Below are 57,671 nucleotides of genomic sequence, written 5' to 3'. Positions count from 1 at the left end.
AACACAGGTAAGCTTCGCTGTCCAATTTGCGATGGTACTGGAAGTATCAGTTTGGATGTGCAGTTTCTTCCAGATGTAGAAATACCATGCCCAGAGTGCAGAGGGTCGAGATATGCAAGGCAAGCAGAACAGATTAAGCGTGTAAATAAGGCTGGAAAAGCATACTCTTTGTCAGAAATAATGGCTATGGATGTGAAGCAGGCATTGACGGCATGTGAGGATATAAAAACAGTGAGCCAGCGGCTGCAGATTTTACAGGATTTAGGACTCGGTTATCTTACGCTTGGCGAAGCAACACCTAGCTTGTCCGGAGGTGAAGCTCAACGATTAAAGCTAGCATCAGAAATGGGCAGGCAGCAGTCTGGAACGGTATTTGTTTTTGACGAACCAACCATCGGACTGCATCCGCTTGATGTCCGGGTTTTATTGTCAGTGTTTGATCGTTTGGTAGAAGCTGGTGCTACGGTTCTTGTCATTGAACATGATTTAGATATTATTTCCAATGCTGATTATATTATTGATATGGGACCAGGAGGAGGCATGGCAGGTGGTTGTATAGTTGCGGTTGGAACACCTGAGGAAGTTGCTGCTAATCCAAAAAGTATTACGGGGAAATACTTAAATAATCGAAAAAGGTAATGAAGAAATGTCAGCATTTAGCTGTGATGTTACTGCTATAGAGATGTATTGTCTATATTTACTTGAAAAATTTCATAATGGCAATATGCTGATATTAACCTGTATGAAATATAAATAACACATTTAAACTGTCAGTCAGCTAATATAATAAAGATATTGTTCCAGCAGTCAAATTTATTGTGTGTTTATCTAATGGTAATTTTATGAATCAAAGTCATACCGCTGTCCGCAAAAGGAAGACGGTATTTTTTTTGATGCTGCTACATGTTAAGTACTGAAACATAATGTGAGAATTTACCACCATATTTATTAAGATTTAGCGCTGAATATGTGAACACAGAATCTTATACTTTAACTAAAGTTAATAAACTTTAGGAGGAATTATTATGAATAACTTTACTTTTAACATGCCAACTCATGTGCTTTTTGGATTTGGACAGCTGAATCATCTGCATGAAGAAAAGCTGCCGGGTAAAAAAACATTAATTGTTACTTCGAATGGACAATCTGTAAAGAAATACGGTTATCTATCACGGCTGCAGAAGGAACTAACGGCTGCTGGTGTGGAGTATGTTCTATTTGATCAGATTCGCCTGAATCCAACCCGCAAAAATGTTATGGATGGCGCACAAGCAGTCAAAGATAACAGCTGTGATTTCGTAGTTGCTTTAGGCGGCGGTTCAGTCATGGATTGCAGTAAGTGTATCGCGTTAATGGCTGTAAATCCAGGGGATATCTGGGATTACAGTTTAAGTAAAAATGGCGGTAAGAAGATTGCTGAGTTTGAGGCTTTGCCTATCGTATGTATTACTACTTCTGCTGGAACCGGCAGTGAAGTAGATATTGCCGCTGTTATCTCTGATGATGAATTAAAGGAAAAAACAGGTATTTTCTTCCCGTCTATGTTTCCAACACTCTCTATTGTAGATGCTGAATTGATGATGAGTGTGCCGCCAGCGCTGACTGCTTATCAGGGAATGGATACATTTTTTCATGCTTCTGAAAGTGTAATTAATAAAAATGAACATCCGATGGGTGAAATGTTTGCGCTCAAGGCAATTGAATTAGTTGCTAAATATCTGCCCATTGCATATAAGGATGGAAGTAATAAAGAAGCGCGTGAAAATATGGCACTAGCTAATTCGCTTGCTGCTTACTATATGCTTTGTACTTCAGCTCATACTATTGAACATGTTATGGGAAGCTTTCATGAAAATCTAATTCATGGTGCCGGTCTGATTATGACGGCTCATGCATATTATGATTTCTTTGCTGAAAGAAAAGCCGCTGAAGAATCAATGATAAAGATGGCAAAGGCTATGGGTGTTGAGAATCCTTCCTCTGGAAAAGATTTTATTAAGGCATTGGATGCATTAATTGCTGCTGTTGGCTGTGATGATCTTAAAATGAGCGATGCAGGTATTACAAAAGAAGAATTGTCATTTTATCCGCAGAAAATTCATGAAGTGCTTGGCGGTGATATTACGGCTGATCCGTTGCCATTAACAGATAGTGATTATTTAGAAATCTATTTAAAATCTTATCGGTAAGGTGACAGCTCTTGGATGATAAATTGAAACAGGCAGGTCATGCATATGGAAAAGGCTATACTTGTTCGCAAGCGGTATTTTGTGCATATGCTCAAGATATGGGAATTGATGAATTAACAGCATGCAGAATTATGGAAGGCTTCGGTGGAGGCATGGGCGGTATGCAGGAGGTTTGTGGTGCGCTTACTGCTGCTACTGCCATCATTAGCTATTATTCCAGTAAAGGAGTGCCTGACCATGGTGTAACACGGCAAAAAGTTTATGACAAAGTCTGTCAAGCTGCGAAAATTTTTCGAAAAGAATATGGCGGCATAACTTGCCGGGAAATACTTCATGACGAATGTCCGAAAGCATTTCAGTGCGGGATGAAGGTAAAAGATGCAGTATTAATTATCAATCAAATTCTTAACAATTCTTTGAAAGAAAATGATTAGAGGGGATAGGAGTATGATAAGGACTAGCTGTCATTTTGATAATGACAGTGTCCGCCTGTGTATTACTAGGAGGAGTGAGCTTGACATACGGAAATACAAAAATAATGGATATGACAATAGGCAGTCCAGTTAGATTGATTTTAGCTTTTGCGATACCGTTGTTTATTGGCAATGTTTTTCAACAAATTTATAATGTGGCAGATACAATGATAGCAGGATACAATATCGGCGATGCTGCAATTGCGGCAATTGGTGCTACAAGCTCCTTATTTTCATTACTTATGAATTTTGCTTCAGGTTTGAATAGCGGATATGGTATCGTAGTGGCTCGTGCATTCGGAGCCAAGAATCAAGAGAAATTAAAACGATCAATTGCATCAATGGTGATATTGAATTTGGCTATTACTTTAATGATAACGTCATTTTCACTATGTTTTTTAACACCCTTAATGAAATTGATGAATATACCAGATAGTATATTTTCAGATGCTTATGCTTATATAGCAATCATTATCGCTGGTATGCTGGCAACAATTATTTATAATATGCTGGCAGGTATCATGAGAGCAGTTGGAAATAGCAAAACACCGCTTTATTTTTTGATTATATCCTGTGCCATTAATCTTAGTCTTGACTGCTTGTTCATTATTGGTTTTAGCTGGGGTGTAGAAGGTGCAGCTTTGGCAACAGTAATTGCAGAAAGTCTCAGCGCAATTTTTTCTGGTATTTATGTGCTTTGTAAATACCATGAAATACTTCTCAGCCGACAACATTTTTATTTAGAAATACCACTGCTTAAAGAAATGGCAGCAACTGGCTTTGCGATGGCGTTCATGCTGTGCGTAGTGGATATTGGTTCAGTTCTTTATCAGCGAGCGATTAACGGACTTGGTGAAATGCTGATAGTGGCTCATACATCAGCTAGAAAGATTATCGGTATTATGATGATGCCGTTAGCATCTATTGCCACTGCATATTCAACCTTTGCCAGTCAGAATTGGGGTGCCGGTAAAACAAGACGTATCCATCAGGCTCTGAAAAAGGTGATGGCTATGGAAATAGGCTGGGGCTTGCTTTCATGTTTTATTGTTTTATTACTAGGTTCAACGACTATACGAATGCTGACTGGTACTGCCGATAATTATATAATTGATAATGCAGTACTTAGTTTAAATTTTCATTTTGTATGTTTTCCGGCATTGGGAGTATTGCTGGCACTTAGGACAAGTTTACAGGCAATAGGACGCAAATTATTACCCATTATATCAAGTTCCTTAGAATTAATTGTAAAACTGATTGCAGGAATATGGCTGATTCCTAGATGGGGTTATTGGTCTGTTTGTTTGACTGAACCGATTATCTGGGTTTCTTGTGCGCTTTTCTTAATTATTGTGTTTTTGATACAAAAGCCCTTTAACATTAAGGAGGAATTAAATGACAGAACTTGAAAAATTAGAAGCAGGCATGGAATATGATTTTTGGGATGCAAAGATAGATGGCAGAAAGCTGCATGCGTTAAAATGGTGTCAAGCATTGAACGCAATCCCTATGCAAGAAAATGAAGAACGGACGGCAGTCATCAACACCTTATTTGGTTCTGCCGGGGAAAATGCCACGGTTTTACCTGTATTTAACTGTGACTGCGGCAGAAATATACATGTGGGAAAGAATTTTCTGGCAAATTATAATGTGACCATTTTGGATGTTGCTCCCGTTAATATTGGTGATTATGTGATGATAGGGCCAAACACATTGATCACTACGGTAAATCATCCGCTTTCACCGCTTGGCCGCCGCCGTCATCTTGGCATTGCCAAGCCAGTCAATATTGGCAGCGATGTATGGATCGGCGGTAATGTTACAATTTTACCGGGTGTTACTATAGGCAGTAATGTCGTAATAGCCGCTGGAGCTGTTGTTACAAAGGATATACCAGATAATTGTCTAGCTGCAGGTATTCCAGCTTCCATTATTAAGCAGTTAGAAAATGATATTTAGGATAGGATAATGGGTCAAACTATAAAAATGCCCAAATTAAGGTTTAGTATGATTGTATTGCTTGAACTTCTGAAGGAAGCAACAGCTAAATTTGATCAGCAATAGGAGGAAATTAAAATGGGAAAAATTACTGATTCATTTATTTTGCAAAATAGTTATCCGATTCCATGTGTTGGATTTGGCACATGGCAGACACCCAATGGTGATACAGCGATTCAAGCTGTTAAAACAGCGATTGATGCGGGTTACAGACATATTGACACAGCTGTCGTTTACGGTAATGAAATCAGTATTGGTCAAGGTATCAAAGCGTCTGGAATCGATAGAGAAGCATTATTTATTACAAGTAAACTATGGAATACTGAAAGGGGCTACACAAAAACATTGGCCGCTTTTGAAAAAACACTGACTGATCTTCAATTGAATTATCTGGATTTATATCTTATTCATTGGCCGGCTTCTGAATCAAAATATTTTGATTGGGAACAAATCAATTTGGATACATGGCGGGCAATGACTGAACTTTATAAAGCAGGCCGCATTAAAGCAATAGGGGTATCGAATTTTATGCCGCATCATTTAAAAGCATTACTGGAAACAGAGATTGCACCAATGGTTAATCAGATTGAGTTTCACCCAGGTCACATGCAGGCAGAAACGGTTGCTTATTGTCAAAGTAAGAATATTTTGGTGGAAGCATGGAGTCCGCTTGGCACCGGGCGAGTACTTAAAAATGAAATGTTGCAAAAAATTGCTGCAAAGTACAATAAGTCAACAGCTCAGCTATGCATTCGCTGGTGTCTGCAAAACAATGTGCTTCCGCTTCCTAAATCGATTACCCCAGCTCGCATTATTGAAAATTCACAAGTGTTTGATTTTGTAATAACCGATGAGGATATGGAATTGATTAATAGAATGCCGCCATTTGGAGCCTCTGGGAAGCATCCAGATCAAGTTGATTTCTAATCGTAGGGTTAGATCTTGATTCGATTTATATTATAAGTAGTTAGAGTTAAATTAATAGATTATTTTAAGGTCATATTTTTTACTAAATTAATTTCTATTGTAATTAGATGGCTATATGATTTAGATTTTGATTGTGTGCCAATTCTACCCCATAATTTCACATGTTTAAAAGTATGCAATTTTCTAGCTTTGGTGTAAAATATCTTTATGCTATTAGTGAGGAGCGGATATTGTGAATCAAAGAGTCTTAATCATTGTAAACCCCCATGCCGGTAAGGGCATGATTAAACGTTATCTGTGCGATGTCATTGATCTTTTTGTCAAGCATCAGTGGCAGGTTTCGGTCGTAACGACTCAGGCTAAAGGGGAAGCGACACAGCTTGCCAGTGATGCGGCCCTGCATTATGATTTGCTTGTCTGCAGCGGTGGTGACGGCACATTAAATGAAGTTGTCAGCGGTTTGGTAAAGGATGAACGCCATATACCGATTGGTTATCTGCCGGCAGGCACAACCAATGATTTTGCTTCATCATTGCAGATACCAAAAAACAATCTGCCGGCGGCTGCCCAGCAAATTATCGATGGAAAGGGCTTTTTGTGTGACGTAGGTCATTTTAATGATCGGATTTTCATGTATGTAGCCGCCTTTGGCGCGTTTACAGAGGTTTCCTATTCTACCCCACAGGATTTTAAAAATAACTTTGGCCGTGCTGCTTATATCCTTGAAGGCATCAAAAGCCTGACCAACATTGTCACCTATCATTTGAAAGTGGAATGTGAAAATGAATTGATCGAGGGTGATTTTATCTATGGTCAAATCAGTAATTCTACTTCCGTCGGCGGGTTTCAGGCGATGTCCTTAAAAGATGTGCAGCTGGATGACGGTCTGTTTGAATTGCTGCTTGTCCACCGGCCGAATAATCTGCTTGATTTACAGACAATTATCGCCGCCCTGCTGACTCAGGATGAAAACTCCAGCTGGCTGGTTCACCGCAAATTATCAAAGGTAAAAATCACCTGTGAAACACCAGTGCCATGGACACTTGATGGTGAATTTGGCGGAAATCATCAAACGATGGTAATCAGAAATCTGCCAAAAGCCGTTGAATTTATTGTGCGCAATGAGGAGCAGCCTTTGGTATGAATCAGCCGCAGTCATTGAATTCACGGTTTCTGGTATTAACCGCTCTGCTTCAGATAGCGAATGAGCTGGATGCCTGCGGTAACGCGTATTTTACTGAATTAACCTTTAAACAATGGTATTTTATGCTGGTGGTTACCCATTTGTTTGAAAAACCGCCGACCTTACGGGCAGCGGCTGATGCATTGGGTACTTCACATCAAAACGCGAAGCAAATTGCTGTTAAGCTTCAGGAAAAGAACTATCTAAAAATTGAGAAGGATAAAAGTGATTCACGGTCACTGCGTCTGATTCCCACACGAAAATATCAGATTGCATCCCGGCAATGGCTTGAAAAAGACCGTGAGTTTGCGCTGACAATATTTAAAGATGTTTCTTTGGAAGAACTGACAACATTATATACAGCCTGTGCTAAAATAGAAAAAAATCTAAAGGCACTGCAGGCGGATAAATGATAAATAGCATCAAAATCATAGGCTCCATATTAGACTGTGCAAAGAATAAGTCTGATATGGGGCTTTTCTACGGTTATATGGATAAGCACAGGGGTGAGGTAATGCAAAGCGTGTGAAGCTGTATTATAATAAATTTATAAGATTCAGTATTAGAATAGTTCGGCAATGAGCGAAAAGGCATGGGATGGAGGGAGAAAATCATGAAGAATAAATTCAAATTATTTGTTGCGATTTCTTGCTGCGGCATCGCATTGCTGCTCTATGACAGTGTGAGACATGAAAGGCCGGCAGAAAGCCCATCAGTAATTGCCAAGCAGTTTCATGTTGAATGGCAAACTGATGATTTTAAACTGAATCAAACCCATCATTATTACAGTATTCTTTTCCCATCTAAGAAAACATACGTGATGTTTGGCATTTACCCTAACAATGATAAGGTCTATATGCAAGTATGCAAAAGTACAAAGGGTTATGACATATTAAAATTCAATAATAAGTATTGGAACAGTATTGATAAAGTAATAAACACTGTCTATCATGAACTGCCACTGACAATAAAACTAAAGAAAGATTTTTCTGTTAATGTGCCAGTCATGATTGCGACAGCATCTTTAGTCAATCAAGGGGTTTATGTAAGGGTGCTTTATATTGACACAAACGATGTAGATGGGGAATTGACAGATAAGAATCCAACAATTTCTAAAATAATTCGATTTTTAGATCGCACACTTATATTAAATGAATAATTCATCATAAAAATAGCTGCTTCATAGGTATTAATCCTATCAAGCAGCTATTTGTTTAATAATCAAGCAGAAAATTCAAAAAATATGGAAGCTGACGGCGCCACCAGCACCAATCATGAGCAACATCATAGCCCCAATAATCAAACCATGCATGAACACCCATTTTCTCAAACAGGTACTGCATCTGATGGGTACTTTTCACCATGTCATGTTCCCAGTCACCCTGGCCGCAGCATAATACAATGCGTGATTGATTATATTTTTCAATATAAGGATGATTCGCCGGCAGATTCTTTAGATAATCAAGCGGTGAATTGCGGTATACCAGCTCGTCCATGTATCCCTTAAAGAAATATCCGGCATCATAAATACCGCTTAAAGCCAGACAGATGTTGAAGATATCGGGCCGGCGCAGGAAGAAATTGACGCAATGAGCTGCTCCCATGCTGTTGCCGGTCGTCATCAGACCTTGAGCATAATAACCTTGATCATTTTTGTTGATTTCAAAAATTCTCGGTACTAATTCTTCAATAATATAGTTATAATAGCGTTCATGCAGTTCAATGCGGTGTCTGGCATCGCCATATTCATCAGACCATGTTTCTTTATCGATGCTGTCAACACAGAAAAACTGAATCTTACCCGCATCGATATACTCCTTCGCTGCCTCAATCATGCCATTGTTTTCATAATCAAAGAAGCGCCCATCCTGAGATGGAAAAACCAGGCATGGCTTGCCGCCGTGTCCGTACACCTTAAACTCCATCTCACGGTTTAAATGCCGGCTGTATTCTTTATAATAAGCTGTTTTCATATTGCTGAATCTCCTTATTCCTGAACATATTTAATAAATTCCTGTACCTGTGCCATTGTTTTAAAGCGGGCGGTCACCATTTGATTACCCATAGCTGAAGCGAGGATATCCGGCATCCGCTCTTCCATTACAATCTGCGCCAGATACCGGCTCTTGATCTCCGCAAGCGTATGCTTGTATTTTTTTTCATCAAAGCGGCTTGCATAGACACAATAAAATTTATGCGCGCTCTCACCTCGGCGGTTTTCATCATAGACAATCATATCCGCATAAATCTGATAGGCATCACAGAGATTGGCGAAGTCGATCATATCCGGTGTATAACCGCCGGCTGGCCGCATATTGACTTCCAGAGCCGCCCAATCGCCGGCTTTGCCGATACCCTCATGATCCTTGTTTAATTTAAAGAACTCAAAATGCACAAACCGGCTTCTCACCTGAAAGGCCTTCACGGATCGGCGGCCAAGATCAAGCAGCTCAACAGGAACTTCCTTCATTGTATAATATGACATATTCTCATGATCGTTGACAATATCCATGATCGGTGTTGGAAAACAATGCGCTGTTTCAAAAATCGGCCGCTGGTGACTGTCGATAATAGCATCATAAGAATAAATCGTACCGTCAATAAATTCCTCCATGAAATAACTGACCACTGGCTTTTGAAGATAGAAAGACTTCAGTTCTTCATCATTGGTGATTTTATATGTAGCACTGGCACCGACACCATTATCCGGTTTGACGATTAAAGGATAACCAATCTTGCGGACAAAAGGAAGATCATGCTGGTAATCGCTGACCAGCTGACCTCTGGCACATGGTATTCCTGCTTTTTGATAGCATTTCTTCATTCCTGATTTCAGTTTAAAGCCTGCCAGCTGACGTTTTTGAAAACCACTGGTAATATTAAAATCCGTCCGCAGCATGGCATCTTGTTCCAGCCAGTATTCATTGTTTGATTCCAGCCAGTCAATCCGCCCGTATTTATGGATGAAATAAGCCACTGCCCGCATCATATCATCGTAATTTTTCATGTCCTTAACATAATAATACTCAGTCAGACTTTGCTTTAATTCATCCATCAGCTGATCGTAGGCAACATCACCGATACCCAAAACAGTGACTCCGTTTTGCTTCAACCGGTCACAGAAATTCCAATAGCTTTTTGGAAACATCGGTGAAATAGCAATGTAGTTCATAAGCATCCCCCTTTATGATTAAGATTATTTTACCATAATTTTATTCGTGGTGTGAAAAAGTTTCTTGTATTTATGAATAATTTACATTATAATGTGAAACAACAGAAAGAAGGTATTATTATGTCAGTAGAAAATGTCAGAGCTTATTTGAAAAAATTTAATAAGGATCAGGATATTATTGAGCTGGACGCGTCAACGGCCACGGTAGAGTTAGCGGCTGAGGCGTTGGGAACTCAGCCTGCCAGGATTGCTAAAACCTTATCGTTTAAGGTTCATGACAGCTGTCTTCTTGTGGTCTGCGCCGGTGATATGAAAATTGACAACAGCCTCTTTAAACAGGAATTTGGAGTTAAAGCAAGTATGCTGAAAGGGGAAGAGGTCGAGGCGCTGAGCGGTCATGCAATTGGCGGCGTCTGCCCGTTTGCGGTAGCTGAAGGCGTGTTGGTATGCTGTGACACATCGCTGCTTGCCTATGACTTTGTTTATCCAGCCTGCGGCAGCTCGCATTCCTGCATTAAGCTGACGCCTGAAGAATTATTCACCTATGCGGCGGCTGATCGCTGGGTTACAGTGTGCAAACCTAGAAACTAAAATACCGTCAGCTAAAAGCAGGCGGCATTTTTCTTATAAATTATTTATTCAAAATCAAAGCCATGAAGATCAGCGGTTCATCGGTTGGATTTTCTAAACCATGCCGGTTATTAGCATCACAGAACACCAAATCACCCGGCTTAACCGGATAGGTCAAATCATTATCCGTATAAATGCCGCTGCCTGATAAGATATAATAGCTTTCCGTATCATCAATATGCTCATGAACGCCGATACTGCTGTGCGGATCAATCGTCACCTGGGCATACATCTTGGCTTTGCCATCCAATTGCTTATCATTCATCAGCCGTTCAATCTGAATAGTTCCAATACCGCCGGCTCTTTTTTCATAAATTTCTATTTTACGCTGGTTCATTTGATCACCTCACAGCTATTATAAAATAAAAATCTGTGAAAGCAACTGGTAAAGTGCTAAAATAAAAGACAGAAGGGAGTAGGACAATGGAAAATTTATTCAATGATCAATTTAAAGAACTGCTTCAGGCATATCGCGCTAAGATGCGGCATCTGCTGAAGAAAAATGGATTATATGCCGGTCAGGATGCGATTCTCTTTGTTTTGCTCTCACAGTCTGGTTTGACTCAGCAGGAGCTGGCTGAAACGTTAGCTCTCAGTAAATCAACCATTGGCACCTCATTAAAACGGATGGAGAAAATGGGTCTGGTAGAACGCCGGGCTTACGCCAAAGACAGCCGCTGTAAGTGTATTTTTATTACTGAAAGCGGAAAAAAACTGGCAGATTCATGCCAGCAGGAATTAATGGGCTTTCACCGTTATATTTTCTCAGCATTTACTGAATCAGAAATTCAGCAAATTAATCTTATCCTTGAACAATTATGCGGACGGATCGAAGAATATCATCTTTAGATCAGTCCGTATTTTTTAAAGCTCTTATAAATGGCATCCTGATCCACACGTTCGCAGACATCATCGGCAATCTGCTTGATGCTTTCACGGCCATTGCCCATCGCAATGCCTACCTTGGCATGCAGAATCATTTCTTCATCATTTAATGAGTCACCATAGGCAAACGTATCAGCCAAATCAAGCCCATAATGTTCTAAAATGACATCCATACCGCTGGCTTTTGAGATTCCCAGTTTGATCATTTCACCATTGATTAAACCCATTCGTTTTTCGCCATGGACTAAAATCTTAAAATAAGGTGATAAAACCTTTTCCATTTTCTCAATCGCAGCCATATCTGGGGCAAAGAACGTGCATTTATTGATCGGATCATGATCAGGATTTAATTCAGTAATCGAAGAGAAGTTCATCGTGCTGATCGCGAAGCGCGCCATCTCCGAATTCATTCCCTCGCGTTCTTTAAACATAGTCAGAAAACGCTGGTGAGCAAGCTCATCCTGAAAAGTCTTATGTTCTCCCTCCATGGAGTAGCCAATACCTAATTGATTCAATGTATCTAATACCAGTCTGACAATTTCCGGCTCAAGCTGTGTATAAAATAATTTTTGATCATTCACCTCAACATGACAGCCGGCAGCATAGATGGCACCATCAAAGCCAAGATCATGAACATCATGACTGACTGAGGATTTAACGCGGCCGGTGCAGATGATGCATTTATGACCGTTCTCCCGTGCTATCGCAATCGCTTCTTTTGTGGATTCCGGTATACCATGCAGTACATCATGGTCAATCAGTGTTCCATCGATATCCAGAAATATGATTTTCTTCATGCTTACCTCCCTTTTTAAAAAATCGAAACCATTATATCACGAAATCTGATAAAAGTCTGATATAATAGTGGAAAAGAGGGTCTGACAATGAATGAAAAGAATCTAAAAGCATGGACATATTTCCTGAAATTTCAAGGTGAAACACCTGCTGATACAACAAAAACAGTAAGCTGTAAGCAGCCGGTAAAAGATGAACAAGCATGGCTTGAGCTGCGCGGCCGATTATTAAAGGGTGAAGCGCTGCCTTTGGATGCATCAATGAATGCAGCCTATCTGATGCTGCTGGATCATCAAGAGCAGCCATCGCTGATTTTAAAAGCTGAGGCGGATGGTTTTTATGTGGAAAGCGATATTGAGGCTTATGTGCCGGAAGCGGATATGCCTAAACTGATTGAAAAGGGCAGACAATTTATGAAAGCAAACATGGTTCATGAATTTGCCAGTGATCAAATGATGAAGCTGCCGCAGCCGCCTTTATGCAAAGGTGCTGTTAAACCGCTGATACCGTTAAGCAAGGCGTTTTCAGAGCTTCCAATCAAGCAGGATTTCCTATCCATTATCAATGAACGGAAGAGTCATCGAGTATTTGCCAACGCGCCGATCAGCCTTTTAGAGCTTAGCTATCTGCTTTGGTGCACACAGGGCGTAAAGGAAGTAATCGGCAATGGTTATGCGACAAAAAGAACGGTGCCGTGCGGCGGTGCCCGTCATGAGTTTGAAACCTATCTGTCAGTAATGAATGTGGAAGGTCTGCCTTGCGGTGTTTACCATTATCTGCCGATGGAGCATGCCTTAGAGTGTATCAGAGAAGAAAATGATCTGCGCGCTAAGACTAGAACTTTGCTTTGTGATCAGGCATTTGCCGGCAAGAGTGCCGTTACCTTTATGTGGAGCTGTGTCTGTTATCGGGCTGAGTGGCGTTACAGCATCGATGCTCACCGCATAATTCTTCAGGATATCGGGCATGTCGGTGAGAATCTTTACCTGGCATGCACATCAATTGACCTTGGCACTTGCGGTGTCGGCGCTTATCTGCAGAAGGAATGTGACGCGTTCTGTGAGCTTGACGGTGAAGAAGAATTTATCGTATATACAGCGCCGGTAGGGAGGGTTTCATGATTTCCGTATGTACACTCAACCCAGCATTGAATTATACAATGCGCTGTGAAGGCCTGCGCCTTTATGAATTAAATCAAAGCAGTGGTGAAGTCATGATGTGCGATGACGCGGGTGTCAATCTCTGTCAGATTTTTAAAGAGCTGCACAGTCCGGCAATCCTTAAGGGATTTGTAGCTGGCTTTACTGGAGAAGAATTGATTTCACATGTGAAAAATTTAGGTCTTGAGGAAGAATTTATACATTTAAAAGAAGGCCTGAGCCGGGTGAATATAACGCTGCGCGGCATTAAAAACACTTTGATTTCAGCTCAGGGGCCGATGATATCATCGGATGAAATTAAAGAATTATTTGATCAGTTTATTCTTTTAAAAGAAAGTGATACGCTGATTCTAAGCGGTGATGTACCGCCGTCATTGCCTGAGAATTTCTATCAGACAATTCTTGGTGTAGTATCGGCGAATCATGTGCGCTGCTGTGTGGATACAGGCAATGCTCAATTATCGAAGGTACTTGATTATCAGCCATTTCTTGTCAAGGTAAGTGAAAATCAGCTGGAGGAATTTTTCCAAACCAGAATTTATACATTAAATGAACTGATTGAGCATGCCCGTAAGCTGAAAGCGATGGGTGCTTTGAATGTATTAGTATCAAGAGGAAAATTAGGAGCCGTATTGATCGATGAGCAGGATCAGGCATTGAATTGTCTGCCGGCAATTGAAGAGGTTGTCAGTTTGAATGGCTGTGAGGATGCGCTGCTGGCTGGCTTTTTAGCTGCTTATCTGGATACCGGCAATTACAAATCAGCGCTGAAAATCGGTGTGGCAGCCTATGAGGCGAGCGCTAAAGTTTTAGGCTTGGCCGATTATGCGGCAATTAAAGCCAGCTATGAACAATTCTTATAGTTGTTTTCTGTCTGAAAAAGCAGTACAATCATAGGACTGACTTTGGAGGAACGAAGATGAATGATGAAAAGAAAATTCAGGCATTAACTGAACAGATGGACTTGATCCGCATGGCGATTGAAGCGGCTTATGAGACGAGTGATAAGCAGACAACGCGTGTGGATTATCTATATGCTGAACTGGCTCAACATGCTGATTATCAGCGGCTGGCTAAGGAACATACGGCCCTGATGGTACAGCAGTTTAAGGAAAAGAGGAACTTGAATGTTTAAACATCCTTTATGGGAAAAATTAAAGCCGCGGATCGTGCTGTCTACATATATCTTAGTGCTGCTTACGGCACTGCTTAATTTTAAGACGGTCAGTGAGCATCTGCTGTGGGTGATATCACTCTTTAATCCGTTGCTTTATGGGATTGCGATAGCCTATGTGCTGAATCAGCCGATGAAGCATATTGAAAAATTTCTGAGATCACATATGAATCCGAAGGGCTGTCTTATAAAGCATGTCCGCGGTATTTCAATGGTGCTGACCTTGCTTCTGGCGGCTGTATTGCTGACGCTGATTTTTATGATTGTGATTCCGCGCATCTTTGCTTCTGTGGGTACTTTGGTTAATAATGTAACGGTGCTGGTACGCGGTTTAGTGAATAATATGAATGATATTCTTGCATATTTTAATGTTGATCTGAATCTGATTGATTTGAAACAGGTAGAAACCTTCCTGAATATGCCATGGAATGAAATTGTGAATAATGCCATCAGCATTGCCCAAAAATGGCTGAGCAGTTCAGCTTCCGGCATCGTATCGACAACGGTGGCATTCGGCAATACCTTTGCGACTTGGTTTGCGGGATTTATGTTCTCTCTGTATCTTTTAGCAAGCAAAGAAACGCTGATCCGTCAGATGAAAAAGGTACTGGTTGTAATTTTTAAAGAAAAGGGTGCGAAGCGCTGTGTCGTTATCGGCCGCAAGGCAAATGAAATCTTTTCTGGTTTTATCGGCGGTCAGCTGATGGAAGCTTGTATTTTAGGTATTTTGTATTACATAGGCATGACGCTGTTTAAAATGCCGTTTGCGGAATTAATCAGTTCAATTATTGCGATTGCCTCTTTGGTGCCGGTCTTTGGCGCGATGTTTGGCATGATTATCGGCGCTATCCTTATTTTTACAATCAACCCGCTTCAGGCTCTGGTATTTATCGTTTTCTATCAGGTGCTTCAGGAAATTGAAAATAATTTAATTTATCCGCGGGTTGTCGGCAGCTCAGTAGGATTGCCGGGACTTTGGACGCTGTTATCCATTTTTGTTTTTGGCGGCTTGTTTGGTGTGTTTGGTATGCTGACAGCGGTACCGACAACCGCGCTGATTTATAATCTGTTTGTGGAGTATGTCAATAACCGGCTTGAATCGATGGCGATTACTGTTGATGAGGAAATTCATCACTCAGCAGAAAATGCCTGAGAAATGCTTGAAAATAGAGGACTTAGCTTGTTTTGTATGAACAGCCATGGTAGAATTAAATGTACGAAAAAATGACTTAATAAAGGAGAATGATATCAATGAGTAAAATGTTATTTACTTCAGAATCTGTTACTGAAGGACATCCTGATAAAATATGCGACCAAATCTCTGACGCGGTGCTTGATGCGATAGTTGCTCAAGATCCAAATGCCCGTGTTGCGTGCGAAACTTGCTGTACGACAGGGATGGTTATGGTTATGGGAGAAATTTCCACAAAGTGTTATGTAGACATTCCTAAAATTGCCCGTGAAGTGATTTTGGATATTGGCTATGACCGTGCAAAATACGGTTTTGACGGTACAACGTGTTCAGTGCTGACGGCGATTGATGAGCAGAGCGGCGATATCGCAATGGGTGTTGATAATGCACTTGAAAGCCGTGAAGGCAGTGAAGCAGCGGAAACCGGTGCCGGTGATCAGGGAATGATGTTTGGCTATGCCTGTGATGAAACCGAGGAATTGATGCCGATGCCGATCTCATTGGCTCATAAGCTGGCTAAGCAATTGACAAAGGTACGCAAGGACGGCACTTTAAGCTATCTGCGTCCGGATGGCAAGACACAGGTTACCGTGGAATATGAAGATGATCACGCTGTGCGTGTTGATACGATCGTAATTTCAACTCAGCATGCCGATGATGTGACATTGGATACGATTCGTAAGGATCTGATTGAGCATGTAATTAAAGAAATTATTCCATCTGCATTAATGGATGAAAATACGAAGATTTTTGTGAACCCTACCGGCCGTTTTGTTATCGGCGGTCCGCAGGGTGACAGCGGCTTAACCGGCCGTAAGATCATCGTTGATACATATGGCGGTATGGCTCGTCACGGCGGCGGCGCATTCTCAGGCAAGGATGCGACAAAGGTTGACCGTTCAGCGGCTTATGCGGCCCGTTATGTCGCTAAAAATATCGTAGCGGCTAAGCTGGCTAAGAAATGTGAAATTGAATTAGCTTACGCGATTGGTATCGCGCATCCGGTTTCAATCATGGTTGATACATTTGGTACCGGCAAGGTATCTGATGAGCGTCTGGCTGAGATTGTGGATCAAGTCTTTGATCTGCGTCCCAGCGCAATCATTGAAACCCTTGATTTAAGAAAACCGATTTATCGTCAATTGGCGGCTTATGGTCATATGGGACGCATTGATCTGAATGTGAAGTGGGAGCAGTGCGACAAGGTTGATGCCTTGCTGGCAGCTTTAAACGAAGCTTAAAAATTGGACAGCGCAGGCTGTCCTTTTAGTTGGGAGAAAACATGAAAAGTAGTAAGGTCGAATTGATACAGCGCGGATATGCCGATGAAGAAATGATTCAAGCGGCTAAGCTGAAAACAGAAGCAGAACTGATTAAGGACTTAAATTCAAAGCTGGCATGGGAGCGCACAGCGGCAGTCTATGCACTGAAACAGCCGGATCGCTTTGCTTCACTCTATATTGAATTGCTGAGCAAAGAGAAAAAGCTTTATACACGGCTGGCATGTTCAGAAGTATTGGCGGCAGGCGGTGAAGAATGCGCGCGCAGACTGAGTGAATGGTTAGGCATGATCGGACATAACCAGCATCAATGCATCGGTTTGACATCAAAGAAAAAATCATATCCGCTGCCTAGAGATTTGATTGCCAGAATCATGGCGAAAATGGATGGCAGAATTTTGCCCGTGTTGTTTACTCAAGCGATATTCAGTGATGAAAAAAAGCTGAGTGAAGCGTTGGATGCGATAGGCTTTATGGTGTTCTATCACCCTGCTTTGGCAACTGAACAGCAGCTGCATCAAATACTCAGACTGTTTAATGTGTGTGAAAATGAAGTGATTCATTGGAAAGCGGTGACAGCCTTAAGCGCTTATCCAACCCCTGCTGCCTGCCGTTTCTTAGAAGTCTTATCCAGTACGGGCAATCCGCGACTGCAGCCGGAAATTCAAAGATCGCTGAACCTGCTTTACGATAAGTGTGATGATTGATTTCTGCGGCTTTAAGTTCAAAAATAGAAAGCTTTCATGTATAATGAAGACGGAAATGGCAGAGGTGAATTTATGGATTTAAATGAATTAGCAAAAACGGCAACCTTTGCCGGTGTTATCTTATTAGAAAACGGCGCTGAGACATACCGGGTTGAAGAAACGATGAGCAGAATCTGTGAACAGTATGGCGCCAGTGTTGTTGATGCGTTTGCAACCCCTACGATACTTATTGTATCTTTCTCTTATCATGATCAGCTGGTGCATAATATTAAAAGAATTCATTCACGCAGTGTTGATCTGCATAAGATTCATCAAATCAATGATTTATCACGCAATATTCGTGCGAACGCGCTGAGTGTTGAAGAATTGACAATGCGGCTGCGCGGTATCCGCAATGAAAAGCGTTATCCTTTTTTGGTAACTTTATGCTTTTCAGGCATCTGCACCTTTGGCTTTGCATTCTTTTTCCATGGCTCAATCCACGATGCAATCGCCGCTTTTTTAATTGGGCTGCTGATTAAGCTGTCGGTAAATTTAGCTGAACAGATTAAGCTAAACAGCTTTTTTGTGAATGCACTGGGCGGCGCGGTGGCGGCATTATCAGCCATGATACTGACTCACTTAGGACTGGCGGATCATCTGGATATTGTGATTATCTCATCGATTATGCTTTTGGTGCCTGGACTTGCGATTACCAACGCAATTCGGGATACCGTTTCAGGAGATTTGCTTTCAGGGCTTTCAAGAACAGTGGAAGCCTTTCTTGTGGCGGTAGCGATTGCCATCGGCAGCGGTACGATTTTCATGCTGCTGGGAGGTTTTTAAGATGCTGATGTCAGGTTTTTCTGCCTTTTTGGCCTCTTTGGGCTTTGGCGTAATTTTTAATGTCAAGGGCAGACATCTGTTAGTGGCAGCCCTTTGCGGCGGTATCGGCGGCTTTACTTATGCTCTGGCTTTAACATTTAATATTTCGGAAACAATTTCACTAATGATCGGCTCCATCTGTTTGAGTCTTGCGTCAGAATTGGCGGCGCGGCGGATGAAGAGTCCGGTGACAACTTTTCTGGTCTGTGCCTTGATTCCGCTTGTTCCCGGCGGCGGTATGTATAATACGATGATTGAAATGGTTAAGGGTGATGTTTATCAGGCACTTGTAACCTGTGCGCAGACGATCATTGACGCGGGATCAATTGCGATTGGCTGCACGCTGGTAGCATCCTTAATGCGGCTTGTATTTAAAGCGAAAGTGCGAAAGGAGACATGGCTGTGAAGAAAGTAGAATTGTTGGCACCCGCCGGCAGCATGGAAGCCCTGATCGCGGCTGTGCAGAATGGCGCAGACGCGGTTTATCTGGGCGGCGCTCATTTTGGCGCGCGTGCTTCCGCGGTTAATTTTAATCATGAACAGATGCGGGAGGCAATAAGCTATGCACATCTGTATGGCGTAAAGGTATATGTGACGGTCAATACATTGATTCGCGATGAAGAGCTGGACGCTTGTCTTGACTATATCGGCACTTTGTATGAAGCTGGCGCGGACGCACTGATTATTCAGGATCTCGGTTTGATGAATTGTGTCAGACACCGTTATCCTGACTTTGAACTGCATGCGTCGACGCAGATGCATATTCATAACCGCGACGGCTTAAAAATGCTGAAAAAATGGGGAATTAAACGCGGTGTTCTGGCTCGTGAAACACCTCTTGAGTTAATTAAAGAATTATCGGATGAAGGCATTGATCTGGAGGTTTTCGTTTACGGTGCTTATTGTGTGAGTTACAGCGGTCAGTGCCTGATGAGCAGTTCTATCGGTCATCGCAGCGGCAACCGCGGTGAATGTGCCCAGTCATGCCGTCTGCCGTATAAACTGATTCGTGAGACAAATGGCAGTCAGTCAGTGGTGGAAACCCAAGGAAAATACCTGCTTTCCCCTAAAGATCTCAACACGTTGAGTATTGTTGATGAGCTGATCGAAGCCGGTATTGATTCCTTTAAAATCGAGGGCAGGATGAAACGGCCTGAATATGTGGGCTTAGTAACAGCCATGTATCGTGAGGCAATTGATGCCTATTATGCGAAAAAAGTCGTTCATGTCGATGACGCTAAGCTTGAAGCGATGCAGAAGCTGTTTAACCGCGGCTTTACCTTAGGTCATCTTAAGCATAAGCTCGGCAATGAATTAATGAGTACGATCAGACCCAATCATGTCGGTATAGAAATTGGTCAGATCGTGGCAGTAAATAAAGATAAAATCAGTGTTAAGCTGCATCATGAATTGAATCAGGGTGATGGCATCCGCATTCTATGTGAAAATGAGGATGTTGGCTATGTTGTAAACTATCTGTATAAAGACAGGCTGCTTGTAAATCATGCCGATGCGGGAGATGTTGTCGAATTGAAACGCATGGGCGGTGAGAGAATCAAGGCACCGGTACTGAAAACCAGTGATGTGCGCCAGCTTAATGAACTTGGAAAACAAAATCAAGACGGCCACCGTAAGGTAAAGCTGCATGGTAAAATCATTTTGCGTGAGCATGAACCGGTAATTTTACAAGTGTGGGATGATCAATATAAGACAGAAATTCTCAGCGATCAATTAGTAGAAAGGGCGGTTAAAACACCGCTTGATGAAGAACGCATCAAAACACAGCTGATGAAAACCGGCAATACACCTTTTAGCTTTATCGATATCAGTGTTGAATTGGAAAAAGGGATGACCTTCCCTATATCGGCGCTGAATGAAATGCGTCGGCAGGTTTTGTCATCGCATGCCCAAAAACGTCAAGCCATCTGTTTGCGAATACCAAACCCACAGCCGATGCCGCGTATACAAAATGAAGCAGAACCACTATCACTCATTGTTTCTTGTATGAATGAGGAGCAGGTAAACAGTGCCTATGCGTGTGGGGTTGAAAAGGTAACGGTATCTGAACGTGAACTCTATAACCGCTTGAAAGTGACCTATCCTGATTTAATATTCAGCTATCCGCGGATTATGAAGCACCATTATGACATCCCCGGCATTATTCAGGAGGTCGGCGGTTTAAATCATGAAAGCATCATGGCTGGCAGCGGCTTAAACTGTTTCAATGCGCAAAGCGCGGCTTTCCTCTTTGCGTCAGGTGTCAGGACGGTGCAGCTCTCTTTGGAATGCTCCCTTGCGCAATGCGCCGCGTTGATTGAAGCTTATCGCCGATATCATGAAGGCGGTAACTTTGCCGCGTTGATTTATGGCACCTATGAGAATATGCTGATGGAAGCATGCCCGGTAAATATGGCACTCTTGGATGGTCAAAAGCAAAGCTGCCGCTTATGTAAGGGGAACGATCGCTATTATCTGCAGGATCAAAAGGGCCAGCATTATCCGCTGCGTGGTGATGAGGATTGTATCATGCATCTATATCACAGTGAAAAAAGAGATTGGCGGCCGCAGCTTAAGGAGTGTCAGCAGGCAGGAATCAATACTTTATTAGTTAAATTCACGTTTGAAAAGGCTGATGAAGTGAAACGTATTTTAAATGAAATAAGGAGGGATTTGCAATGATCAAGCTCATTGTCAGTGATCTGGACGGTACGCTGCTTCAGGAAAATCATCTGATGAATCAGGAAACTATAGATGAAATAAAAAAACAGATGGCGAGGGGCGTCGACTTTATGGTGGCAACCGGCCGTGATTATCCTGGTGTTACACCAATCTTTGAAAATACCGGCATTGATCCTGAGCTGATTTTGCTGAATGGCGCTCAGTATCGGGATCATGGCGGTGTGATTAAGGATAACATTCGCTTAAGCGCGTCACAGATTAAAGCGGTGGGTGAAATCTTTGACCGCTTTCATGTAGTATGGAATGTTTACACTGCGGATGGCATCGCATCCTTATTTAATGAGGAAGAAAATCTGGATGCTTTTATGGAAACCGCCTGGCTTGATGGTTTCTGCACACCGGATATAAGCAAAGAAACCTATCGGGATTTTTATGTGGGCTTAAAGGTCTATTCAACGATTGATGAATTGCTGGCTCATGAACCGGATATTTTGAAAATGGAAGTTCATGATGGAGATCGTGAAAAAATCCATCAGCTTCAGGAAGCGTTAATGCAGGTAGAAGATATTGCTATCGCAATTTCCAAACCGATTAACATTGAGGTGACGCATGCCGATGCGCAAAAAGGCATTATGCTGATGAAAGTCATTGAAAAGCAGGGATTATGCAGCGATGAAGTTATGGTTATCGGTGATTCAGCCAATGATCTTTCAATGCTGACGCGTTTTAAATATTCCTTTGCGGTAGCCAACGGTGCCCAAGCAGCTATTGAAGCAGCTAATTATCTTACGGCAGATAATACTGATTTAGGTGTAGTGAAAGCAATCCGTCAGCTGTGCAAGGATTAAATTGATGGAATAAAATGATATTTTCAGTTGAAGTTAAATGTGTAAATTCCAAAAAAAGCGATGAAATCAAGGGTATCTAATTTTATGAAAATTCAGCGAATATTTTCATTCATCAAAGTGCCTGAAAACGCTTGCAATAATTCTGATTTGCGATACAATAAAAGTACCAAAGAAGAGAGGGAGTGATGGTCATGAATCGAAGCGGAAGAGTTGTTGTTTTTGTGAAGGTTCATGCTGGAGCTCGCAGTGAGAATGCTTTTGTGTGGTTTTAAGACGGACGTGTGCGAATGCGTTCGTTTTTTTTACACAGAATCTCTTTTCTTGAACTGTTTAGACTGCTAAACAGGTTAAATTCGGACAATCTTGCTTCAGGCAGGAAATGATTCATAAAGGAGGAAATAATCATGGATCAATTCAATGAGGTGTTCTGGAACAGTGCAGCAAATGGAGATTTTACAGCTATCTGTGCAGAAATTAAAAAAGGTGTTAATGTAAATTATCAAAATGGTGAGGGAAGAACAGCATTAATGCGCAGTGCGAAGCGCGATTATAAGGATATTGTGCGGGTTTTGATTGACAATGGAGCTGATGTGAATATCAGAGATAATAATGGTAAGACAGCAATTATGGGTGCTGCGAAAAAAGGCAATAAGACAATTGTAAAGAAATTGATTGAAGCTGGTGCTGACATCAACGCGCAGGACAATAAAGGCCGCAGCGCACTGCATCGTGCCGCTTTCCAGGGCATGGATCGTGTGATTGAAGAATTATTAAAGAACGGCGTAGAAGTAAACGTTCAGGATGCTGAGGGCAGAACACCTTTAATGGAAGCTTGTCTGGCATTTAAATTTGATGTTATTAAACAGCTGGTGGAAGCCGGCGCTGATGTAAATACTGCGGATCATCTTGGCTGCACAGCATTGATGAGAGCCGCTTACGGCGGTTATGTTGATCTGGTTAGCTATCTGCTGGATCATGGCGCTGATAAAGAGGCTGTGGATAAAGAAGGTAATAAAGCAGTTCATTATGTACGTGAACATTGTCTGGCTGAGCTTAAGCCAATTTTGAAATAGGAGGATCTGCAGATGCGAGATTATTTAGCACATGAGGTAAGAAATGTTACTGTCCTTGGGCACAGCGGTGCCGGTAAAACAGGAGTTCTTGAAGCGATGCTTTATTTCACAAAGGCCAGTGACCGTTTTGGTAAAACCAGCGAGGGAAGCTCTCTGATCGACTATGATCCAGAAGAAATCAAACGCGGTATTACGGTTTATTCAACAATCGTGCCAATTGAATGGCGGGATACCAAAATCAATTTCATCGATACACCGGGTTATCTGGATTTCATCGGTGAAGCGGAAAGCGGCTTGGCAGCCGGCGACAATGCGTTAATCGTCGTGGGTGCTAAAGAAGGCGTGCAAAGCGGTACGCAGACAGCGTGGGAAGCCGCTCAGTCCAGAAAGCTGCCGACCATTTTCTTTATCAATAAATTAGATGAAGAACATGCTTCATTTAAGAAAACGTATGAAGGATTGCGTGAAGCTTTCGGTAAGACAGTAATTCCATTTGAAGTACCTATTGTTGAAAATGGTGAGGTTGTTGGTTCAATCAATATTCTGCGTGATAAAGCATGGTATTTTAAAGGTGAAAAAGCAAACCGTGATAAAGCGTGTGACGTACCTGATGATATGAAGGATGAGGTTGCGGAATATAAGAATCAGATTGCTGAAGCGATTGCTATGGGCGATGATGAATTAATGGAAAAATACTTCTCAGGTGAAGAATTCAGTGAAGCTGAATTAACCCGCGGTGTGCGCATTGGTGTTCGCAGCGGTGAAATTCGTCCGGTATTCTCTGGTTCCGCGATCAATATGACCGGTATCGAACGTCTGATGGATCTGATCGTTAAATATTTCCCAACTTATGGTGAAAATGGTACTGTGACTGTAACGGATATTGAAAAAGAAGAACCAGTTGAACTGCAGACAACAGAAAATGAAAAATTCACGGGTCTTGTATTTAAGACGATTGTTGACCCATTTGTTGGCCGCATCAGTTTTATCAAGGTTAAGAGCGGTACATTGAGCGCTGATTCCAATGTCTATAATCCTAAGAAGGATAAGATGGAAAAAATCGCGCAGATTTATATTATAAAGGGTAAGCATCAGACAGCGGTCGGCAAGCTGTTTACCGGTGATATTGGTGCGGTGACAAAGCTAGGTTATACGCAGACCAATGATACACTGTGTGATAAGGGCTGTCATTATGCCGTTGATCCAATTAAATTTACTGAACCGATGCTGGGTGTTGCGGTATGGCCAAAGTCAAAGAATGATGATGACAAGCTGAGCAACGCGCTGGCTAGAATGGTTGAGGAAGATCAGACATGCCGTTTAGTAAATAATAAAGAAACAAAGGAAAATGTATTCTATGGTGTCGGTGATCAGCATATCGATGTGCTGGTTTCTAAGATGCGCGCTAAATACAAGGTTGAGGTTAATCTGACTGTGCCTAAGGTTCCATATCGTGAAACCATTAAGAAAACCGTAGTTGGTGAAGGCCGTCATAAGAAACAATCCGGCGGTCATGGACAATTTGGCCATGTATTTGTGGAGTTTTCACCAAATCCGGATACTGAAGAAATGGTATTCGAAGAAAAGGTATTCGGCGGTGCCGTACCTCGTCAGTATTTCCCAGCGGTTGAAACCGGTTTGCGTGAATGCATGAATAAAGGTTATTTGGCAGGCTTTAAGGTTGTTAATCTGAAAGCTACACTGCTGGATGGTAAATATCATGATGTCGATTCAAGTGAAATGGCCTTTAAATTGGCGGCTCATTTAGCTTATAAGGATGCAATGCCAAAAGCAAACGCAATTCTGCTTGAACCAATCGTAACGGCTACAGTTGTGGTGCCTGATGAATATACAGGTACGATCATCGGTGATTTCAATAAACGCCGTGGTACGATTATGGGTATGGATATGGAAAATGATCATCAAAAGATTACGGCTGAAGTACCTTTAGCTGAAATGATGAAATATCCGACTGATCTTCGTTCTATGACTCAGGGCCGTGGTGTTTATACTCAGAAGTTTGAGCGCTATGAACCAGTACCGGCAAATATCGCGGAAAAGGTAATTGCCAATACGAAGAAGGAAGAAGAGGAAGAATAGAATAATTAGAAAACCGTGGTTTCATATGAGCCACGGTTTTAATTGCCAATAAGCGTTGAAAGCCTGACTATCTATTTCATATCACGTTTATCTGAGTGCTTTTGTGATATAATAACGATATGCGAGTTAAGATGAAAGCATCAGATAATATATAATCGCCGAGCTTAAATATATGTTTCAATAAAGGAGCTGATTTTATGAGTAATTATGACCCACCCTTCCATATTACAGAAAAAATGATGAATTTGGTTTCAGAAATCAGTGAACAGATTGGGCGTATCAACGTGCTTTCTCACGGAACTTTGAATCCTCACTTAAGAAAAGAGAATCGTATCAGAACCATTCACTCTTCATTAGCAATTGAACACAATTCATTGTCTTTGAAACAGATGACAGCGATTCTTGATGGTAAGCGGGTGCTTGGTGATCCAAACGAAATAAGAGAAGTAACAAATGCATTTGAAGCTTATGAAATGATGCTCACATTAAATCCATTATCTATTAAGGATTTATTAAAAGCACATGAGACAATGATGAAAGGATTAATAAAAGAAAATGGCGTTTTTCGACATGGCGGCGTCGGTGTATTTGATGGCGAGAAATTAATTCATATGGCACCTCCGGCTAAATTTGTACCCGATCAAATAAATGACTTACTTAATTGGTATTCAACTTCTCAGCTTCAGCCTTTGATTCGCAGTGCGGTCTTCCATTATGAATTTGAATTTATTCATCCATTTGCAGATGGCAATGGACGAATGGGAAGAATGTGGCATAGCCTTCTGCTTGGTCAGTGGAAAGAAATCTTTTATTGGCTGCCAATAGAGGACTTAATTAGATTAAGACAAGCAGAATATTATGACGCGTTGGGTAAAGCTGACAGAGATGCAGACAGTGCTGTATTTGTTGAATTGATGTTAGAAATTATATTAGATACTGTAAAAGAAATAGTAGTTGTGGGTGAAGATGAAAATAATAGTGGCGCAATTAACGAATCAGTTCAAAAATTGCTTAATGTGATGGGAAATGAGTCACTTCCTTTGATAGAAATAATGCGAAGATTAAACTTGTCACATAAACCGACATTTAGAAAGAATTACCTTTTGCCTGCTCTGAATTTACAGCTAATAGAAATGACAATACCTGATAAACCAAATAGCCGAAACCAAAAATATCGCAAAAGAACTTGATCGCTCACCGATCAAGATAGCGACCAAGTCAGCGATCAAGATAGGGTTCAGTATATGTATCAATTATACCATTAAAAGAGGATGTGACATTGAGTGAAATGTTCGCATCCTCTTTACTATGTATTACTTATAATCGATAATCGTATCAACAAATTCATCTAAGAAATATACCGCAGGAAACTAATCATTGCCATAATAAAGGATGCCCCGTCATTTGAGCATCCAATTAATGTTTGATTAATAGAATATTCAGGCGCTGCTAATTATGAATGGCACTTATCAGACAGCACTTCGTTTTTCACGTGCTTTTTTATTCAGCGAAATGAGTGAGAAAACAGCTGAAAAAATAATGATTCCCACCGAAATTAAAAATGTTTGGTTATAGCCTGACTCGATGGATGGCGCGATATCCATTAACGCGCCAAAACCAGCTGAGGCAAAAAGTATACCGAAATCCATCATAAAATAAAAAGTAGCATTGGCGGTAGCACCGCGTTCAGCAGGAGAATCCACGATTGCTATAGCATTTAAAGTAGGCGAGACGATTGCCATCCCTATGCCGTAGCAAGCGCCGGCAGCTAAGAAAGCAATATAAGAGGTCTTAGCAGTAAAAGCTAATAAGAGCAAGGCAGTAATCATTGCTAAATGCCCTGGAATAATCATAATTAAGGCGCCATATCGATCAGCAACTTTGGCGGTTAATAAACGAACTGCCAGCATTGCGACGGCCGCAACTGTATAAAAAAATGAAATCTGTGTGGAATTTAATAGTAAAACCTCTTGTGCATAAACGGTTAGGAAAACAAGAATACATGCATAACCGCCAAAGAATATCGTGTTAATAAGGGAAGCAATAATTGCTTTTTTCTCAATCAGCTTCCATATACCTTTATACTCTGCCGGTGTCTTATCCGCCATTGTATTCACTTTATCAGCTTCAATTACTGGTGATTTCTGCTTTTTTTCATAATTCATAAACCAAGCGAATACAACGCCGAGGGCATAGGTAATTGAGCAGACAAGAAACATTGTGGAATAGCCGCCCATATCAACAAGTGCCAGCCCAAGCATAGGTCCAAAGGCGAATGATATGGTATTACCGAGATTAAACATTCCCATGCCTTCATTCATTTGATCACGGGCCACAATATCTGAAACGACAGAAGCCATGGCAACCGTAACGATGCCTTTTGCCACACCCTGCAATACACGCACACCTAAAGCCACGCCTGGCAGCGGGATTAAAGCCATTGCTATGGTAGGTACTGCAAACAGCAGACAGCCATATATAATTGAAATCCTTCGGCCTTTGATATCGGCAATCCTGCCGCCGAAGAATGCCATAAGAATGGAACCAAAATTAAAGAAAGATGTCAGCTGACCGCCTAAAGATTTAGAATTCCAAGCGATATTTGCATAAGAAGCAAGGTTACTGTCAAGCATCCGCATGCATATATTCGTCGCTAAAGCTGCTAAGCATACTAAAATAAAGTCCTTTGTCCAAATAGATTTTTTATTCATAATCAACAACCTCCTTGATCATAAGCGTGTATTCATTACCCATATAAGCTGAATATCGATAAATGAAATACATAATAAATATGAATAAAGAAAGGCTGAATTTTTGAATTCAGCACTTTGCATTAATCATAAAACGATTTTATTACTCTTCTTCATTGACTACACTTCTGCCGACACATGTAACATCCGTAGCCTTGATTACAAATGAAGCGATGATAACAGTTACAGCAACAGCTAGATATGAAGTTGTATATCCAAACTTATCAGCAATTAATGATACAAGAATAATACCTGTAGAAGAAATAATACGTGTGATTACCGATATAACTGCCCAGGCATTATTAAAGTCATAGCGTCCGAATTTTGAGCCGGTAACAGACATCGTCAAGTTATTGCCGCCTGACATAGCTCCCATAAAACAGCCGCCGCCGACAGCCAGAGCAATCGCGTTGCTGCCGAATAGACCGGCAATGACTGCCCCAAAACATAACAGACCAGCGATAAAGAAGGTTGCGTTTTTTACACCGAATTTATCATCTAAATAGCCAGCAAACCAGGAGAAGAATAAACCGACAGGGAACATTACCGTAAGCAGCATGATAGGGTATTGAATGTCATGGCCCCATGTAACCGCGGCGGTTACAAATTGCGCAATAATTCCTGATGCACCCATCATTAATACACCCCAGCCAATTGCAATCTTCCATGTTTCTGAGTAATGAAGAACCTTTGAAGCATCCCACGGACTTGTCCGTTTAAGTTCTTCACCGCGTTCCCAGATTTGATGAGCCTTCTCTTTGGTCATCGATTGATCATTATCAGGGAATGCGCCAGCTTCTTCTGGATTATTTTTAACGAAAAAGAAGGTAACGATGATTGTCAGAACCGCAATGCCAATGAAGAACCAGCTGATATTTTCAAAACCAATAGTATTAATCATGGCCTGCTGCATAATTGAAACAGATGCCGCTGAAATAGGAATACCAAATGTAGCCCAACCCATGTATAATCCCTTTTTAGTAGGGAACCAATTGGCACCCAGCAAGCCTGTACCAACCATGGAAAAGCCGACAACTGCCATGCATCCCAAAGTCATGGCAATACCGTAAACGATAAGACTGTCAGCATGATAAATGAAATAGGTAGCGAAAATGAATATTACCAAAGAGGATATAATTGCAGATTTTGCACCTTTGGCATTTGCTAATTTTGTGAAAAGCGGGATACTCACTAAAGTCAGCCAGCCGCCTGCTGTGGCAAATATCGTTAATGATGACATACTGACACTAAATTTACCTACTAAATAATTATTAATAACATTAAGACCATCAGAAGTAACAGCTGTACTTAAATAAAAATATACAATACTGATTAAAATGATAAACCAACCTTTAGAACCAAAATTACTGGAACCAGCTTTAGGCTTTTTACCTGTTGTTTCAGACATTCGCTTTATCCTCCTTTTTAAAAGCATTATCTAAAATTAGACACCATTATTTATAAAATGTAACCCCTTACCTATAACGCAAGTAAAGTATATAATATCCGCAAATGTCCAACAATGGACTGAAAAACCAAAAGACTTGCTAAATAAAATACAAATTTGGATTTTTATACAATCATATTTCAAAAGCATCAAATTTATTTTTAAATTAAGTATGGCGGATGGCTTAAATCAAGTTTTAATACATAATAAGGAAGCTAATGGTATTAAATTATCAATTATCGGAATTGCCATAAGGCTAAAAGCAGCTCTAGATATTGTTTTGGACTTTAAACCAATAAAACATTAAATTATTATAAGGAAAAGACGGTATAAATCGATATTTATCCTTTAGTAAACCTATTTTTTGTTTTAGAAGTGAGAGTTTCAGTGTTTTATGGGCTTATTTGCAGTTGGATAGGGTGCTGACGGACTGGATTTTAAAATCAGGTGAATTATTGCCCTTTGGTCTTTTGCCTAAAATATGAAGCCTTATTTCGGCCTGTATTAAGATAGTGGAACATAGTTTGTCAATTTATAAAGGTCTATAATTTTGGTAAGGAGGTATATAAACCATGAATTCATTTAATCAGACAAATCCTAAAAAATTTGCTCGCAGCGTATCAATTATCGGTGTTGGCTGCACACCTTTTATGGAAACTTTAAACGATCCGGAAACAGAAGGATATACGGAAGGTGATTTATTCGGCTATGCCGCTTTATCCGCGATGGAGGATGCCGGCATTTCACCTAAGGATGTAGAATTTTATTTTCACGGCGAAGCTAGTCCGCTGAATGGCTCAAATTATTTGACGCCTAATATGCAGGTGGCAGAATGGTTCGGTATGCGGGGTAAAGCATCACTTCATCACTCTGAAGCATGCTGTACGGGATATCTTGCCCTGGATCAGGCAGTTCAGGCTGTCGCATCAGGTAAATATGACGTTGTGCTGTCTGGCTGTGTAGAGTTTGGCGATGCTTTGGCAACCGAGGGAAAACCTGCACATATTCGCCATAAATTCTCATTTGACGAATTTCAGCGTTCTACGCAATGGTTAGTTGATAATGCATATTCTCGTCATTTATTATCTAATTTAGGTCATGACAACAGTGCGGCATGGTATATGGAAAAGGCGGGTTTAACACCTAAACAGCTTGATGATGCCTTATGTATGCTGGCGGTAAATGCCCGGCATAATGCAATGAATAATCCTTTAGCGATCGATCATCAGTTATATGAAGATTTAGCTAAAGAAGCTGGTTATGAGAATGTATTGGATTATATGGAATCATCAAATAATCCACGGGTAGGCAATTATATGCGTATCTCAGGTTTGGAGCATAAATGTGATGGTGCGGCGGCAGTAGTTGTATGTGCGACGGATCTTGCGGAGAAAATCTCTAAAAAGAAACCGATTTTAGTTTTAGGGGTAGGTAATTCTGCATTAGAGGCTAGTAACCCATTCCTGGAAGTCTATGGTACTCAGGAAGCAGCCCGTCAAGTTTATAATGTGACAGGTGTTAAGCCTGATGAAATTGATTTAATGTATGTGAATGATTTTATTATTTCATCACAGTTGATTTCGGCTGAGATTGCCGGTTATATTCCTGAGGGTCAGGCATGGAAATATGTAATGGATGGACGAACTAATATTGATGGCGATAAGCCGATTAATCCTAATGGCGGACGTACAGCCTTTGGTCATGCTCATGCGGCTTCCGGTCTTGCTGATGTGTATGATGCCGTGAAGCAGATGCGCGGTGAAGCCGTTAACCCAATTAAAAAACTGCCGAAAACAACATTCTTAAGAGGTTTCGGCGGCGGTCAAAATCTTTGTAATATCATCTTGAGAACTAAGGATTAGGAAAGGCGGTAAAGTTAAAATGGCTGTTAAATTAGAAAGAATTGTTAAGAAATACTATGATTTTTTAGAAGAAGGAAAAATCATGGGGCGTGTTTGTCCGCAATGCAAAGCAGTAGAATGGCCGCCGGTTTATGCATGTAATGCCTGCGGCAATATGGAGACTGAATGGCAGGAAATTGATGGTGAAGCAGAAATGTTTTTACTGATTACTCCTTCTGTTATGAGTTTGAAGCCGGAGCTGAAAGATCTTGAACCGTATGCGTATGCATCGGTGCGGCTAAAAGAAGGGCCGGAAAGAAATGTGATGGTACGCGGTATCACAAAGGCAAATGAAGCAGAAATACGTGCTAATATGCCATATCCGGTTCATGCGGTTATCGTTCAGCGAGATGGCTATAAAACAGTTGTATTTGAATTAGGGCATAAAAATGAAACAGCGGCTGAAGTATGCTCAGCTATCGCTGCTGAAGAGAAGGCTGATGCAGTTATCTGTGATGAAACTTTAGAGAAACTTATTCCATTAGTAGCTAAAGCCTATCATAAAGATGCTGCTACTATTAATGCATCGACAGTATTTAATGATTTCAAGGCACCATCTGTTGTTTTTGTTGGTTTGACAGCACAGCTGGAGGATGAATTTGATGTGATGATTTCTATTACTGAAGCAGGTGCGGCAAAAACCGTCGGCGATTTAGCTGAACTGATTAAGAAACAAAAATAGATTTAATTCTAGTAATTCAGAATGAAGGAGCGAACCAGCTCCTTCTGTGACGAAAGGGAGGTTATTATGAATATACTGGATACAATTATGGAGAAGGCTAAAACAAATCCACAGCGGGTTGCTTTTCCAGAATGCTGCGAAGAAAAGATTTTACAGGCTGCCAGAGAATGCGCAGACAAAAAAATCTGTATTCCTTATTTGGTAGGAACTCCAAAAGATATTCAAAAAGCAGCCGAAGATTTTAATATTTCACTGGATGATATGGTTATTTATGATGCTTCAGACAGCGTAAAGGTCGAAGCTTTAATAGCCGCATACTGTTCTGGAAATACCATGTTTTCTGAGAAATCAATGCGACGCCGGGCTGAAAAAGATGCCATGTATACAGCATTGATGCTTCAGGCTGTCGGTGAAGCCGATGTTACATTTGCCGGTCTTACACATTCTACCGGCGAAGTAATTCTTGCCGGACAAATGGTGATTGGGCTAAAAGAAGGTGTAAATACGATATCAAGTGTAGGAATCTTTAATATTCCTTCCTATCAAGGCTCTAAGGGCAGTTTGCTTGGCTTTGGTGACAGTGCTGTTTGTGTTGATCCGGATAGTGAGCAGCTGGCGAGCATTGCTATTACAGCTTGTGATACCCTGCATACTTTGTTGGATTGGGAACCAAAATGCGCGTTATTATCTTATTCGACATGCGGATCAGGTACTGGGCCTTTTGTTGATAAGGTTACTGAAGCAGTAAGAATTGCAAATGAAAAGCGGCCAGATCTTGCCATTGATGGAGAATTCCAATTAGATTCTGCAATTAATCCAGCCATTGCCGCTAAAAAGGTTAAGCGGGAAAGCAAGGTTGCTGGTCAGGCTAATATCATAATTTGGCCGGATATCGATGTTGGTAATATTGGGGTAAAGCTGGTTCAGCAATTTGCTAATGCTGATGCTTACGGCCCGATGCTGCAGGGCTTTGCGAAAATCGTGTGTGATTGTTCAAGAGGTGCGCCGGTTTCTGAATTGGTGGGCAATATCGCGATGAGCTGCGTCAGAGCGCAAGGTGAAAAACATGAAAGATAAACGTATTTTCACAATAAATCCAGGTTCAACTTCAACGAAGATTGCATTATTTGAAGGAGATAAATGCCTGTTTTCAGAAAATGTGGCACATGATGCTGGTAAATTAAAGGAATTTAAGAATATCGTAGATCAATTTCCTTACCGTGAAGCAACGATTCTTGATATATTAAATAAAAATCAGATTGATTTAAGTATGGTCGATGCTTTTGTAGGACGCGGCGGCGGGCTGCTGGCTGTCGAGGGCGGCACATATATTGTGAATGATTTATTGCTGAAGCATGCGGCTGAAGGTGCTAACGGCATATCCCATCCTGCTCAATTAGGTTCATTATTAGCTGATAAGTTAGCTAAACAGTATGGCAGGCAGTGTTTTGTAGTAAACCCGCCGGATACTGATGAACTGCAAGATAAGGCCAGAATGACAGGGATAAAGGATGTATATCGCAATGTGCATCTGCATGCCTTAAATCTGAAAGAAACAGCAATCCGCCATAGTAATCAAATGGGCAAGCAATATGAAGAATCAAATTATATCGTCTGTCATTTAGGCGGCGGTGTTTCCGTATCTGCTCACTGTATGGGACGGATGATAGACGGCAATGATATTGTCGGCGGTGAAGGCCCGATGGCGCCGACACGCTGCGGTGCAGTTCCTGTTGTGGAAGTCTTGAAGTATATGAAAAAGCATCAGATTGAAGCTCAGGAAATGGAAAAATTAGCTATGAAAACCGGCGGTTTTGTTTCATGGCTGGGGACCTCTGATGCACGGGAGATTGAAGCGCGTATTGCACAGGGTGATAAGGCAGCCCAAATGGTATGGGAAACCTTTATCTATCAGGTAGAGAAATATATTGGCGCCATGGCTTGTGTGTTAAAGGGTAAAGCTGAAGGAATTCTGTTAAGCGGCGGGATGGTTCATTCAAAACATTTAGTTCAGCAAATTAGCGAAGACTGCAGCTGGATTGCGCCAGTGTATGCATATCCCGGTGAATTTGAAATGGAGGCCATGGCAGCGGGGGCTATCCGCATTTTGGATGGTTTAGAAATACCTAAGGAATATACAGGGATTCAGACTTGGCAGGGCTTTGATTTTTAATCTTAATTAAGGTGCTCTGCTTAATGAGCACCTTTTCAAAAAAGGAGAGGAATATGGATTTAAATAAGAAAAGATGGTTAATTCTGATTGCTTCTTGTCTGATAAATTTATGCATTGGTTCATTATATGCATGGAGTGTCTTTGCTTCACCGATGGCTTCTTATCTCAGTGCACTTACAGGTAATGAAATATCCAGCTTAGCAATTGTATTCACTCTTGCCAATGCAGTTGGCCCGATTACCATGATCGGCGGCGGCTTATTAATTAAAAAAATAGGCTCTAAGCGAGTTATTATCTGCGGCGGCTTATTATTTGGTATGGGTATGATTGCCACCGGTTTTGTAACATCAGAAGCAATGCTGCTGATTACTTATGGTTTAGGTGTCGGCTTAGGTGTCGGCTTAGGTGTCGGCATGGTATATGGCTGTACCATTTCTAATACGATTAAATTCTTTCCTGATAAAAAGGGCCTGATTGGCGGTATTGCGACAGCCTCTTATGGCATAAGCTCAGTGATTATCCCGATTCTTGCCAATTGGCTGATGAACTTTATGGACGTGACATCATGCTTCAAAACTGTGGGTACTGTGATGCTGCTGATCATATGCATATCGTCAATGGTAATTCAGGATTGTCCGCCTGACTATTTACCTAATGGTTATCAGGGAAATCAATCACAGGCAGGGAAGAGTGTGAATTATACATGGCAGCAAATGCTGCACACACCTGTTTTCTATGTGATGCTATGTATGCTGTGTGTCGGTGCTTTTTCAGGTCTGATGATAATATCTCTCGCTTCACCGCTAGCACGAAGAATCATAGAAATCTCAGCTGCCGAAGCGGCTGCCGTTGTTTCAATGATCGCATTGTTTAATACGGCCGGCAGAGTTATCTGCGGATATTTATCTGACCGCTTTGGTATATTAAGTACGATCAGAATGGTCTTCACAGGTTCAATTTTAGGTCTTATCCTGCTGTATTTTTCCAGTCCTGATACGGCCTTCATGTTTTATCTTGGCGTAAGCATCGTGGGCTTCATGTTTGGTTCAATCATGGGCATTTATCCTGGCTTTACAGCTTCCCAGTTTGGCTCCGCAAACAATGGCGTGAATTATGGCATCATGTTTATCGGCTTTGCGGCAGCGGGTTATTTCGGACCAACCATCATGTCCGCTCTGTATAATTTAACGGGACAAGATACACCGGCAATCCTGGTAGCCGCGGCCTTAAATATTCTGGGTTTACTGCTTAGCGGTATCTATAAAAAGCTGAATCAGCAACATGCATAAACGATTAAAAGTGACAAAATAAAAAGGGAAGCTCCTCTGTTAAGTAAAATGGAACCTGTAAAAAGGACACCAGAAAAAAGAGAGTAATGATAAATCTGGAACCTAATTACAAGGTTCCTTTTTTCTGGTAAACTAAAAAAGTAAATAGAGGTTACAATATGGGCGTAAAACATTTCACAAAAGAACAGGTAGAAGAACTACACAAGAATCCTTATGTGGTCAGTGTAACAGAACGATACATCAACTATACTGAAGAATTCAAAGTGTTATTTTTAGCGGATTATGAGAGTGGATTAACACCATCAGTCATTTTTCAAAAATATGGATTCGATCCACAAGTACTAGGCGCAAAAAGACGCTCAGCATTTATTCAAAGAGTGAAAAATGAAAGCGAACGTCTTAGTGGATTTAAGGATACTCGTAAAGGAAATAGTGGTCGTCCTCGCACAAAAGATTTAACACCAGAAGAAGAGATAGCTCGATTGAAACATAAGAATAAACTTCTCCAACAAGAGAATGATTTTTTAAAAAGGATCAGATCCATCAACAAAAAGCAACTCTCAAAGATACAGAAGGACAAACAGCAAGAGAAAAATACGAATTGATCGATCGAACGCTGAAGTCAAAAGGAAATACATTAACGATCAGTTATCTATGTGAAAGTGCAGGAGTCTCAAGAAGTGGTTATTATGCTTGGGCAAAACGAAAGGATGCTCCTGAGTCTTATCCTTGTCAAAAAGAAGTACAAGATGAAAAAGACTTCGAATTGATACTCGAAGCATTTAAAGAAAGAAAATGTGATAAAGGTAGACGAAGCATTCATATGTGGCTTCTTCACAAAAAAGGCATTTTGATGAATGAGAAAAAGGTATCAAGGTTGATGAAGAAATACAAGTTATTCTGTCCGATTCGTAAGGCAAACCCGATCAGAAGGATGATGAAGGCGTTAAAATCATCAAATGTTGCCAAAAACCTACTAGAAAGACGCTTTGAAGAATATGGACCAGGATATGTATTATTAACTGACATTACCTATTTCTTTTACAGTGTATCAAGAAAGAAAGCCTATCTATCTGTCATCAAAGATGCGTTTACGAAACAGATACTAGCTTATGTGCTTTCAGAATCATTTGAAGAAGATTTTGTATTGGAAACAATTGAACAATTATACAAGAATCCAAATACAACAATTCATACAGATGCAATGATTCACTCTGATCAAGGAAGTCATTATACATCTCATCGCTTTATTCAGCTTCTCAAGGACAAAGAACTTCGTCAATCCATGTCGCGAAGAGGAAACTGTTGGGATAATGCACCACAGGAATCCTTCTTTGGACATATGAAAGATGAGATTGGAGAGTACTTTAAAGACATTGAAGAATTCGAAAAACTAAAAGGAACAGTTGATGAATATATGGATTATTACAATAACGAACGTTATCAATATGCGCTAGCCAAATTGTCACCCAACATGTTTTACGAATATTACAAAACCGGTAAATATCCATTGATTGATCTTGTGAAAGAGCCTGTGAAAATCATTGAGAAATTCAAGAAAGCAAGGGAATTTCAACAAGGACTTTCTAGCACAAGTGAAAGTTCTTTGAGCAACGATTCTAGCTCTAACTGAATCCAAGATAAAGATTCCCCAGTTTCCATAATAGTAGCAACAAGATAATCACGTTCAACTAATTGATTCAATTCACGGATACTATCTAATGATGAATCAATTCTTTTTATCGTGGTTTCATGGTGTTTAAGTTGGATTGATAAGTATTCTTCAGCGTCCTTTCCAATCAATAAACAGCCATCTGATAAGAACCATTCACAACGCCCTAGCATAAAAATATCCTCCTGTTTGATTTCAACAAGAGGATATTTCATTTAGTTTGAAAAATTAATACCTTTTTTATTTATTGTCCTTGACATAGGTACCACTTCAAAGATTCAGAGATCTTCCCTTATTTTATATTTTAACCCTTATACTTGTAATCACCACTTTGATACTTTGGCGGAATAGTTGGAATCTGTAAATAAGATGGATATTCACCGCCCGTATGAATGACATGCTTTGTACCTTCAGGGCCATTATCCGTATAGAAATTCATGCCATGATCCTCATACCAATCGGTTTTGATGAATTCTGGTGTGATTTCAACACGTAGCTCCTCACCTTTATGCCATATTCTGGCATGCGGATGGATTTCAACATCCAGCTCATAAACTTTTCCTTGTTCTAATGGTTCATCCTTTTGATGGGCCATTACCGGCTGATAATCAGTGCTTTCAGATAAATCTAATTCTCTGCGTGAGGCTCTTGACTGACCCCAGGCACCGCGATAATCAAATCCCATGCAATCAATAGGAATATAAGTGCCTTCAGCATTATACTTCTTAATAAAAACAAATAAGTCCATATTATCATGACCGCGGCATTCAATAAATAAATGCAGCTTCATATAGCCAATAATTTCGGTATCCTGATCAAATTTAATGCCAAAAGAAGCCATACCGGTTTTACTGTCATAAACAAGTTCTGATGTTTTTACGCTGGGATTCAAAGTCATTGATCCATCTTCAGCATTTAGATATAGCTTTTGATAAACTGTTCTGGCGATAGGAAATTCTTTTTCAGGCTTATTTGGAATATAATCAAAATTATAAGCATCCATTACGTCAACCCTTACCTTTGGCGTAAACTCCCAGCCATTTCGAATATCTTTTAAATAGCGGTCATAGAATTTGCGGAGATCCTCCATATTATCAGGATTATAAGTATCCGGCCATTCCATATCCCGGTGCAGCCGGAGCCATTTTTTAGGTGATCTGATTTTCCTGAAACCGACAACCGAACCTCTTAAATGGAAATGACACATACCTCCGCATACATAAGCCGGAACCTTTATGTTTTCCCATACCGGTGTTTTACTGCGCCAATAAGCATCATAATATGGATGCTTCAGATACATATTCCCTAAATCTTCAATCCAATTTTTACATGCGCATGCGGTAACGATGCCATTCTCAAAACCAGGCCGAGGTATACCGTTGAAGGTTAAGGATTCAGTATACATATTTCCAGTGCCTTCCCATGCGGCAATGCATGATAAGTGAGGAGGCTGCTGTGCTGCAATACGCCATACAACCATGCAGACACCTGAATTGCCAAAGAAAGATGTCTTTCCGTTGCACCATGGCTGCTTAGCAATCCATTCAACATAATCATAGCCGTCTTTACCGTCTTCAATACCCCAAAGATTCACATCGCCCTCAGAATTGCCAACTCCGCGTGGATCTACGTTCGCAACAGCATAACCGTGATGACACCAGTAGGCGGGATCTGCTGCTTCAAATTTAGCCATTTCTGAAACAGTCTGCGGTGGCACACCCATTAGTTTCCAGCCATCCTGCCCTTCATGCGGCCTTTTGCCGAAAGGTCCCCAGCAAATAATAACCGGAATAGGCTCAGCAGCATTCGCTGGCCGATAGATATCACTGTATATTTTAGTTCCGTCACGCAGTACACAAGCAACATCCTGCTCACAAATAATATGCGGAGCAGCTTTAGTTGCCGTATAAGTTCGTGGATTATACTTTGCACAAATTGAAAAATCAGGGACCTGCTTACCCTCAGCACGCAGTTTATTCACCTCATCAATCGTTATACCAGGGTGACCCTTGCGCATAATAACATCGATTTCTTGCCCTTCATATTCACGTTTTTCTATTTTAAATGTAGTTTTATCTTCCGGTGAATAAGTCGGCATACCGTCTAACTTCTCGATTTTTTGCATGTTTTGCCTCTTTCCTTTAGTTAATGAAACTATCTGACATGTATTTAGTACAATCTTGAAGCATTTTTGATTATTCGCAATCATGAGCTTCTGCATAATGAAAAGCACGATCAGGACATTATAAAAATGATGATTCTATGAATTACTATTTGAACCATTTGCGTCATAGGTCTACCTATATGATTCAATTATTCATTCATTGCTGCTCACAGCTAAAGCTTGGTATAATAGCTTCTTCTTATGTGAATCATGTACTATTTACAGCTTCAATTATAAATAAAGAATAGTTCGTTACCTATGTACGCAAGCACAATAAAAAATAGAATAATGAATGAATTCTTAGGCTTAGGCTCTTTATTATATGCAATTTAAAAGCATGCAGACTAATTAAAAATGAATTAAACTTATATGTGAGCTGAACGATAAGCACTCTATTCTATTATCCATTGCTTTTTTCACGATATTTCAGCATTTTTAAAGATAAATTGATTTTCGTGACTTGTTCAACTGACTCAAAATCAGCCCCGATGATATTTCTTATCTTATCTAAACGATAGTACAATGTATTCTTATGAATAAATAACTTATCGCATACTTCAAGCGGCTTTTTCGGATTAACGAGGTATTCCTGAAGGGTCTCGGTTAGATTTGTTTTATGCTTTTTATCATACTCAATCAGCTTCATTAATGGCGGATATAGCACCAGCTCTGATTTACCGGCTTCTAATAAATATTTTGAGGCCGCATAGATCTGATAATCATCAAAAATATAAATACACTGTTCCGGATGAATCTGAGTACCCATTTCAATAGCGCTATTTGCTTCCTGAATATATTGCTGAGAAGCATTTAAATCTTCAAAAGCATTGCTGATACCAAGCAGTACATGAATACTGCGAATTGATTTCTCCCATTTTAAGATGCTGGAGCGCTGGATAGGTTCATCTCTTGAAACAAGAAATAAAATCCGATTATTTAAAATCAAGTAAATAGAATTAGCAATCATGTTTTTTACATATTCGGCTATTGAAGAAACGGCTTTTAAATCTTTGCCATCGCTGGCATTTAATTCCACAGCCATAAAATACAAATATTGCTTAACAGTATAACCTAAGGACTGCAGACGGGAGACCATAACTTCAGAATTAAAGGGAACACCACAGGTAATTACCGATAATAAATGGTTATAATAGGAACCCTTATTCAGCATATAAAACTTCTGCTTCTGCAGATGCAGGCTCAGCATAAAAGAAATAGGTTCTAAAAAGGCAAGCATGCAGTCACTTATATCATAATTATCAAAGACACTGATAGCAGCCATAGCAACATTGTTGACATAAATCAGACTGTAATTATTGCGGGAATAACCCAGTATATTAGCTCCTGCTTCTTCATCGACATCATAATAGCGGATTTTAGTGCTCTTTGATAAAGGCGTCATGAAATTGATTCGATTAAGCATGGCAACCGCCCCTTCATCCAGATAGCCTCTTCTGTATTCCTTAATAAGATGTGTATCTGTTTCACAGAAGGAAGAAAAGGCCATGACACTATATGCATTATCAATAATACTGATCGGTCTTTGATAGATTTCAGAAATTGATGCAACAATATCATCAAGAGAAGCATTCTCAGAGATATTCTTTGCCAGCTGCAGGATAAAATGATTCATTTTTTCCGCCGTCTCTCTCAGTTCTTCGGCATATTGATACAGATTCATAAAGGCTGATTCATCACTGCACAGTATAATCAGGGCAGCATGATCGCACAGCATAGCCGGTAATTGGCTTTTATCTGTATTCAAAATGATAAATTGAAGATTATCTGGATAATCAAAGGAAGTCAAATCTTTATCATTGATAAAATATAATGTATCTTGATTAAACTTGAGTCCATAGGTTTTATCCAGTGCGGTTATCATCCGTATCCGGTTGATGGTTTGGTTAAGCTCTGATGATTTCTTCAGCATTTTAAATTCTTCACACTTTTGAATAAAATTTAAAATAAGTTGAAAATTGTTAAGTTCACAGTAGTTGTTCATAATTACTCACGATTTATCATAAAAAAATATGTGTGATAAATTGACTCCTTTCTTCAATTATAAATCCATGTAAATCTGTATTTTAAATTATATGCTAAACTGATGATACCAAAACTTTCATATTTAAGGGGCTTATTTCATTATAGATTATAGCATAGCTTTGTACTCTAGACTAATGATTTATGTTAAACCACTTATTATTATAAGTATGAAATGATTGATCAAAAGGAGGAGTAAATATGACAATCAAGGAAGAAGCAATTCAAGTGTTATGTAAAAAGGCAGCAAATCTGTTTGGTATGGATGAAAAGGCGTTAGGGGCAGATACTCGATTTGAAGAAGATTTACACTGTAAGTCGACAAACATCGTTCAATTTTCGGCAGCCTTGGAAGATGCCTTTGAAATTGAGGTACCTTTTATGGAACTGAAAAAAAAGAAGACATTTGGTGAAGCAGCGGATTGGTTAGCTAATCAATTATAATTATGAGGAATAATAAATATGTTGTGTTTGTAGTTAATCCAGGTTCTACCTCAACAAAAATTGCATTATTTGAAAATGATCAGAAGATCTTTCAAGAGAATGTGAATCATGATATTAAAGAACTGCAGGCATGCAGAACGATTCATGATCAGCTGCCAAAACGAACGGCAACAATTCTGAATGCAATCAGCGATCATCACTTAGATTTATCTGGCATTGATGCTTTTGCTGCGAGAGCCGGCGGTCTTGTGGGATTAAGCGGTGGTGTGTACCGGATTACTGAAAATAATACTTTATATGAAACGACATTGAATAGTAATCGTCATCCCAATGTTTTGGGGCCGCAAATTGTCATCGAGCTGGCTAAGATATATGGCGGTGAATGTTTTACGGTAAATCCGCCTGATGTCGATGAATTATGCGACTATGAGCGGGTTACCGGTTTTAAGGAGCTGTTTAGAGAAAGCCGTGGGCATCCTTTAAATCATAAGGAAAACTGCATTCGTTACGCACAGTCAATCAACAAGCATTATGAAGATCTTAATTTAATATGTGTTCATTTAGGCGGCGGAGTTACTGTGGGAGCTCATTGCAAAGGCAAATTAATCTGCTGCAATGACTGTCTTTCAGGTGATGGACCGATGGCACCGACACGTTCTGGTTGGGTGCCGCCTAGTGAAATTGTGAAAATGTGCTTCAGCAATGCTTATACGCAGGAGGAAATATTAAATCGAATTTCAAAATGCGGTGGTTTTACTGATCACTTAGGTACTGCCGATGTGCAGGAAATCGTGAAGCGCATTGAAGCGGGCGATGAATATGCGGCATTAATTTACAATGCGTTTATTTACCAAGTCGCTAAACAAATCGGCGCTTGTTCAGTGGTTTTAGAGGGACATGTCGATGCGATTATTTTAACCGGCGGCATTGCCAAAGACGATTACTTAAAAAAGCAAATTAGAAAATACATTGAATGGATTGCTCCGATTATTGATCAGGCCGGAGAATATGAGATGGAGGGGCTGGCATCAGGTGCAATCCGTGTGCTCAGCAAGGCTGAACCGGTTAAGGAGTATACCGGCATCCCAATCTTTAACGGCTTTAAATGTAAAGGAGCACCAATTCTGAAAGATTATAAAGGGTAAAGTGCAGCAGTGTTGACTTTTAGATTGAATCCCTCGTAATTGAATAACAATGAAATGTTATTTATATCAGAGGGATTTTCTCGTTGCATAAATAAAACCTGACAGAATAGGTGAAGCGTGATACTTCATCCTTTCCTGCCAGGTCATTCAATATTGCGTGAGTATGATTGGCTTAAAATTTAAAATCATGAATGGTTACTTCTTGAATGCTGTAGCTGGTGTCGGGGATAAGAATTTCAAAAGAATAACCAGCTATGAACTGAGAAATAAATCGATAGCCAAGCGGCGGCTTCAGCCCTGATAAAGCTTTTAAATCACGCAGGCGGTCAAACTTAATCAGACATTCTTTTCGGCACCATAAATCAGTTCTGGCTTTTTGCCGATCATTATTATTGCTGAAGCTTTGAAGATAGTTTTTTTCTTCATCAGAATAGTAGTGTTTTTCAATATCGCTGAAATTTATACGCTGTGATTCAATGTCAATTCCTACCGGTTGTTTTGAAATAATAGCTGCAGCATATGGATGGCAATGTGTACAGCTGATGAATAACTCAGGATGATTTAAGACATAAGGCTTATTTTCATGATCATGCAGTACGTCTGCCTTAAAACCGCTGGCTTCAACCGCTAGATCAAGCAATAATCCTGCTGCCAGTGATAAATTTTGATCTTCTCTTTGATTAAGCGCCAGTGTGATCGTATGCCTTTCTTCATTAAGCTGGTTTAAACCTTTTTCAAAATTGGATGCTTCATTAAAGCATTCTGTATTCATCCAGTAGATGATAGTTTCAGTTTTGTTCATGTTGTTCATGATTAAAATATAACATAAAGTTGAACTCTGCACAATAAAGCGCACAGTATCATAAGGAGGTAAATATGAGCGAGCAGATTTATTTTAAAATCCATCAGCCTTTTACATGTGTCTATCATATTGAAGATCCCATGGGTGTATTTGTAACTTTAATTGTTGGAAGCAAGCGTGCCGCATTGATTGATACAGGGATGGGAATCGGCAATTTAAGGCAGACAGTTCAAGCCATTACCGATAAACCGCTGATGGTAATCAACACACATGGGCATGCTGATCATATCGGCGGCAACTATCAATTTGATGAGGTTTATATGAATCCTGATGAATATCGTCTGGCAGATCGTTTTTATAATCAAACAGATATTCGGGAAATCATTTATCAGCAGGCTAAGCAAAGGAATTTAGTGCCTGATGATTTTAATTTTAACAGCTATATGTGCTACCGCTTGGAAAACAAGAGGGCATTTGATTGTGAGGCTTTATTAGACCTAGGAGATATTGTCATAAAACCTGTTTTGCTGCCTTCTCACACACCGGGCATGACTGGCTTCTACATTGAACCCTTAAAATTGCTTTTGGGAGGAGATTCAATCTGCAGTATGGTATGTTTATACTTTCCGGAAGCATCTGCGATTCAAAAGCATATTGAAGTATTAGAAAAAACAGCGGAACTGCCTTTTGAGCACATATTAACATCACATAGCAAGGAAGTATTGAACCGTGACAATTTCGAAGCATTCATAGAATGCGCAAAAGCCTATGATGAACAATCCGCATATCGCTATCGGGACCCGTTTTACAGACATTATGGAGGGAAAATGTTCATATACGAAAGCAGAAAAAATAAAACCGCGATTCTGGTTAAATAAATATATAATAAAAGGAAAGTCTGAATTTAATAATTCAAAACTTTCCTTTTATTCTTATTAATCTAAATTATAAAGCTTAGTGTATTTCTCAATCAGATAATCAATATAAATATTGGAATCAAACTCCTGATGACAGACATCACGCAGCAGTTCATCGGCAATTACTTTATATATGGCTGATTAATTATAATCGCGGATGTAATCGGCAAATTCTTCTAAGAAATATGCAGCTGGATACCAATCTTCACCCTCTATGGTTACATTAAATAAGAGATTACCCATCTGAATTTGGGAAGAACGGATATGTTCGTAGCTTTTCACATCTGCTTCTGGCCAAAGCATTGTCAAATATACTGAAACGACTTCTTTGCTATTTGAATCTAGTGATAATTCGGAAATGATGATACAACATCGGCTATCTTCACCAATCGTATAGAAAATAGTACGCTGTTGTTTAGGACTGTCCATATTAAAGGATTCAAGGTTTTCATCGATCATCTGTCCGCCAATATAGATTCCAGCAGCATTGATGAGGGAATAATCTACATCAACTAAATCAGCCGTCTCAAATGTATGATTCAGTAAGTCATTATTTACTTCATCGAGATCATAGCTTTTTGCTGGCGCTTGAGTACAGCCACTCATAAGCAGACACGATAAGAGAGTCAAAATTTTAATCTTTTTTTTCATACGAGTCAAAGTGTATACTGTTTTGAACAATAGCATAACCACTCACATTGATTGAACCACTTCGTTCTACGTTGACAGTACCGGGAGCATAATCCCAATATGGAATAGAGCCAACAGCATATACTGCTTTATGATAAGCGTCAATGTAGCCTGTATAGCCAGGATCAACTGTTAAAGTTGCAAGAGCCTGAGAGGACTTTGTTGTGGTAGTGGATCTACCAACAGTTACACCTAGTTTAGCTTTGATTTCACTTAAAAAAGCAAGTTTTATATCAGCACTTCCTTCTATTGTACCACTTACATTCCAAGTGGTTGTAGTTGTAGAGCCTTGCATATATTGTAAGACTTCGGGTTTTGTGGAACCATTATGATAAGAAGCTTGTCCAATAAAATTGTATGTGTTTTTAATTTCACTTGTTGTAAATTTCATGCTGCCATATTCTCTTAAATATCCATCTACTATTTCAGAAGCTGCTTCAGGATATTCATAAACGGGATTTTGTCGCGCCTCTTCCATTAACTCAATGGCTCTTTCAGATGGTTCGTCCGTCCAAGTAGCTGTTGGGTTTTCATCTGGATTATCATCACTTTCGGAGGCAATAATATTGCTTGTTGCTGTTGCGAAAAATAAGAATGAAGATAATAAAAGCATTGTGATTTTTTTGAGTTTCATAATTTCTGTCCTGCAAATAGTTTATTTACATTTCCTTTCTGACTCTTTTGTTTAATAGTAAGAATCATACTATTATAAACAATAGTGTAATTGCTACACTCAATTTAATTAACCATTTTTATTACCTTCTAAGTTAGTTCTTTGATAAATAATTAAAGCTAATCCGGAAAATAAATAATTCCGGTTGGATTAGCGATTATTTCACATGGCGAATTAATCGCTTTACCAGTTTCATCGAATATACAAGGCGGCGTACTATGCCTTACAGAACTAGTCATGTTATAACTGACTGACAAAAGCATGAATAATATTATCATTTTTTTAATCCTCAAGATTATCACTCCTATCTATATAATAATTTTACCTTATATTTATTTATATAAGATAGTAAAAAGGTTTCCAATTCATCATTCAAATTACTGACTTAACAGTCCTTTTGACAATGAAATTGGAAACCTATTAATATTTGTTAACTAATAACCGGTAGTAATGTAAAGCTTCTTTATATTTATATGCTTTTTCGCAAAATTCTACAAGCAATTCTAAATAGAAACGTTTATTCTCTTGGCTTAAATTATCCTTGATTTCATGATATTCTTTGATTAAATAATGATAAATTGCCTGTATATCGTCTTTATTTTGAATTAAAGCTTGTATTGTTTTCAGTTTAACTTTTGTTTGGTAGACATCAAATGAAACCTTCAATCCTCTATCTATCCATTTTAGCGCAGGCGCATATTGATTCAGTCGATAATAACACCAAGCTACATTGAAATATTCTTCGGCAAACAACAGTTCGTTTTTTTCTCCATCAGGAAATAATATATTGAGTGCTTCATTATATTTATGCTGTAAACACATATTCCATGCAGAATTGGATCGAATGGTATTCCATAATAAAGCATCATTGCTACAATGCGGATTTAACAACAAGTTTTGATAAATATCCTCGGCTTTATCATATAAAGCACAATAAGAATAGATAACAGCTATATAGACCTGAGCAAACAACTGCCGTTTATAATTAAATTCCTTGATGAAATATTCTAAAGCAGTTTCATTATAATGCAGAGCCTCCAAATAATTGCTGCTCATCATTAGGGTAGTAGCTAAATGGTAACATATCATAGCATAACTGTTTTTATTAGCACCTAATTTCAAAGCTTTCTTGAAAAGACAAATGGCTTCTTCAAAATTGCTATTATTCTTCTGATGCACGCCTTTATAGTCTAAGTAAATTTGCATTAATTCATTCGATGGCGGCAGATAATTAAAAAGTTCATTTTCAAGCTTACTTTCAATATCATCAACAGATTGATTATGAGTAACTAACCAAGCATATGTATAAACCAGAAATTTAGTGATTAATATTGAGTTTATATAGTCATTCTTATAACTTAAAACCTTAAGATAATTGTCGTTGGCATTATCGTTATAATAGACTTGTGAATAATAAAATTCATCTAATAAACAATCTAATTCACTCAATTCATCCATATCATAAATAAAGTGTATACCTAGCTTATTTAATAGGATTTCAATGATATATTCATTTGAAAAATCATCAGCATTTTCTATTTTACTTAAATAACTTTTAGAAATGTTGCATAGTGCTGATAACTGATCTTGTGAAAGCTCCTGTTTTTTTCTTTCACTTTTTATGATATAAGATAAATATTTTCCATAATGTTTTTTCATTCTTCTCCCCCCTTTATAATTATTATAGCATATCAAATTATGCTCTCAATATTTTTGGTTATGCTGAATCAAATTCAAGCAACAATTTGTTGCAATCATAAAAAAAGTCTGAATTTACTTAATTCAAACTTTCTTATTTAAATATTTATTCTGTTGTTTTCATTAGTCCAAATTATAAAGTTTGGAGTATTTATCAATCAAATAATCAATATAAATATTGGAATCAAACTCCTGATGACAGACATCACGAAGCAGCTCATCGGCATTTTTACTGCTGCCATACTGATGAATATTTTTTGTCAGCCAGTCTGTAATCTTACTGAATTCATTATTTGTCAGTGCTGCTTCTACATCTATGTCACGGCACATAGCCTGATAGAATTGTGCGGCATAAGCGGTACCGAGTGCATAGGTAGGGAAATAACCGAATAAACCCTGCGGCCAGTGAACATCCTGAAGAATACCTTCCGCTGCATTCTGCGGACGAATTCCCAAATATTCTTCATATTTATCTGCCCATAACTGATCAAGATGTTCAAAGTCAACCTCACCATTAAACAACTGTTTTTCCAATTCATAACGAATCAGAATATGCAGCGGATAAGTCAGCTCATCGGCTTCTGTACGGATAAAGGAAGCTGAGGAAGCGTTAATCATCAAAACGAATTCATCAATTGACACATTCTTTAACTGTTGTGGGAAGCGATTTTTCAATGTTTCATAATTGCATGACCAGAAAGCTTTAGTACGGGCGATAAAGTTTTCTAATAAGCGGGACTGAGATTCATGCATGCCATTGCTCATATTACCGGCAAGAATCGATCCTTCCAGCTTTTCATCTACATGCAGCATATACTGTGCATGACCATATTCGTGAATGATTGAGAAAATGCTTGATGTCAGTGCATTTTCACGATAAGCAGTTGTCAGACGCACATCCTTTAATGAAAAAGGTGATGTAAACGGATGAACAGAAACCCCCATATAACAGCGGTTAGGGTCAAAGTTCATGAATTTCTTCAAATCCTCCATAACTTTTTCCTGATCCTCTTGCGGATAATGCTGCTTTAAAACCGAGGTGTCAATCTGATTAGCGGCCTGCACTTTTTTAATGAAAGGCAGCAGGCGATCTTTAATATTTTTAAAGAACGCGTCATATTTTTCAATATTCATACCGGGCTCATTGCGGTCAAGCAGAGCATCATAACAGCTCAAATCACCGTGATAGTAGTCAGTATAACTGCGGGTAGCAGTAATTACGTCAGCCAGCATTTTTTTATAGCCTTCCCAATCACTGTTCTTTTTACATTCTTCCCAAAGAACATTACTTTTGCCAAGCAATTCTTGATAATCCATGTATACATCCTTTGGAATCATGCGGATTTCCTTTAACTGCATTAAATGCTGTTTAACAGCTTTGGCACTTAATTCATCAAGCTCCATATCCGCCATTGCTTCAATTCTTTTCATATTCTCTGGATCAGTGCTGTATGTCAGGTATTCACCCTCAAGAATTGACATCATTTTAATACGGTAATCAGCGCCATCCTTTGGAGCAATCGTAGCCATATCAAACGACATTGTTGATAATGCCAGATGATATGCATTTGTTTTTTCTTCATAAGCTTTTAAAAAGCTTAAAGCTTCTTCTTTATTCATCAGCGTCCTCCTTTGAACAATGTTACTAGTCCTCTTTATTTTAACGCAAAGTTGGGAATTAAACAAACATTCTAAGATACTTTGTTGTATAATAAACCTATCAGAAAGTGAGCCGGAAAAATATGGAGCGTTTTGTCTTAATAGGTGCGATGATTTATGATTTGCGGGCCATCCCTTATCAGAAGAGCGAGGGCATGAATCAGCCGATCCGTCTGCGCGGGCAGGCTGGCGGAGTAGCGAGAAATGCAGCGGAAAAACTAGCCGCCTTAGGTCATCATGCGATCCTTGTCAGTGCGTGCGGTTTGGATATGACAGGCAAAGTTCTGATGGAAGATGCAATTGCTAAAGGAATTGATATCAGTTATGTGAAACAGCTGCCCTCTGATAAAACATCTGGTCTTTTAGTTTTGTGTGATGAATTTGATCAGCCGGTTTCATCAATGCTGGATGCCGGTGTGCTGAATGCGATCGATCATCTGTATCTTTATACGACGATGCAGGATTTTACTTATGATGATACATTTATTGCAGACAATAATCTTACGGTTGATCAGCTGCAGTTTATCGCTCATCAGCATGCACAGACATGGCTGCTGCCGGTTGCGGATAAAAGTATTCAGCCGCTAATTAATATTCTGCCGCTGTTTCAAGGCGTGCAGTTCAATGAGCGAATGCTGAGTGAAGACTTAAAGCTGCCGGTTGACAATCTGCATCATACAATAAGAATTATGCTTGATCAGCTGCATCTGCGCTCACTCTTGCTGATTGCAGGTGAAAACGGTATCTATTATGCTGATTCTCAGTGTATTATTCAGGCTGTCAGTCCAAAATGCAAAGTCTTGGATCAGACTTCAGCCTATGAAATTGTATTGAGCGCTTTTTTGACTAAAATGCTTCAGCATATGCCGATTGAAAAAGCATTGGAATACGCACTTTGTGCGTTGCTTCTTGAAAATGAAAAGAAGCATGAGAAAACATTTGTTTTAAATGAAGAAAAAATTATTGAAAAGCTTGCAGCTTATCAGATAGAAACGATTAAGGAGGCAGTTTATGTATCAGAAATGTATTGACTTATTAAATGAACGAGGTGTGGCATTGAGTGATATTGCGGAATGTGTACTCTATCTGCAAGGGAAGTATTACCCGGATCTGACTATGGAATTAGCCGAAAAAGCAGTAAAGGGTGTGATTGAAAAACGTGAGGTTCAGCATGCGATCATCACTGGTTTGTTTTTAGATAAAAGTGCTGAGACTGATATGTGTGATCCTGAATTAAAGGATATATTAATGCGTGATGAAGGCTTGTATGGCATAGATGAGGTGCTGGCATATGGGATTTGTAATTTATATGGATCGATTGCCTTAACGAATTATGGCTATATAGATAAAGTAAAACCAGGTATAATCGGCAAATTGAATGAGCACCATGAGGTATGCAATACATTCCTCGATGATATTGTCGGTGCTATCGCGGCTTCGGCTGCAAGTAAATTGGCACATAGCCATCATTAATAAAATAGTGTATAATAAGCTATATAACTGATGAGGTGGATCATGGATAACGGGGTATTAACCAAGGATGATTTAAAAATGGCATTTGCGCAAATGGGTATTCGTAAGGGGATGCTTGTTTTTGTGCAGTCCTCACTGCGTCCGTTTGGCTGGGTAGTCGGCGGGGCTCAGGCAATTATAGATGCCTTGATGGAAACGGTCACCTATGATGGGACAATCGTTATGCCGGCCTTTACCAGAAATTTATCTGATCCCTCAATGTATAAAAGTGGAACGGTGCCAAGAGCATGCTGGCCGGAAATCAGACAGGCGATCCTGCCGTTTAATAAAAGGCTCAGTACACCGGTGAATATGGGTGAAGTTACCGTTCAATTCATGCGCAATGAAGCTGTGCTGCGCAGCAATCATCCGGCTTATTCTTTTCTGGCATGGGGCAAATATGCCAAGCTGATTGTGGAAAAGCATCCGCTGCACTTTGGGTTATCAAAAGATTCACCGTTAAGCAAGATCGTTGACTTAAATGGTTTTGTACTCTTAGCCGGTATGAATTATGATAAATGCGAGATGTTTGATCTGGCTCAATACAACAATCGTGCCTGCCCAATTAGGATCTTAACTTATCCTATTGAAAAGGGCGGCAATATCCATTGGATTAAAATGCTTGATAAAGAGATGAATACCAGTTCATATAAAGCCATTGGTGCCAATATGGAAGAGCGCGGAGTCGTTAAAATACTTGAGGTAGGCAATACGACATGCCGCTTATTTTCCGCAAGAGAGGCTATCAGCAGTGCTTCGGCTTATTTGAATATTAATAATAAATAAAGAAATAAAGCGTACAGTCTAAACTAACTGTACGCTTTATGTTAGAATCCAAATTCTGTTATAATTTCGGCAATCTGCTTCAGACCCTTTTCATCACTTTCATCGAAACGATTCAGTGACGCGGAATCAATATCGAGAACCCCCATCAGCAGCTGATTTTTAATCAATGGCACAACAATCTCTGAATTGCTGGCACTGTCACAGGCGATATGACCTTGAAATTGATGAACATCGGCAACCCGCTGAATATGACCGCTTAAAGCGGCTGTTCCGCATACTCCTTTACCTAATGGAATATGGGTACAGGCTACTTTTCCCTGAAAAGGGCCAAGCACAAGCTCACCATTTTTATATAAATAAAAGCCAACCCAGTTAATATCTGTCAGCGCATCATTTAAACAAGCTGAAGCATTTGACAATACAGCCAGTTTATCACTCTCATCTTCAATCAATGCACGCAGCTGCATCGCTAATTCATGATAAAATGTTTCTTTCATACGTTCCCTCCATATTTAGTATAATAGCATGAAATCGCAATTTAGAATTAAAAAATATGAAATTAAAAAATCAGCAGAATTTCTGCTGATTGGATTATGCCATGCTTGATACTTGTTTTTGAAGCTTTTTAGCGGCTTTCTCAATCTTAGCTTCAGCCTGAGCTTCTACCTGCATCCAATTCTGTTCAATCATGAAATCATAAGTTTCACGCTGTAATTCAGAAATGGTCTCATAAATTGAATCAACCTTTTCATACAACTCGCAAGTTCCGGCTTCCTGTGAGAAAGTATTGAATAATGCTTTTAAATGCTTTAAAGAAATAAGCATGCAATTAATAATATCTTGATCTTTATTTTGCTGAGCCATCATTTAACCCTCCATAACCTTTAATAATTCTTCAGCCTGTTCTTTTAAAACTGTGCAGACTTTTGATACAAGCTCTTTAGCCTGTTCATCTTCCAGCTTTTCCATCTCACAGTTAAGCTGTTTATTTAATAATACAGAAGCGTTAATTGAGTCTTCAATATAAAGACAGTCCTTGGGTGTTAATGTCATAATTACGACCTCCTTACATGACTAATATGCTCGCTTTTTAACTTGGGTATTCAATAAAAGACAATATTTTGGTATAATAAATAACCAGAGGTGAAAAATTATGCTTCCTTCATTGTATGAATCAATTTATATTCAGAGTTTTAAGCATGATGGATCTCTTCACCGAACTTGGGCTAAAGGCTTTGTAATCGAATCAAACAACAAGCGTATAGTCGCTGTCACAAATAAGACTTGGGTCAGCGAAGCCGATGGCAGAAAATGGATCACCCGTGAACCGGCGATTTGTTTCTTCTATCCGGATAAATGGTATAATGTAATCTGTATGATAAGAAAAACAGGAATCTTCTATTATTGTAATCTGGCTTCACCTAGTATTTATGACGGCGAAGCACTGAAAAATATTGATTATGATCTTGATGTGAAGGTAAATCCGCTGGGTAAAACGATTTTGCTTGATGAAGATGAGTATGAAGAGCATGGTGAAGAAATGGGGTACAGTCCTAAATTAAAAAAGGCAATTGAGTCAGGACTGACAGAATTGATGGATGATATTGAACATCAGCGTTCACCCTTTGATCATAAAGAAATAATGAAACTGTATGATGTATATTTGAAAGCTACTCAATAATAAGTAGCTTTTATTTTAATATAACTGTCAGAATATTCCTTGATATAAAGTTAATTTTTAATTGACAACGGTTTCATTTATTATATAATAAAGGCAGATATCCAGAATTGTAACTGAAGAAGGCAAGATCAGTATCTAATGATGAACGTCATTATGTACTGGTCTTTTTATGTTCTTTTAATGACAAAGGGGTAAATGATATGAATAATTATCAAATCACAAAATTGATTAACAACAATGTAGTGTTTTCACAGGATGAGGATCAAAATGAGATAATTCTTTTCGGCAAAGCCATTGGCTTCGGCAAAAAGAGCGGTGATCTTGTGGAAGCGGCTCAAGTGCTTAAGGTATTTGCGGCAGCTGATCCGAAAGAAAAGAATTATCTATCCAATTTAGTTGAAGATATAAATCCGATCTATATTGATATTGCATCTGAAATTATCAGCTTATTTGAATCGCGGCTTGAGGTTAAAGTCAATGATATGATGATGATCAGCTTATCTGATCATATCTCTAATGCGGTGGCAAATAAGAAGGATGGTTTTGAATTACCTTTGGACATCATTCAGGAAGTTAAAAATATTTATCCAAAAGAATTTATGATTGCAAAGGCAGGGTTGGGAATTGTTGAAAGAGAAACTGGTGTCTCGTTAAGTGAAGATGAAGCAGGGTATATCGTTCTTCATTATATCAGTTCACAAGGGAATACCTTTCGCAGTGATACGAAGTACCGGCTCTTATTTCAGGAAAGAATTATCAGCGATATAGAAGAATATCTAAACGTTAAATTAGATCGCTCTTCATTATATTACACGCGTTTTTTGACTCATTTAAGCTTTTTGGCAGCCCGCATTCATGATGGTAATTTTTCATCTGAGGGGAATTCTTCGCTATATAAGATATTTATTAAAGAGCATCCTGAATTAGAGGGTTGTGTTGAAAAGAATGTTCAAACAATAGCTGATGAATTTCATGTGGTAATTAATGAAGAAGAAAAAGGATACTTAGCTGTTCATATTAATAATATGCTGAAATCCATTCAACGAGGTGATAAGCAATGAGTGCGAACTTAAATAAAAAGCAATGTACTGGATGTGGAAACTGCCTTGAATTCTGTCCCCGTCAGCTTTTGGTTTTATCAAAAGAAAATGATGTGAATGAGCGGGGTGTGCGTTATATACAGTTTAATAATGAAATGGCATGCATAGAATGCGGACTCTGTGAACTGATGTGTACAGCAGGTGCGATTCATATCCCAAAGAGAGTAAATGGCTATGACTTAATTAATAAAAAGGAAATACCTCCGCATGCTGGCTGCAGTCTCGGTTCTTTAAGTAAAGCATTAGCTGATGTAATTATGGAATTAGATATTGCTGATCGAACAGTGTTATTTAAAAAGAAAGCATCGGATGTAAATTTGCATGTGGAGACTCATGACTATACTGATGAACAATTTTATATTGATGGGTTAAATTATAAACGTGCCAATCCAGATAAAGTAGTGATTATAATATGTGCTAGCAGCAAGCAGCATACTACGGCATTAAATGAAGAACGGTATCGCTCATTGGAAAATGAAAGGGTTACAATTATTAATACGTTAAATTGGTTTGAGTCAGATGCTGAAATCACAAAATTGCTTAATGGCGGCAGTCATATATTAGAAGCTGTCAGTAAAAGTGATGCGGTTTCTTTTGCCAGCCGCAATGGTGTACGGACACCAGCACAGATGATTGATTTGGAAAATGATTTGAAACAGGCTTTGCAGAATCAACTTGAAGATAAAAAATGTGCCATGGTTGAAATTGTTTTTCCTTGTTTTTATCGGTTGGCACAGCGTCCTCAGCAGCTAATGCCATGCGCAGAAATCAAGCGTATTAATGATTGGTTTACAGTGTCTGTTGAGCCAGATTATCCTAAGGGCATATATCATAAGGCAGGTGATTAAGATGGGAATATTTAAGGATGTTTTTAAAAAAAAGGAAAATTATGCAATGACTGTAAGTGCTCCGGCTGCCGGTTATGTGAAACCGTTGGAAGGGCTGAAGGATGGCGTGTTTTCAGAAAGATTATTGGGAGAAGGCTGTGTCATCTCACCGATGGAGGAAACGATTTATGCTCCTTTTGACGGCCGGGTGGTTTTAGTTACAGAGACTAAGCATGCCATAGGGTTAATAAGCAATGATGGAATTGAATTATTAATCCATGTTGGTTTAGATACCGTTATGATGGCTGGTGAAGGTTTTAATATGATGGTGGAAAAAGGTGAAAGCGTGAAACAGGGAGATCGCTTAATGAGCTTTTCGACCGCTAAAATTAAGGCGGCAGGCTATCTTGATGATGTTATTGTAATTGTATCTAATACAAAGTGTTTTCAAGGTGTGGCATGTACACAAAAGGAGGTTGTTGAAGCGAGCGATGAATTAATCAGGATCATGAAATAGTGTTATGGATAACCAGAATTGTTACTTTCAGTAGGCAAGATCAGTATCGGGGATTAACAAGCCCATTGCTTTAGATTAGTTTTATCTTATTTAAAAATTGCAAAGGAGAAAGTTATGAAAGAACTTGCTGAAAAGTGTATTGAGTTTGTAGGAGGAGCATCAAATATTAAAGCGGTATCGCATTGCGCAACTAGGCTGCGGCTGACGCTGATTGATCAGGGACAGGTGAATGAGGAAGCATTGCTGAGTGTTCCGGAAGTAATTAAGGTAATGAAGGTGGGAGCTCAAACACAGATCATCATCGGCAGTGATGCACCAGAATTATATAGTGTTGTCAGCCAGCTGGTAGAAATGGCTAATTCGTCAATGAGTGTCAATGAAACAAAGTCAACTGATACTCAATCAAATAAGAAGAAAAAGAATGCTGTTGTCGGTAAATTTTTTGATGCGTGCAGCAGTATGTTTACACCGTTAGTTCCCGCTTTTACAGCGGCAGGTATGATTAAAGCGGTACTGGCTATTTTAGTTGCGGTATTCGGCTTGGCAAAGACTTCACAGGAATATATTATTATAAATTATGTTTCGGATACTATTTTCTATTTCCTGCCAATTTATTTAGGGGTAACAGCGGCTACCTATTTTGGCTGTAATAAATATATTGCGGCAGCTATTGCGGCGATGTTTGTTCACCCGACATATACTGGCATGGTAAGCGCTGGGGAAGCTATTTCGTTCTTTGGGATTCCGGTAGTTTTATATAATTATTCATCGACCGTTTTTCCAACAATCCTGACGGTTTGGTTTATGTCTTATGTAGAACGTTTTGCACGACGAATCTCACCTAAAGTCATTAAAGCGATCATGGAGCCCATGCTGACACTGTTGATTACGTTTCCGGTAGGTTTGCTGCTGCTGGGGCCGATTGGTGCTGTTCTTGGTGATTGGCTGATGAATGTTTTTGCGGCCATTGATGCTTCCGTACCATTCTTAGTACCGATGATTGTAGGTGCTGTTTCACCATTTTTAGTCTTTGTAGGAATGCATCGTGCTGTAGGTACATTAGAAACCATGCAGATAGCACAAATTGGATACAGTTCTTTATTAGGTACAGGTATGCTTGCAAGCAATATTGCGCAAGGTGCATCAACCTTAGTGCTTTCTTTTAAATCAAAAGATGAAAAGGTAAAGCCATTAGCATTTACGGCAGGTGTTACCGCATTATGTGGAATTACTGAACCGGCATTATATGGTTTTACAGCGAAGAATAAAAAGTCATTGATTGCGACAGTAATCGGCGGTGGTGTTGGCGGCTTCTATGCTGGCATTACACATGTTGTACGTTTTGCGAAAGGAGCACCTGGCTTGCCGACATTGCCGGTGTTTATCAGTTTAGAAAATCCAATGAATCTGTTTAATGCGTGTATTACGGTTATCCTCTCATTTGCGGTCGCCTTTGCAGTCGCATGGATTATGATCAAACCAGGTGAAGTGGATTAATATATAATTAATATATAATAGATAGATCTCTCAGAAAGATAAAACGTCAGCGTTATATAATGAGAGATCTTATTTAATATATAGAGACAGCGATCTGTTCTTATATATAGGATAAGTCATGTATGTATGAGATGTTTTAAACCTATGAAAAAGAGGGTAATTTTAATTTGAAATAATTATTTAAAAAAAGTAAAAAATAATGTTGACATGGGGGAAGGGTTTTGGTATTATATACAGGCACTCAGGAAGCGGGTCACACAAGAAAAAAGTTCTTAA

The 57,671-nt window shown here is 39.6% G+C and carries 59 protein-coding genes (1 of these 59 running past the window's edge); 42 read left to right on the top strand and 17 right to left on the bottom strand.

Annotation, left to right across the window (positions count from 1 at the left end):
- The 9 genes from DWZ33_RS04885 to DWZ33_RS04845 all read left to right on the top strand — a co-directional run.
- A protein-coding gene (locus tag DWZ33_RS04885; RefSeq protein ID WP_118453991.1) for an excinuclease ABC subunit UvrA crosses the window boundary here: on the top strand, window positions 1–639 show its 3' portion. It extends 1,893 nt beyond the left edge of the window; 639 of the gene's 2,532 nt are visible here — the last part of the coding sequence; its start codon lies beyond the left edge, outside the window; it ends in the stop codon at window positions 637–639.
- A gap of 386 nt (window positions 640–1,025) precedes the next feature.
- Window positions 1,026–2,189, top strand: coding sequence for an iron-containing alcohol dehydrogenase (locus DWZ33_RS04880; protein WP_118453990.1), 1,164 nt, complete (start codon window positions 1,026–1,028; stop codon window positions 2,187–2,189).
- Between the two features lie 11 nt (window positions 2,190–2,200).
- Complete coding sequence (locus tag DWZ33_RS04875; protein ID WP_118453989.1) at window positions 2,201–2,623, top strand: C-GCAxxG-C-C family protein; 423 nt, start codon at window positions 2,201–2,203, stop codon at window positions 2,621–2,623.
- Window positions 2,624–2,703: 80 nt separating this feature from the next.
- Window positions 2,704–4,071 (top strand): MATE family efflux transporter, encoded by a 1,368-nt coding sequence (locus DWZ33_RS04870; protein ID WP_182425530.1) that lies wholly within the window; start codon window positions 2,704–2,706, stop codon window positions 4,069–4,071.
- Window positions 4,058–4,621: a sugar O-acetyltransferase gene (locus DWZ33_RS04865; RefSeq protein ID WP_022936953.1), complete on the top strand. Its 564-nt coding sequence runs from the start codon at window positions 4,058–4,060 to the stop codon at window positions 4,619–4,621. Before DWZ33_RS04870 ends, DWZ33_RS04865 begins: the two co-directional genes overlap by 14 nt.
- Window positions 4,622–4,738: 117 nt before the next feature.
- The gene (locus tag DWZ33_RS04860; protein ID WP_118453987.1) at window positions 4,739–5,587 is read left to right on the top strand and encodes an aldo/keto reductase; all 849 of its coding nucleotides are present in this window, start codon (window positions 4,739–4,741) and stop codon (window positions 5,585–5,587) included.
- A 232-nt stretch (window positions 5,588–5,819) separates the two neighbouring features.
- Entirely contained in the window at window positions 5,820–6,731 is a 912-nt protein-coding gene (locus tag DWZ33_RS04855) for a diacylglycerol/lipid kinase family protein (protein WP_220452399.1), read from the top strand.
- Entirely contained in the window at window positions 6,728–7,183 is a 456-nt protein-coding gene (locus DWZ33_RS04850) for a MarR family winged helix-turn-helix transcriptional regulator (RefSeq protein WP_118453985.1), read from the top strand. The genes DWZ33_RS04855 and DWZ33_RS04850 overlap by 4 nt, the downstream gene beginning before the upstream one ends.
- 200 nt (window positions 7,184–7,383) lie before the next feature.
- On the top strand, window positions 7,384–7,929 hold the full coding sequence (locus DWZ33_RS04845) for a hypothetical protein (protein ID WP_118453984.1): 546 nt from the start codon (window positions 7,384–7,386) through the stop codon (window positions 7,927–7,929).
- A gap of 55 nt (window positions 7,930–7,984) precedes the next feature.
- Here DWZ33_RS04845 and DWZ33_RS04840 read toward each other — a convergent pair whose 3' ends face one another.
- Window positions 7,985–8,743 carry an esterase family protein gene (locus DWZ33_RS04840; RefSeq protein ID WP_110370604.1) on the bottom strand — a complete coding sequence of 253 codons (759 nt, stop codon included), beginning with the start codon at window positions 8,741–8,743 and terminating at the stop codon, window positions 7,985–7,987.
- Window positions 8,744–8,757: 14 nt separating this feature from the next.
- Window positions 8,758–9,942: an ATP-grasp domain-containing protein gene (locus DWZ33_RS04835; RefSeq protein ID WP_118453983.1), complete on the bottom strand. Its 1,185-nt coding sequence runs from the start codon at window positions 9,940–9,942 to the stop codon at window positions 8,758–8,760.
- 120 nt (window positions 9,943–10,062) lie between these two features.
- On the opposite strand from DWZ33_RS04835, the gene DWZ33_RS04830 reads away from it, so the two are divergent.
- Window positions 10,063–10,533, top strand: a complete 471-nt coding sequence (locus tag DWZ33_RS04830; protein ID WP_118453982.1) for a YbaK/EbsC family protein — start codon at window positions 10,063–10,065, stop codon at window positions 10,531–10,533.
- Between the two features lie 40 nt (window positions 10,534–10,573).
- On the opposite strand, the gene DWZ33_RS04825 is transcribed toward DWZ33_RS04830, so the two are convergent.
- A complete protein-coding gene (locus tag DWZ33_RS04825; protein WP_022936942.1) occupies window positions 10,574–10,909 on the bottom strand; it encodes a cupin domain-containing protein in 336 nt (111 codons plus the stop codon).
- A gap of 86 nt (window positions 10,910–10,995) precedes the next feature.
- On the opposite strand from DWZ33_RS04825, the gene DWZ33_RS04820 reads away from it, so the two are divergent.
- The gene (locus DWZ33_RS04820; protein ID WP_022936941.1) at window positions 10,996–11,421 is read left to right on the top strand and encodes a MarR family winged helix-turn-helix transcriptional regulator; all 426 of its coding nucleotides are present in this window, start codon (window positions 10,996–10,998) and stop codon (window positions 11,419–11,421) included.
- On the opposite strand, the gene DWZ33_RS04815 is transcribed toward DWZ33_RS04820, so the two are convergent.
- Window positions 11,418–12,254: a Cof-type HAD-IIB family hydrolase gene (locus DWZ33_RS04815; RefSeq protein ID WP_118453981.1), complete on the bottom strand. Its 837-nt coding sequence runs from the start codon at window positions 12,252–12,254 to the stop codon at window positions 11,418–11,420. The genes DWZ33_RS04820 and DWZ33_RS04815 overlap by 4 nt on opposite strands.
- An 87-nt stretch (window positions 12,255–12,341) precedes the next feature.
- Here DWZ33_RS04815 and DWZ33_RS04810 point away from each other — a divergent pair, with 87 nt between their 5' ends.
- From DWZ33_RS04810 to DWZ33_RS04750, 13 genes are all read left to right on the top strand, one after another.
- Window positions 12,342–13,373 carry a SagB/ThcOx family dehydrogenase gene (locus tag DWZ33_RS04810; RefSeq protein ID WP_244925850.1) on the top strand — a complete coding sequence of 344 codons (1,032 nt, stop codon included), beginning with the start codon at window positions 12,342–12,344 and terminating at the stop codon, window positions 13,371–13,373.
- Window positions 13,370–14,275 carry a 1-phosphofructokinase family hexose kinase gene (locus DWZ33_RS04805; RefSeq protein WP_118453980.1) on the top strand — a complete coding sequence of 302 codons (906 nt, stop codon included), beginning with the start codon at window positions 13,370–13,372 and terminating at the stop codon, window positions 14,273–14,275. Before DWZ33_RS04810 ends, DWZ33_RS04805 begins: the two co-directional genes overlap by 4 nt.
- A 56-nt stretch (window positions 14,276–14,331) precedes the next feature.
- Complete coding sequence (locus tag DWZ33_RS04800) at window positions 14,332–14,547, top strand: hypothetical protein (protein WP_022936937.1); 216 nt, start codon at window positions 14,332–14,334, stop codon at window positions 14,545–14,547.
- The gene (locus tag DWZ33_RS04795) at window positions 14,540–15,739 is read left to right on the top strand and encodes an AI-2E family transporter (protein ID WP_118453979.1); all 1,200 of its coding nucleotides are present in this window, start codon (window positions 14,540–14,542) and stop codon (window positions 15,737–15,739) included. The genes DWZ33_RS04800 and DWZ33_RS04795 overlap by 8 nt, the downstream gene beginning before the upstream one ends.
- Window positions 15,740–15,837: 98 nt before the next feature.
- Window positions 15,838–17,019, top strand: coding sequence for a methionine adenosyltransferase (gene metK / locus DWZ33_RS04790; RefSeq protein ID WP_118453978.1), 1,182 nt, complete (start codon window positions 15,838–15,840; stop codon window positions 17,017–17,019).
- Window positions 17,020–17,060: 41 nt separating this feature from the next.
- Window positions 17,061–17,765, top strand: coding sequence for a hypothetical protein (locus DWZ33_RS04785; protein WP_118453977.1), 705 nt, complete (start codon window positions 17,061–17,063; stop codon window positions 17,763–17,765).
- A 72-nt stretch (window positions 17,766–17,837) separates the two neighbouring features.
- Window positions 17,838–18,590 (top strand): threonine/serine exporter family protein, encoded by a 753-nt coding sequence (locus DWZ33_RS04780; protein ID WP_118454425.1) that lies wholly within the window; start codon window positions 17,838–17,840, stop codon window positions 18,588–18,590.
- Window position 18,591: 1 nt separating this feature from the next.
- On the top strand, window positions 18,592–19,035 hold the full coding sequence (locus tag DWZ33_RS04775) for a threonine/serine exporter family protein (protein WP_022936932.1): 444 nt from the start codon (window positions 18,592–18,594) through the stop codon (window positions 19,033–19,035).
- Complete coding sequence (locus DWZ33_RS04770) at window positions 19,032–21,308, top strand: peptidase U32 family protein (protein ID WP_182425528.1); 2,277 nt, start codon at window positions 19,032–19,034, stop codon at window positions 21,306–21,308. Before DWZ33_RS04775 ends, DWZ33_RS04770 begins: the two co-directional genes overlap by 4 nt.
- On the top strand, window positions 21,305–22,156 hold the full coding sequence (locus tag DWZ33_RS04765; protein WP_118453975.1) for an HAD family hydrolase: 852 nt from the start codon (window positions 21,305–21,307) through the stop codon (window positions 22,154–22,156). Before DWZ33_RS04770 ends, DWZ33_RS04765 begins: the two co-directional genes overlap by 4 nt.
- A 404-nt stretch (window positions 22,157–22,560) precedes the next feature.
- Window positions 22,561–23,229, top strand: coding sequence for an ankyrin repeat domain-containing protein (locus DWZ33_RS04760; protein WP_022936929.1), 669 nt, complete (start codon window positions 22,561–22,563; stop codon window positions 23,227–23,229).
- Window positions 23,230–23,241: 12 nt separating this feature from the next.
- Window positions 23,242–25,329: an elongation factor G gene (gene fusA / locus DWZ33_RS04755; RefSeq protein ID WP_022936928.1), complete on the top strand. Its 2,088-nt coding sequence runs from the start codon at window positions 23,242–23,244 to the stop codon at window positions 25,327–25,329.
- Window positions 25,330–25,526: 197 nt separating this feature from the next.
- Window positions 25,527–26,519, top strand: coding sequence for a Fic family protein (locus tag DWZ33_RS04750; protein ID WP_118453974.1), 993 nt, complete (start codon window positions 25,527–25,529; stop codon window positions 26,517–26,519).
- 279 nt (window positions 26,520–26,798) lie between these two features.
- Here the strand turns inward: DWZ33_RS04750 and DWZ33_RS04745 are convergent, their stop codons facing one another.
- A complete protein-coding gene (locus DWZ33_RS04745) occupies window positions 26,799–28,040 on the bottom strand; it encodes an MFS transporter (RefSeq protein WP_118453973.1) in 1,242 nt (413 codons plus the stop codon).
- A 142-nt stretch (window positions 28,041–28,182) separates the two neighbouring features.
- Entirely contained in the window at window positions 28,183–29,487 is a 1,305-nt protein-coding gene (locus tag DWZ33_RS04740; protein ID WP_022936925.1) for an MFS transporter, read from the bottom strand.
- A gap of 611 nt (window positions 29,488–30,098) precedes the next feature.
- Here DWZ33_RS04740 and DWZ33_RS04735 point away from each other — a divergent pair.
- The 7 genes from DWZ33_RS04735 to DWZ33_RS04705 all read left to right on the top strand — a co-directional run bounded on the left by DWZ33_RS04735 (window position 30,099) and on the right by DWZ33_RS04705 (window position 37,204).
- A complete protein-coding gene (locus DWZ33_RS04735) occupies window positions 30,099–31,388 on the top strand; it encodes a thiolase family protein (RefSeq protein ID WP_022936923.1) in 1,290 nt (429 codons plus the stop codon).
- Window positions 31,389–31,407: 19 nt separating this feature from the next.
- A complete protein-coding gene (locus DWZ33_RS04730; protein WP_118453972.1) occupies window positions 31,408–32,109 on the top strand; it encodes a phosphopantetheine-binding protein in 702 nt (233 codons plus the stop codon).
- A gap of 66 nt (window positions 32,110–32,175) precedes the next feature.
- Complete coding sequence (locus DWZ33_RS04725; RefSeq protein WP_118453971.1) at window positions 32,176–33,186, top strand: phosphate acyltransferase; 1,011 nt, start codon at window positions 32,176–32,178, stop codon at window positions 33,184–33,186.
- The gene (buk, locus tag DWZ33_RS04720) at window positions 33,176–34,282 is read left to right on the top strand and encodes a butyrate kinase (protein WP_118453970.1); all 1,107 of its coding nucleotides are present in this window, start codon (window positions 33,176–33,178) and stop codon (window positions 34,280–34,282) included. Before DWZ33_RS04725 ends, buk (DWZ33_RS04720) begins: the two co-directional genes overlap by 11 nt.
- 53 nt (window positions 34,283–34,335) lie before the next feature.
- On the top strand, window positions 34,336–35,571 hold the full coding sequence (locus DWZ33_RS04715) for an L-lactate MFS transporter (protein ID WP_118453969.1): 1,236 nt from the start codon (window positions 34,336–34,338) through the stop codon (window positions 35,569–35,571).
- Window positions 35,572–35,729: 158 nt separating this feature from the next.
- Window positions 35,730–36,176: an HTH domain-containing protein gene (locus DWZ33_RS04710; RefSeq protein WP_118453968.1), complete on the top strand. Its 447-nt coding sequence runs from the start codon at window positions 35,730–35,732 to the stop codon at window positions 36,174–36,176.
- Entirely contained in the window at window positions 36,173–37,204 is a 1,032-nt protein-coding gene (locus DWZ33_RS04705) for an IS3 family transposase (protein WP_244925849.1), read from the top strand. The genes DWZ33_RS04710 and DWZ33_RS04705 overlap by 4 nt, the downstream gene beginning before the upstream one ends.
- On the opposite strand, the gene DWZ33_RS04700 is transcribed toward DWZ33_RS04705, so the two are convergent.
- The 3 genes from DWZ33_RS04700 to DWZ33_RS04690 all read right to left on the bottom strand — a co-directional run bounded on the left by DWZ33_RS04700 (window position 37,144) and on the right by DWZ33_RS04690 (window position 41,337).
- Complete coding sequence (locus DWZ33_RS04700; RefSeq protein WP_118453966.1) at window positions 37,144–37,416, bottom strand: hypothetical protein; 273 nt, start codon at window positions 37,414–37,416, stop codon at window positions 37,144–37,146. The two genes, DWZ33_RS04705 and DWZ33_RS04700, sit on opposite strands and share 61 nt — an antisense overlap.
- 131 nt (window positions 37,417–37,547) lie before the next feature.
- Complete coding sequence (locus tag DWZ33_RS04695) at window positions 37,548–39,368, bottom strand: CocE/NonD family hydrolase (RefSeq protein WP_022936918.1); 1,821 nt, start codon at window positions 39,366–39,368, stop codon at window positions 37,548–37,550.
- A gap of 439 nt (window positions 39,369–39,807) precedes the next feature.
- On the bottom strand, window positions 39,808–41,337 hold the full coding sequence (locus DWZ33_RS04690; RefSeq protein WP_182425526.1) for a PucR family transcriptional regulator: 1,530 nt from the start codon (window positions 41,335–41,337) through the stop codon (window positions 39,808–39,810).
- Window positions 41,338–41,648: 311 nt separating this feature from the next.
- Between DWZ33_RS04690 and DWZ33_RS04685 the strand changes: the two genes are divergently transcribed.
- Window positions 41,649–41,891, top strand: a complete 243-nt coding sequence (locus DWZ33_RS04685; protein WP_022936916.1) for an acyl carrier protein — start codon at window positions 41,649–41,651, stop codon at window positions 41,889–41,891.
- 2 nt (window positions 41,892–41,893) lie between these two features.
- On the top strand, window positions 41,894–43,036 hold the full coding sequence (buk, locus tag DWZ33_RS04680) for a butyrate kinase (protein ID WP_118453964.1): 1,143 nt from the start codon (window positions 41,894–41,896) through the stop codon (window positions 43,034–43,036).
- 172 nt (window positions 43,037–43,208) lie between these two features.
- Here the strand turns inward: buk (DWZ33_RS04680) and DWZ33_RS04675 are convergent, their stop codons facing one another.
- Window positions 43,209–43,838, bottom strand: a complete 630-nt coding sequence (locus DWZ33_RS04675) for a 4'-phosphopantetheinyl transferase family protein (protein ID WP_182425524.1) — start codon at window positions 43,836–43,838, stop codon at window positions 43,209–43,211.
- A 74-nt stretch (window positions 43,839–43,912) separates the two neighbouring features.
- Here DWZ33_RS04675 and DWZ33_RS04670 point away from each other — a divergent pair, with 74 nt between their 5' ends.
- Window positions 43,913–44,716, top strand: coding sequence for an MBL fold metallo-hydrolase (locus tag DWZ33_RS04670; RefSeq protein ID WP_118453962.1), 804 nt, complete (start codon window positions 43,913–43,915; stop codon window positions 44,714–44,716).
- 180 nt (window positions 44,717–44,896) lie between these two features.
- Here the strand turns inward: DWZ33_RS04670 and DWZ33_RS04665 are convergent, their stop codons facing one another.
- The 4 genes from DWZ33_RS04665 to DWZ33_RS04650 all read right to left on the bottom strand — a co-directional run bounded on the left by DWZ33_RS04665 (window position 44,897) and on the right by DWZ33_RS04650 (window position 49,436).
- The gene (locus DWZ33_RS04665) at window positions 44,897–45,361 is read right to left on the bottom strand and encodes a hypothetical protein (protein ID WP_118453961.1); all 465 of its coding nucleotides are present in this window, start codon (window positions 45,359–45,361) and stop codon (window positions 44,897–44,899) included.
- 28 nt (window positions 45,362–45,389) lie between these two features.
- Window positions 45,390–46,079: an NADH-quinone oxidoreductase subunit H gene (locus DWZ33_RS04660; protein ID WP_118453960.1), complete on the bottom strand. Its 690-nt coding sequence runs from the start codon at window positions 46,077–46,079 to the stop codon at window positions 45,390–45,392.
- A 459-nt stretch (window positions 46,080–46,538) separates the two neighbouring features.
- Window positions 46,539–47,777 (bottom strand): helix-turn-helix domain-containing protein, encoded by a 1,239-nt coding sequence (locus tag DWZ33_RS04655; RefSeq protein WP_118453959.1) that lies wholly within the window; start codon window positions 47,775–47,777, stop codon window positions 46,539–46,541.
- Between the two features lie 162 nt (window positions 47,778–47,939).
- Window positions 47,940–49,436 (bottom strand): carboxypeptidase M32, encoded by a 1,497-nt coding sequence (locus DWZ33_RS04650; protein WP_118453958.1) that lies wholly within the window; start codon window positions 49,434–49,436, stop codon window positions 47,940–47,942.
- 122 nt (window positions 49,437–49,558) lie between these two features.
- Between DWZ33_RS04650 and DWZ33_RS04645 the strand changes: the two genes are divergently transcribed.
- The 3 genes from DWZ33_RS04645 to DWZ33_RS04635 are packed head-to-tail and all read left to right on the top strand — an operon-like array spanning window position 49,559 to window position 51,773.
- Window positions 49,559–50,506 carry a PfkB family carbohydrate kinase gene (locus tag DWZ33_RS04645; protein ID WP_118453957.1) on the top strand — a complete coding sequence of 316 codons (948 nt, stop codon included), beginning with the start codon at window positions 49,559–49,561 and terminating at the stop codon, window positions 50,504–50,506.
- Window positions 50,487–50,948: a phosphatidylglycerophosphatase A family protein gene (locus DWZ33_RS04640; RefSeq protein ID WP_022936910.1), complete on the top strand. Its 462-nt coding sequence runs from the start codon at window positions 50,487–50,489 to the stop codon at window positions 50,946–50,948. Before DWZ33_RS04645 ends, DWZ33_RS04640 begins: the two co-directional genes overlap by 20 nt.
- Before the next feature lie 42 nt (window positions 50,949–50,990).
- A complete protein-coding gene (locus tag DWZ33_RS04635) occupies window positions 50,991–51,773 on the top strand; it encodes an AAC(3) family N-acetyltransferase (protein WP_022936909.1) in 783 nt (260 codons plus the stop codon).
- Between the two features lie 41 nt (window positions 51,774–51,814).
- On the opposite strand, the gene DWZ33_RS04630 is transcribed toward DWZ33_RS04635, so the two are convergent.
- The 3 genes from DWZ33_RS04630 to DWZ33_RS04620 all read right to left on the bottom strand — a co-directional run bounded on the left by DWZ33_RS04630 (window position 51,815) and on the right by DWZ33_RS04620 (window position 52,826).
- On the bottom strand, window positions 51,815–52,270 hold the full coding sequence (locus DWZ33_RS04630; protein WP_022936908.1) for a GAF domain-containing protein: 456 nt from the start codon (window positions 52,268–52,270) through the stop codon (window positions 51,815–51,817).
- A 94-nt stretch (window positions 52,271–52,364) separates the two neighbouring features.
- Window positions 52,365–52,637, bottom strand: a complete 273-nt coding sequence (locus DWZ33_RS04625; RefSeq protein WP_182425522.1) for a spore coat protein — start codon at window positions 52,635–52,637, stop codon at window positions 52,365–52,367.
- A gap of 3 nt (window positions 52,638–52,640) precedes the next feature.
- Complete coding sequence (locus DWZ33_RS04620) at window positions 52,641–52,826, bottom strand: hypothetical protein (protein ID WP_022936906.1); 186 nt, start codon at window positions 52,824–52,826, stop codon at window positions 52,641–52,643.
- 100 nt (window positions 52,827–52,926) lie between these two features.
- On the opposite strand from DWZ33_RS04620, the gene DWZ33_RS04615 reads away from it, so the two are divergent.
- The 5 genes from DWZ33_RS04615 to DWZ33_RS04595 all read left to right on the top strand — a co-directional run bounded on the left by DWZ33_RS04615 (window position 52,927) and on the right by DWZ33_RS04595 (window position 57,395).
- Window positions 52,927–53,454, top strand: coding sequence for a DUF402 domain-containing protein (locus DWZ33_RS04615; RefSeq protein ID WP_022936905.1), 528 nt, complete (start codon window positions 52,927–52,929; stop codon window positions 53,452–53,454).
- Between the two features lie 200 nt (window positions 53,455–53,654).
- Window positions 53,655–54,515, top strand: coding sequence for a PRD domain-containing protein (locus tag DWZ33_RS04610; RefSeq protein ID WP_118453956.1), 861 nt, complete (start codon window positions 53,655–53,657; stop codon window positions 54,513–54,515).
- Complete coding sequence (locus DWZ33_RS04605; RefSeq protein ID WP_118453955.1) at window positions 54,512–55,402, top strand: 4Fe-4S dicluster domain-containing protein; 891 nt, start codon at window positions 54,512–54,514, stop codon at window positions 55,400–55,402. Before DWZ33_RS04610 ends, DWZ33_RS04605 begins: the two co-directional genes overlap by 4 nt.
- Before the next feature lies 1 nt (window position 55,403).
- A complete protein-coding gene (locus DWZ33_RS04600; protein ID WP_182425520.1) occupies window positions 55,404–55,898 on the top strand; it encodes a PTS sugar transporter subunit IIA in 495 nt (164 codons plus the stop codon).
- A gap of 114 nt (window positions 55,899–56,012) precedes the next feature.
- A complete protein-coding gene (locus DWZ33_RS04595) occupies window positions 56,013–57,395 on the top strand; it encodes a PTS transporter subunit EIIC (protein WP_118453953.1) in 1,383 nt (460 codons plus the stop codon).
- Window positions 57,396–57,671 lie beyond the last annotated feature (276 nt).

It is taken from the genome of Dielma fastidiosa (genome assembly GCF_003475485.1).
In the GTDB taxonomy this organism is placed as follows: Bacteria; Bacillota_I; Bacilli_A; order Erysipelotrichales; family Erysipelotrichaceae; genus Dielma; species Dielma fastidiosa.
The sequence above is the reverse complement of the archived record's forward strand: the minus strand, read 5'-3'. Positions and strand labels throughout refer to the sequence as shown.

Bases quoted from the DNA above. Each gene is read 5' to 3' on its own strand.
- DWZ33_RS04880 (WP_118453990.1), top strand. From the start codon at position 1,026: ATGAATAACTTTACTTTTAACATGCCAACTCATGTGCTTTTTGGATTT.
- DWZ33_RS04865 (WP_022936953.1), top strand. From the start codon at position 4,058: ATGACAGAACTTGAAAAATTAGAAGCAGGCATGGAATATGATTTTTGG.
- DWZ33_RS04860 (WP_118453987.1), top strand. From the start codon at position 4,739: ATGGGAAAAATTACTGATTCATTTATTTTGCAAAATAGTTATCCGATT.
- DWZ33_RS04850 (WP_118453985.1), top strand. From the start codon at position 6,728: ATGAATCAGCCGCAGTCATTGAATTCACGGTTTCTGGTATTAACCGCT.
- DWZ33_RS04845 (WP_118453984.1), top strand. From the start codon at position 7,384: ATGAAGAATAAATTCAAATTATTTGTTGCGATTTCTTGCTGCGGCATC.
- DWZ33_RS04840 (WP_110370604.1), bottom strand. From the start codon at position 8,743: ATGAAAACAGCTTATTATAAAGAATACAGCCGGCATTTAAACCGTGAG.
- DWZ33_RS04835 (WP_118453983.1), bottom strand. From the start codon at position 9,942: ATGAACTACATTGCTATTTCACCGATGTTTCCAAAAAGCTATTGGAAT.
- DWZ33_RS04830 (WP_118453982.1), top strand. From the start codon at position 10,063: ATGTCAGTAGAAAATGTCAGAGCTTATTTGAAAAAATTTAATAAGGAT.
- DWZ33_RS04825 (WP_022936942.1), bottom strand. From the start codon at position 10,909: ATGAACCAGCGTAAAATAGAAATTTATGAAAAAAGAGCCGGCGGTATT.
- DWZ33_RS04820 (WP_022936941.1), top strand. From the start codon at position 10,996: ATGGAAAATTTATTCAATGATCAATTTAAAGAACTGCTTCAGGCATAT.
- DWZ33_RS04815 (WP_118453981.1), bottom strand. From the start codon at position 12,254: ATGAAGAAAATCATATTTCTGGATATCGATGGAACACTGATTGACCAT.
- DWZ33_RS04810 (WP_244925850.1), top strand. From the start codon at position 12,342: ATGAATGAAAAGAATCTAAAAGCATGGACATATTTCCTGAAATTTCAA.
- DWZ33_RS04805 (WP_118453980.1), top strand. From the start codon at position 13,370: ATGATTTCCGTATGTACACTCAACCCAGCATTGAATTATACAATGCGC.
- DWZ33_RS04800 (WP_022936937.1), top strand. From the start codon at position 14,332: ATGAATGATGAAAAGAAAATTCAGGCATTAACTGAACAGATGGACTTG.
- DWZ33_RS04795 (WP_118453979.1), top strand. From the start codon at position 14,540: ATGTTTAAACATCCTTTATGGGAAAAATTAAAGCCGCGGATCGTGCTG.
- metK (WP_118453978.1), top strand. From the start codon at position 15,838: ATGAGTAAAATGTTATTTACTTCAGAATCTGTTACTGAAGGACATCCT.
- DWZ33_RS04785 (WP_118453977.1), top strand. From the start codon at position 17,061: ATGAAAAGTAGTAAGGTCGAATTGATACAGCGCGGATATGCCGATGAA.
- DWZ33_RS04780 (WP_118454425.1), top strand. From the start codon at position 17,838: ATGGATTTAAATGAATTAGCAAAAACGGCAACCTTTGCCGGTGTTATC.
- DWZ33_RS04775 (WP_022936932.1), top strand. From the start codon at position 18,592: ATGCTGATGTCAGGTTTTTCTGCCTTTTTGGCCTCTTTGGGCTTTGGC.
- DWZ33_RS04765 (WP_118453975.1), top strand. From the start codon at position 21,305: ATGATCAAGCTCATTGTCAGTGATCTGGACGGTACGCTGCTTCAGGAA.
- DWZ33_RS04760 (WP_022936929.1), top strand. From the start codon at position 22,561: ATGGATCAATTCAATGAGGTGTTCTGGAACAGTGCAGCAAATGGAGAT.
- fusA (WP_022936928.1), top strand. From the start codon at position 23,242: ATGCGAGATTATTTAGCACATGAGGTAAGAAATGTTACTGTCCTTGGG.
- DWZ33_RS04750 (WP_118453974.1), top strand. From the start codon at position 25,527: ATGAGTAATTATGACCCACCCTTCCATATTACAGAAAAAATGATGAAT.
- DWZ33_RS04745 (WP_118453973.1), bottom strand. From the start codon at position 28,040: ATGAATAAAAAATCTATTTGGACAAAGGACTTTATTTTAGTATGCTTA.
- DWZ33_RS04740 (WP_022936925.1), bottom strand. From the start codon at position 29,487: ATGTCTGAAACAACAGGTAAAAAGCCTAAAGCTGGTTCCAGTAATTTT.
- DWZ33_RS04735 (WP_022936923.1), top strand. From the start codon at position 30,099: ATGAATTCATTTAATCAGACAAATCCTAAAAAATTTGCTCGCAGCGTA.
- DWZ33_RS04730 (WP_118453972.1), top strand. From the start codon at position 31,408: ATGGCTGTTAAATTAGAAAGAATTGTTAAGAAATACTATGATTTTTTA.
- DWZ33_RS04725 (WP_118453971.1), top strand. From the start codon at position 32,176: ATGAATATACTGGATACAATTATGGAGAAGGCTAAAACAAATCCACAG.
- buk (WP_118453970.1), top strand. From the start codon at position 33,176: ATGAAAGATAAACGTATTTTCACAATAAATCCAGGTTCAACTTCAACG.
- DWZ33_RS04715 (WP_118453969.1), top strand. From the start codon at position 34,336: ATGGATTTAAATAAGAAAAGATGGTTAATTCTGATTGCTTCTTGTCTG.
- DWZ33_RS04710 (WP_118453968.1), top strand. From the start codon at position 35,730: ATGGGCGTAAAACATTTCACAAAAGAACAGGTAGAAGAACTACACAAG.
- DWZ33_RS04700 (WP_118453966.1), bottom strand. From the start codon at position 37,416: ATGCTAGGGCGTTGTGAATGGTTCTTATCAGATGGCTGTTTATTGATT.
- DWZ33_RS04695 (WP_022936918.1), bottom strand. From the start codon at position 39,368: ATGCAAAAAATCGAGAAGTTAGACGGTATGCCGACTTATTCACCGGAA.
- DWZ33_RS04690 (WP_182425526.1), bottom strand. From the start codon at position 41,337: ATGCTGAAGAAATCATCAGAGCTTAACCAAACCATCAACCGGATACGG.
- DWZ33_RS04685 (WP_022936916.1), top strand. From the start codon at position 41,649: ATGACAATCAAGGAAGAAGCAATTCAAGTGTTATGTAAAAAGGCAGCA.
- buk (WP_118453964.1), top strand. From the start codon at position 41,894: ATGAGGAATAATAAATATGTTGTGTTTGTAGTTAATCCAGGTTCTACC.
- DWZ33_RS04675 (WP_182425524.1), bottom strand. From the start codon at position 43,838: ATGAACAAAACTGAAACTATCATCTACTGGATGAATACAGAATGCTTT.
- DWZ33_RS04670 (WP_118453962.1), top strand. From the start codon at position 43,913: ATGAGCGAGCAGATTTATTTTAAAATCCATCAGCCTTTTACATGTGTC.
- DWZ33_RS04665 (WP_118453961.1), bottom strand. From the start codon at position 45,361: ATGAGTGGCTGTACTCAAGCGCCAGCAAAAAGCTATGATCTCGATGAA.
- DWZ33_RS04660 (WP_118453960.1), bottom strand. From the start codon at position 46,079: ATGAAACTCAAAAAAATCACAATGCTTTTATTATCTTCATTCTTATTT.
- DWZ33_RS04655 (WP_118453959.1), bottom strand. From the start codon at position 47,777: ATGAAAAAACATTATGGAAAATATTTATCTTATATCATAAAAAGTGAA.
- DWZ33_RS04650 (WP_118453958.1), bottom strand. From the start codon at position 49,436: ATGAATAAAGAAGAAGCTTTAAGCTTTTTAAAAGCTTATGAAGAAAAA.
- DWZ33_RS04645 (WP_118453957.1), top strand. From the start codon at position 49,559: ATGGAGCGTTTTGTCTTAATAGGTGCGATGATTTATGATTTGCGGGCC.
- DWZ33_RS04640 (WP_022936910.1), top strand. From the start codon at position 50,487: ATGTATCAGAAATGTATTGACTTATTAAATGAACGAGGTGTGGCATTG.
- DWZ33_RS04635 (WP_022936909.1), top strand. From the start codon at position 50,991: ATGGATAACGGGGTATTAACCAAGGATGATTTAAAAATGGCATTTGCG.
- DWZ33_RS04630 (WP_022936908.1), bottom strand. From the start codon at position 52,270: ATGAAAGAAACATTTTATCATGAATTAGCGATGCAGCTGCGTGCATTG.
- DWZ33_RS04625 (WP_182425522.1), bottom strand. From the start codon at position 52,637: ATGGCTCAGCAAAATAAAGATCAAGATATTATTAATTGCATGCTTATT.
- DWZ33_RS04620 (WP_022936906.1), bottom strand. From the start codon at position 52,826: ATGACATTAACACCCAAGGACTGTCTTTATATTGAAGACTCAATTAAC.
- DWZ33_RS04615 (WP_022936905.1), top strand. From the start codon at position 52,927: ATGCTTCCTTCATTGTATGAATCAATTTATATTCAGAGTTTTAAGCAT.
- DWZ33_RS04610 (WP_118453956.1), top strand. From the start codon at position 53,655: ATGAATAATTATCAAATCACAAAATTGATTAACAACAATGTAGTGTTT.
- DWZ33_RS04605 (WP_118453955.1), top strand. From the start codon at position 54,512: ATGAGTGCGAACTTAAATAAAAAGCAATGTACTGGATGTGGAAACTGC.
- DWZ33_RS04600 (WP_182425520.1), top strand. From the start codon at position 55,404: ATGGGAATATTTAAGGATGTTTTTAAAAAAAAGGAAAATTATGCAATG.
- DWZ33_RS04595 (WP_118453953.1), top strand. From the start codon at position 56,013: ATGAAAGAACTTGCTGAAAAGTGTATTGAGTTTGTAGGAGGAGCATCA.